General features: G+C 61.9%; 57 protein-coding genes (1 of these 57 running past the window's edge). 24 read left to right on the forward strand and 33 right to left on the reverse strand.

Annotated elements, in window-relative coordinates:
* Positions 1–186: 186 nt before the first annotated feature.
* Positions 187–807 carry an L-lactate permease gene (locus JQ609_RS25770; RefSeq protein WP_409411199.1) on the reverse strand — a complete coding sequence of 207 codons (621 nt, stop codon included), beginning with the start codon at positions 805–807 and terminating at the stop codon, positions 187–189.
* A gap of 298 nt (positions 808–1,105) precedes the next feature.
* Here JQ609_RS25770 and JQ609_RS25775 point away from each other — a divergent pair, with 298 nt between their 5' ends.
* Positions 1,106–2,851 (forward strand): ABC transporter ATP-binding protein/permease, encoded by a 1,746-nt coding sequence (locus tag JQ609_RS25775; protein ID WP_212275649.1) that lies wholly within the window; start codon positions 1,106–1,108, stop codon positions 2,849–2,851.
* A 99-nt stretch (positions 2,852–2,950) separates the two neighbouring features.
* On the opposite strand, the gene JQ609_RS25780 is transcribed toward JQ609_RS25775, so the two are convergent.
* Positions 2,951–3,964, reverse strand: coding sequence for a TorF family putative porin (locus tag JQ609_RS25780; protein ID WP_212209609.1), 1,014 nt, complete (start codon positions 3,962–3,964; stop codon positions 2,951–2,953).
* Positions 3,965–4,388: 424 nt separating this feature from the next.
* On the opposite strand from JQ609_RS25780, the gene JQ609_RS25785 reads away from it, so the two are divergent.
* Positions 4,389–4,847, forward strand: a complete 459-nt coding sequence (locus tag JQ609_RS25785; protein WP_212275651.1) for a hypothetical protein — start codon at positions 4,389–4,391, stop codon at positions 4,845–4,847.
* On the opposite strand, the gene glcF is transcribed toward JQ609_RS25785, so the two are convergent.
* Genes glcF through JQ609_RS25800 form a run of 3 tightly spaced genes read right to left on the reverse strand, consistent with a single transcriptional unit; the run spans position 4,844 to position 8,930 of the window.
* The gene (gene glcF, locus JQ609_RS25790; protein WP_212275653.1) at positions 4,844–6,190 is read right to left on the reverse strand and encodes a glycolate oxidase subunit GlcF; all 1,347 of its coding nucleotides are present in this window, start codon (positions 6,188–6,190) and stop codon (positions 4,844–4,846) included. The genes JQ609_RS25785 and glcF overlap by 4 nt on opposite strands.
* Positions 6,187–7,425, reverse strand: a complete 1,239-nt coding sequence (locus tag JQ609_RS25795; protein ID WP_212275655.1) for an FAD-binding protein — start codon at positions 7,423–7,425, stop codon at positions 6,187–6,189. The genes glcF and JQ609_RS25795 overlap by 4 nt, the downstream gene beginning before the upstream one ends.
* Positions 7,426–7,436: 11 nt before the next feature.
* A complete protein-coding gene (locus JQ609_RS25800; protein WP_212209605.1) occupies positions 7,437–8,930 on the reverse strand; it encodes an FAD-linked oxidase C-terminal domain-containing protein in 1,494 nt (497 codons plus the stop codon).
* Between the two features lie 231 nt (positions 8,931–9,161).
* Here JQ609_RS25800 and JQ609_RS25805 point away from each other — a divergent pair, with 231 nt between their 5' ends.
* Positions 9,162–9,554, forward strand: a complete 393-nt coding sequence (locus JQ609_RS25805) for a cytochrome c family protein (RefSeq protein ID WP_212275657.1) — start codon at positions 9,162–9,164, stop codon at positions 9,552–9,554.
* Between the two features lie 138 nt (positions 9,555–9,692).
* Here JQ609_RS25805 and JQ609_RS25810 read toward each other — a convergent pair whose 3' ends face one another.
* Positions 9,693–10,655: an alpha/beta fold hydrolase gene (locus JQ609_RS25810; protein WP_212275659.1), complete on the reverse strand. Its 963-nt coding sequence runs from the start codon at positions 10,653–10,655 to the stop codon at positions 9,693–9,695.
* 265 nt (positions 10,656–10,920) lie between these two features.
* On the opposite strand from JQ609_RS25810, the gene JQ609_RS25815 reads away from it, so the two are divergent.
* Entirely contained in the window at positions 10,921–11,100 is a 180-nt protein-coding gene (locus JQ609_RS25815) for a hypothetical protein (protein ID WP_211993733.1), read from the forward strand.
* A gap of 89 nt (positions 11,101–11,189) precedes the next feature.
* Here JQ609_RS25815 and JQ609_RS25820 read toward each other — a convergent pair whose 3' ends face one another.
* The 3 genes from JQ609_RS25820 to ykgO form a co-directional block, all read right to left on the reverse strand.
* A complete protein-coding gene (locus JQ609_RS25820; protein ID WP_192738963.1) occupies positions 11,190–11,465 on the reverse strand; it encodes a hypothetical protein in 276 nt (91 codons plus the stop codon).
* Between the two features lie 109 nt (positions 11,466–11,574).
* Positions 11,575–12,234 (reverse strand): tetratricopeptide repeat protein, encoded by a 660-nt coding sequence (locus tag JQ609_RS25825; protein WP_192738964.1) that lies wholly within the window; start codon positions 12,232–12,234, stop codon positions 11,575–11,577.
* 93 nt (positions 12,235–12,327) lie between these two features.
* On the reverse strand, positions 12,328–12,453 hold the full coding sequence (ykgO, locus tag JQ609_RS25830; RefSeq protein ID WP_002718645.1) for a type B 50S ribosomal protein L36: 126 nt from the start codon (positions 12,451–12,453) through the stop codon (positions 12,328–12,330).
* A 331-nt stretch (positions 12,454–12,784) separates the two neighbouring features.
* On the opposite strand from ykgO, the gene JQ609_RS25835 reads away from it, so the two are divergent.
* Together JQ609_RS25835 and JQ609_RS25840 are read left to right on the forward strand one after the other, a co-directional pair.
* Complete coding sequence (locus JQ609_RS25835; RefSeq protein WP_212275661.1) at positions 12,785–13,810, forward strand: acyl-CoA desaturase; 1,026 nt, start codon at positions 12,785–12,787, stop codon at positions 13,808–13,810.
* Between the two features lie 1,063 nt (positions 13,811–14,873).
* Positions 14,874–16,994, forward strand: a complete 2,121-nt coding sequence (locus JQ609_RS25840) for an MASE1 domain-containing protein (RefSeq protein ID WP_212275663.1) — start codon at positions 14,874–14,876, stop codon at positions 16,992–16,994.
* Here JQ609_RS25840 and JQ609_RS25845 read toward each other — a convergent pair.
* The gene (locus tag JQ609_RS25845) at positions 16,989–17,651 is read right to left on the reverse strand and encodes a response regulator transcription factor (RefSeq protein ID WP_212209597.1); all 663 of its coding nucleotides are present in this window, start codon (positions 17,649–17,651) and stop codon (positions 16,989–16,991) included. The two genes, JQ609_RS25840 and JQ609_RS25845, sit on opposite strands and share 6 nt — an antisense overlap.
* A 421-nt stretch (positions 17,652–18,072) precedes the next feature.
* Here JQ609_RS25845 and opgC point away from each other — a divergent pair, with 421 nt between their 5' ends.
* Both opgC and JQ609_RS25855 read left to right on the forward strand, forming a co-directional pair.
* Positions 18,073–19,455 carry an OpgC domain-containing protein gene (gene opgC / locus JQ609_RS25850; protein ID WP_212275674.1) on the forward strand — a complete coding sequence of 461 codons (1,383 nt, stop codon included), beginning with the start codon at positions 18,073–18,075 and terminating at the stop codon, positions 19,453–19,455.
* Positions 19,456–19,508: 53 nt separating this feature from the next.
* Positions 19,509–19,727 carry a hypothetical protein gene (locus tag JQ609_RS25855; RefSeq protein WP_212275676.1) on the forward strand — a complete coding sequence of 73 codons (219 nt, stop codon included), beginning with the start codon at positions 19,509–19,511 and terminating at the stop codon, positions 19,725–19,727.
* Positions 19,728–20,022: 295 nt separating this feature from the next.
* Here JQ609_RS25855 and JQ609_RS25860 read toward each other — a convergent pair whose 3' ends face one another.
* The 6 genes from JQ609_RS25860 to JQ609_RS25885 form a co-directional block, all read right to left on the reverse strand.
* Positions 20,023–20,307 carry a MaoC family dehydratase gene (locus JQ609_RS25860; RefSeq protein ID WP_249128423.1) on the reverse strand — a complete coding sequence of 95 codons (285 nt, stop codon included), beginning with the start codon at positions 20,305–20,307 and terminating at the stop codon, positions 20,023–20,025.
* Positions 20,308–20,743: 436 nt separating this feature from the next.
* Positions 20,744–22,153 carry an alginate export family protein gene (locus tag JQ609_RS25865; RefSeq protein WP_212209593.1) on the reverse strand — a complete coding sequence of 470 codons (1,410 nt, stop codon included), beginning with the start codon at positions 22,151–22,153 and terminating at the stop codon, positions 20,744–20,746.
* 149 nt (positions 22,154–22,302) lie between these two features.
* Positions 22,303–22,599: a putative quinol monooxygenase gene (locus JQ609_RS25870; protein ID WP_212209592.1), complete on the reverse strand. Its 297-nt coding sequence runs from the start codon at positions 22,597–22,599 to the stop codon at positions 22,303–22,305.
* A gap of 84 nt (positions 22,600–22,683) precedes the next feature.
* Complete coding sequence (locus JQ609_RS25875) at positions 22,684–23,325, reverse strand: hydrolase (RefSeq protein WP_212209591.1); 642 nt, start codon at positions 23,323–23,325, stop codon at positions 22,684–22,686.
* Between the two features lie 133 nt (positions 23,326–23,458).
* Entirely contained in the window at positions 23,459–24,142 is a 684-nt protein-coding gene (locus JQ609_RS25880) for a hydrolase (protein WP_212209664.1), read from the reverse strand.
* Positions 24,143–24,253: 111 nt separating this feature from the next.
* Complete coding sequence (locus JQ609_RS25885) at positions 24,254–25,126, reverse strand: pirin family protein (RefSeq protein WP_212275677.1); 873 nt, start codon at positions 25,124–25,126, stop codon at positions 24,254–24,256.
* Positions 25,127–25,250: 124 nt separating this feature from the next.
* On the opposite strand from JQ609_RS25885, the gene JQ609_RS25890 reads away from it, so the two are divergent.
* Entirely contained in the window at positions 25,251–26,186 is a 936-nt protein-coding gene (locus JQ609_RS25890; protein ID WP_212275679.1) for a LysR family transcriptional regulator, read from the forward strand.
* Between the two features lie 288 nt (positions 26,187–26,474).
* Here JQ609_RS25890 and JQ609_RS35270 read toward each other — a convergent pair whose 3' ends face one another.
* From JQ609_RS35270 to JQ609_RS25900, 3 genes are read right to left on the reverse strand one after another with little or no spacing between them, the layout of a single operon-like run.
* Positions 26,475–26,627 carry a hypothetical protein gene (locus JQ609_RS35270; protein WP_249128425.1) on the reverse strand — a complete coding sequence of 51 codons (153 nt, stop codon included), beginning with the start codon at positions 26,625–26,627 and terminating at the stop codon, positions 26,475–26,477.
* Complete coding sequence (locus JQ609_RS35275; protein ID WP_249128427.1) at positions 26,624–26,860, reverse strand: MaoC family dehydratase; 237 nt, start codon at positions 26,858–26,860, stop codon at positions 26,624–26,626. Before JQ609_RS35275 ends, JQ609_RS35270 begins: the two co-directional genes overlap by 4 nt.
* Positions 26,861–26,872: 12 nt before the next feature.
* Positions 26,873–27,349, reverse strand: a complete 477-nt coding sequence (locus tag JQ609_RS25900) for a MaoC family dehydratase (protein WP_212275681.1) — start codon at positions 27,347–27,349, stop codon at positions 26,873–26,875.
* Between the two features lie 107 nt (positions 27,350–27,456).
* Between JQ609_RS25900 and JQ609_RS25905 the strand changes: the two genes are divergently transcribed.
* Genes JQ609_RS25905 through JQ609_RS25920 form a run of 4 tightly spaced genes read left to right on the forward strand, consistent with a single transcriptional unit; the run spans position 27,457 to position 30,451 of the window.
* Positions 27,457–28,341: an amidohydrolase family protein gene (locus JQ609_RS25905; RefSeq protein ID WP_212036908.1), complete on the forward strand. Its 885-nt coding sequence runs from the start codon at positions 27,457–27,459 to the stop codon at positions 28,339–28,341.
* Between the two features lie 46 nt (positions 28,342–28,387).
* Positions 28,388–29,212, forward strand: coding sequence for a dienelactone hydrolase family protein (locus JQ609_RS25910; protein WP_212275683.1), 825 nt, complete (start codon positions 28,388–28,390; stop codon positions 29,210–29,212).
* A gap of 5 nt (positions 29,213–29,217) precedes the next feature.
* A complete protein-coding gene (locus JQ609_RS25915) occupies positions 29,218–29,964 on the forward strand; it encodes a haloacid dehalogenase type II (protein ID WP_212275685.1) in 747 nt (248 codons plus the stop codon).
* Position 29,965: 1 nt separating this feature from the next.
* Positions 29,966–30,451, forward strand: a complete 486-nt coding sequence (locus JQ609_RS25920) for a YbaK/EbsC family protein (RefSeq protein WP_212275687.1) — start codon at positions 29,966–29,968, stop codon at positions 30,449–30,451.
* Here JQ609_RS25920 and JQ609_RS25925 read toward each other — a convergent pair.
* The 4 genes from JQ609_RS25925 to JQ609_RS25940 all read right to left on the reverse strand — a co-directional run bounded on the left by JQ609_RS25925 (position 30,448) and on the right by JQ609_RS25940 (position 33,851).
* Positions 30,448–30,837, reverse strand: coding sequence for a hypothetical protein (locus tag JQ609_RS25925; protein WP_212209583.1), 390 nt, complete (start codon positions 30,835–30,837; stop codon positions 30,448–30,450). The two genes, JQ609_RS25920 and JQ609_RS25925, sit on opposite strands and share 4 nt — an antisense overlap.
* Positions 30,838–30,958: 121 nt before the next feature.
* Complete coding sequence (locus JQ609_RS25930; protein ID WP_212275689.1) at positions 30,959–31,948, reverse strand: tripartite tricarboxylate transporter substrate binding protein; 990 nt, start codon at positions 31,946–31,948, stop codon at positions 30,959–30,961.
* A 92-nt stretch (positions 31,949–32,040) separates the two neighbouring features.
* A complete protein-coding gene (locus JQ609_RS25935; RefSeq protein WP_212209581.1) occupies positions 32,041–32,955 on the reverse strand; it encodes a LysR family transcriptional regulator in 915 nt (304 codons plus the stop codon).
* A gap of 41 nt (positions 32,956–32,996) precedes the next feature.
* Positions 32,997–33,851 carry a hypothetical protein gene (locus JQ609_RS25940; RefSeq protein ID WP_212275691.1) on the reverse strand — a complete coding sequence of 285 codons (855 nt, stop codon included), beginning with the start codon at positions 33,849–33,851 and terminating at the stop codon, positions 32,997–32,999.
* 274 nt (positions 33,852–34,125) lie between these two features.
* Between JQ609_RS25940 and JQ609_RS25945 the strand changes: the two genes are divergently transcribed.
* The 4 genes from JQ609_RS25945 (at position 34,126) to JQ609_RS25960 (ending at position 37,642) form a co-directional block, all read left to right on the forward strand.
* Entirely contained in the window at positions 34,126–34,878 is a 753-nt protein-coding gene (locus JQ609_RS25945) for an SDR family NAD(P)-dependent oxidoreductase (RefSeq protein WP_212275692.1), read from the forward strand.
* Between the two features lie 73 nt (positions 34,879–34,951).
* Positions 34,952–35,650, forward strand: a complete 699-nt coding sequence (locus tag JQ609_RS25950; protein WP_212275694.1) for a pirin family protein — start codon at positions 34,952–34,954, stop codon at positions 35,648–35,650.
* Positions 35,651–35,799: 149 nt separating this feature from the next.
* The gene (gene wrbA / locus JQ609_RS25955) at positions 35,800–36,399 is read left to right on the forward strand and encodes an NAD(P)H:quinone oxidoreductase (RefSeq protein WP_212275696.1); all 600 of its coding nucleotides are present in this window, start codon (positions 35,800–35,802) and stop codon (positions 36,397–36,399) included.
* 295 nt (positions 36,400–36,694) lie between these two features.
* Complete coding sequence (locus JQ609_RS25960) at positions 36,695–37,642, forward strand: DUF5996 family protein (RefSeq protein ID WP_212275698.1); 948 nt, start codon at positions 36,695–36,697, stop codon at positions 37,640–37,642.
* A gap of 7 nt (positions 37,643–37,649) precedes the next feature.
* Here the strand turns inward: JQ609_RS25960 and JQ609_RS35280 are convergent, their stop codons facing one another.
* The 5 genes from JQ609_RS35280 to JQ609_RS25980 all read right to left on the reverse strand — a co-directional run bounded on the left by JQ609_RS35280 (position 37,650) and on the right by JQ609_RS25980 (position 41,177).
* On the reverse strand, positions 37,650–37,898 hold the full coding sequence (locus JQ609_RS35280; RefSeq protein ID WP_249128429.1) for a hypothetical protein: 249 nt from the start codon (positions 37,896–37,898) through the stop codon (positions 37,650–37,652).
* 33 nt (positions 37,899–37,931) lie between these two features.
* Entirely contained in the window at positions 37,932–38,504 is a 573-nt protein-coding gene (locus JQ609_RS25965) for a protein-L-isoaspartate O-methyltransferase (RefSeq protein WP_249128431.1), read from the reverse strand.
* Between the two features lie 150 nt (positions 38,505–38,654).
* Positions 38,655–38,849, reverse strand: coding sequence for a hypothetical protein (locus JQ609_RS25970; RefSeq protein WP_212209574.1), 195 nt, complete (start codon positions 38,847–38,849; stop codon positions 38,655–38,657).
* A gap of 167 nt (positions 38,850–39,016) precedes the next feature.
* On the reverse strand, positions 39,017–40,213 hold the full coding sequence (locus tag JQ609_RS25975; RefSeq protein ID WP_212275700.1) for a GNAT family N-acetyltransferase: 1,197 nt from the start codon (positions 40,211–40,213) through the stop codon (positions 39,017–39,019).
* 13 nt (positions 40,214–40,226) lie between these two features.
* On the reverse strand, positions 40,227–41,177 hold the full coding sequence (locus JQ609_RS25980) for a hypothetical protein (RefSeq protein ID WP_212275701.1): 951 nt from the start codon (positions 41,175–41,177) through the stop codon (positions 40,227–40,229).
* 256 nt (positions 41,178–41,433) lie between these two features.
* Between JQ609_RS25980 and JQ609_RS25985 the strand changes: the two genes are divergently transcribed.
* On the forward strand, positions 41,434–42,525 hold the full coding sequence (locus tag JQ609_RS25985) for a glycosyltransferase (RefSeq protein WP_212275703.1): 1,092 nt from the start codon (positions 41,434–41,436) through the stop codon (positions 42,523–42,525).
* Positions 42,526–42,528: 3 nt separating this feature from the next.
* On the opposite strand, the gene JQ609_RS35830 is transcribed toward JQ609_RS25985, so the two are convergent.
* The 4 genes from JQ609_RS35830 to JQ609_RS26005 form a co-directional block, all read right to left on the reverse strand.
* A complete protein-coding gene (locus tag JQ609_RS35830; RefSeq protein ID WP_212275705.1) occupies positions 42,529–43,842 on the reverse strand; it encodes an O-antigen ligase in 1,314 nt (437 codons plus the stop codon).
* Positions 43,839–44,840 carry a glycosyltransferase family 2 protein gene (locus tag JQ609_RS25995; protein WP_212275706.1) on the reverse strand — a complete coding sequence of 334 codons (1,002 nt, stop codon included), beginning with the start codon at positions 44,838–44,840 and terminating at the stop codon, positions 43,839–43,841. The genes JQ609_RS35830 and JQ609_RS25995 overlap by 4 nt, the downstream gene beginning before the upstream one ends.
* Positions 44,841–45,009: 169 nt before the next feature.
* A complete protein-coding gene (locus JQ609_RS26000; RefSeq protein WP_212275708.1) occupies positions 45,010–45,933 on the reverse strand; it encodes a glycoside hydrolase family 26 protein in 924 nt (307 codons plus the stop codon).
* 52 nt (positions 45,934–45,985) lie between these two features.
* Positions 45,986–47,881: an acyltransferase family protein gene (locus JQ609_RS26005; protein WP_212275710.1), complete on the reverse strand. Its 1,896-nt coding sequence runs from the start codon at positions 47,879–47,881 to the stop codon at positions 45,986–45,988.
* Between the two features lie 514 nt (positions 47,882–48,395).
* Here JQ609_RS26005 and JQ609_RS26010 point away from each other — a divergent pair.
* The 6 genes from JQ609_RS26010 to galE all read left to right on the forward strand — a co-directional run bounded on the left by JQ609_RS26010 (position 48,396) and on the right by galE (position 55,687).
* Entirely contained in the window at positions 48,396–49,835 is a 1,440-nt protein-coding gene (locus JQ609_RS26010; protein WP_212275712.1) for a lipopolysaccharide biosynthesis protein, read from the forward strand.
* A 6-nt stretch (positions 49,836–49,841) separates the two neighbouring features.
* Positions 49,842–50,648 (forward strand): bifunctional 2-polyprenyl-6-hydroxyphenol methylase/3-demethylubiquinol 3-O-methyltransferase UbiG, encoded by an 807-nt coding sequence (locus tag JQ609_RS26015; protein ID WP_212275714.1) that lies wholly within the window; start codon positions 49,842–49,844, stop codon positions 50,646–50,648.
* Positions 50,649–50,701: 53 nt separating this feature from the next.
* Positions 50,702–51,403, forward strand: coding sequence for a polysaccharide deacetylase family protein (locus JQ609_RS26020; protein WP_249128433.1), 702 nt, complete (start codon positions 50,702–50,704; stop codon positions 51,401–51,403).
* Positions 51,404–51,559: 156 nt separating this feature from the next.
* Positions 51,560–53,863, forward strand: coding sequence for an exopolysaccharide transport family protein (locus JQ609_RS26025; RefSeq protein ID WP_212275716.1), 2,304 nt, complete (start codon positions 51,560–51,562; stop codon positions 53,861–53,863).
* Positions 53,856–54,677 (forward strand): WecB/TagA/CpsF family glycosyltransferase, encoded by an 822-nt coding sequence (locus JQ609_RS26030; protein WP_212275718.1) that lies wholly within the window; start codon positions 53,856–53,858, stop codon positions 54,675–54,677. The genes JQ609_RS26025 and JQ609_RS26030 overlap by 8 nt, the downstream gene beginning before the upstream one ends.
* Entirely contained in the window at positions 54,677–55,687 is a 1,011-nt protein-coding gene (gene galE, locus JQ609_RS26035) for a UDP-glucose 4-epimerase GalE (protein ID WP_212275720.1), read from the forward strand. Before JQ609_RS26030 ends, galE begins: the two co-directional genes overlap by 1 nt.
* Positions 55,688–55,788: 101 nt before the next feature.
* Here the strand turns inward: galE and JQ609_RS26040 are convergent, their stop codons facing one another.
* A protein-coding gene (locus tag JQ609_RS26040; RefSeq protein ID WP_212275722.1) for a DUF6492 family protein crosses the window boundary here: on the reverse strand, positions 55,789–55,943 show its 3' end. It continues 796 nt past the right edge of the window; 155 of the gene's 951 nt are visible here — the last part of the coding sequence; the start codon falls outside the window, past its right edge; its stop codon occupies positions 55,789–55,791.

The raw sequence follows: 55,943 nt of genomic DNA on the forward strand, positions 1-55,943 counted from the left end.
CCTTGTCTGAGATCTCAACAACCTCATTCTGGCACAACTGATGCCGTAGGGGGCCGTCCACACCATCACTCCGCGGCAGAGATTGTTGTGCACGATGGTCGACGGCTTTTCTCAACAGCAGATGACCGGGGTTATGGGTCCCGGCGTTCGCCGGGACGACATCTTCTCCATATGTTCAGTTGCGCCCTACTGCAGGACCATCAACGTGAACGGATAGACGTAAGCCTGCAATGTCACCAGTCCGCCGACCAGACAGGCCAGCACGATCGAATGCAGGAATACATAGCGAAGGATCGAGCCTTCGTGGCCGTACCAGTTGGTTGCCGTCGAGGCGACAACGATCGATTGCGCGTCGATCATCTTGCCCATCACGCCGCCGGAGGAATTGGCGGCGGCCATCAGGATCGGCGACAGGCCGAGCTGCTCGGACGTGATCTTTTGCAGATTGCCGAACAGCACGTTGGAGGCGGTGTCCGATCCCGTCAGCGCCACGCCAAGCCAGCCGAGCAAGGTGCCGAAGAAGGGATAGAGCACGCCGGTTGCGGCGAAGGCCAGGCCGAGCGTGGCGTCGACGCCGGACAGCCGCGTCAGCGTGCCGATCGCCAGCATCGCCGAGATCGTGATCAGCGAAATCGCGCACAATCTGATGGTGCGGCCGTATTCCGCAATCATCTTCTCCGGCGAGAAGCGCATCAGGAAACCGGAAATGATCGCGGCGATCAGCACCAGGAGCGTGACCACCGGCACGGCGGCGGCGAGCGTCGACAAGGTCGCGTTGCCGAGCGGATTGTAGACTTGATCCCACATGTTCGGATTCTCCCCGGATTATTATTGGGCACCCGGCCGTGTGGACGGTCTGGTGTGCCTGGCGCCTGCGGAAACGTTGCTCTCATCCGCAAGATCGACTGCTGGTTCGGCAGTTCGCCGAAACCCGCTCACAACCTCGCGAAGTCCAGAGGTCCCCCGCCCCTCGCCGTGACAGCCATGCTAGGGTCTGACCGGCTACCGCGACAAGTCGCCGCAGGCTGAGAAATCTACGACTTTAGTCCAACGTCCAATTCTTCCATTCTTTCAGGCCCTTAAGGCCCGCTCCCCGGAGACCATCGTGAAGAATATCCGCTCCACGCTCGCGACCGTATGGCGGATCGCCGCTCCCTATTTCCGTTCCGAGGACAAATGGGCCGGCCGCGCGTTGCTCGCTGCCGTGATCACGATCCAACTGGCGCTGGTCGCGATCGACGTTCTGGTGAACCAGTGGCAGAATCGCTTCTTCAACGCGCTGCAGGAATACAATTGGGACGTCTTCGTCAGGGAGATCGGCGTCTTTTGCGTGCTGGCAAGCTGCGCCGTCGTGCTTGCCGTCTACCAGCTCTACCTCAATCAATGGCTGCAGATTCGCTGGCGGCGCTGGCTGACCCGGCACTATCTCGGCGAATGGATGCACGGCGCCAATCACTACCGCATGCAATTGCAGGGTGACGCCGCCGACAATCCGGACCAGCGCATTGCCGACGACGTCAGGCTGTTCGTCGAGCGGACGCTGGATATCGGGCTGAGCCTTTTGAATTCGGTGGTGACGCTGCTTTCCTTCGTCGTCATCCTGTGGGGGCTGTCGGCAGCCGCCCCCTTGCACCTGTTCGGCAAGGAGTACGCCATCCCGGGCTACCTGGTCTGGGGCGCGCTGATCTACGCCGTCCTCGGCACGGCGCTGACGCAATGGATCGGCTCGCCTTTGGTGCGGCTTGATTTCAAGCAGCAGCAATTCGAGGCCGATTTCCGCTTCAACCTGGTTCGGGCACGGGAGAACTCCGAGCAGATCGCGCTGTTGCAGGGCGAGCGCGCGGAGCGCCTCGGGCTTTGGGCCCGCTTCCACCATGTGATCGAAAACTGGTACGGCATCATGAGCCGGACCAAGCGGCTGACCACGTTCACCGCGAGCTATTCGCAGGCCGCGGTGATCTTTCCCTATATCCTGGTGGCACCGGCCTTCTTCGAAAAGAAGGTCCAGCTTGGCGGTTTGACCCAGACAGCGTCCGCGTTCGGCAGCGTGCAGTCGGCGCTGTCGATCTTCGTCACGATCTACCGCACGCTGGCCGACTGGCGCGCCATCATGGCACGCCTCGACGGGTTTGAAGCAGCCATCGCGAGCGCCACGGCGCTGGAGAAATCGAGCGAATCGATCGACGTCGTCGCATCTCAGGGCGGCACGGCGATCGACCTGCGCGAGCTCACGCTGCGCCTACCCAATGGCACGCCGCTGGTCTCGGCCGATGCTTTAAGCCTTCGCGGCGGCGAACGTACGCTGCTCACTGGCCCGTCGGGCTCCGGCAAGTCGACCCTGTTCCGGGCCATCGCCGGCATCTGGCCGTTCGGCAGCGGCTCGATCGCCATCCCCGCCGGCGCGTCCGTCATGATGCTGCCGCAGCGGCCCTACTTTCCGATCGGATCGCTGCATGGGGCCATCGCCTATCCCGGCGCAACCGAAACCTTCAGCGCCGATCGGGTCAGGGAAGCGCTCACCCAGGTCGGCCTGCCCAAGCTTGCCGGGCGGCTGGGGGAGGAATCGCACTGGAACCGGATGCTCTCGCTTGGCGAGCAGCAGCGCCTCGGGGTGGCGCGCGCGCTGTTGCACGCGCCGCAGTATCTGTTCCTCGACGAGGCGACCGCCTCGCTCGACGAACCCTCGGAAGCCGCGCTCTACAATTTGCTTGGCTCGAAACTGCCGCAAACCACCATCGTCTCGATCGGCCACCGTTCGACGCTCGAGGCCTTCCACCAGCGCCACGTCGCCATGGTCCGCGACGGCGACCAGTTCACGCTGCGGGAAGCGGTCAGCGCCCAGCCGGCGTAAGCCTGAGAGAAGCTGTTGCAGCCCCTACAACCAGCGCCGTCCCAAAAGCAAAGGGGCGGCAGATTGCTCTGCCGCCCCCAGATCTTCGCGAAGAAGATATTACTTCAGGTTGGTCAGCGCGGTCAGGTCAGCCGAGAGCTTGACGATGCCGGCTGCGCCGCACCAGTTCGAACCCACGCCGGACGGATTGATCGCAGTGACGTTGGTTCCGGTAAAGGCGTTGATTTCGCCGCGAGCGGTGAAGTCGCTGGTGAAAGCGTTGCAATCGCCCTTCGACAGGTTGGTGTCGGAGTAACGGAAGTCCAGCGTGAACACCTTGTAAGTGAAGCCGACGCCGATATTCCAGGTGTTGTAGTCGGCGTAGTTGATGCCGTTCGGGAATACCGCGGTCCCGTAGAACGAGTCCGAGGTGCCCAGCCACTGGCGGCCGAACTCACCCGACACGTACATGCCAAGGCCGCTGGCGCCGAACCAGGCGCTCGGCGCGATCGCCTTGCCGACGATCGAAGCATAGGTGCCTTCGGCGCCGCTGTTGAGGAAGCTCGGCGTATAATAGGCGGTGCCGCCCAGCGAGAAGTTGTCGTTGAAGGTGTAGTTCACCTTGCCGTAGATCTCGAAGAAGCTGACGTCCTTCTTGAGCACGTTGAGATTGAGCAGGGTGTTCGCCTGGCATTCGGCGCTGAGCGGAACGCCGGCGAAATCGGTGACAGCGCCGCCGCCGTATTGGCAGGTTCCACCCGGATAGAGGTAGCCCCAGGCGCCGACATCGAAGGCAAATGCGCCAACCGTCAGGCGGGCACCGCCGTAGGCGTCGACTTCAGCGGCTGCACGGTTGGGGAACGAGATGCTCGCAGCGGCCAGGCCGACGTACAGCTGGAAGTCCTTGGTGACGTTGTAGCGCGGCTCGAAATAGGCGTTGACCGACGGCTTGTGGTTGGACTGGGTGATGCCGCGGAAGATGTAATCATTGGTGATGCCGGCGCCGAAGGCGATATCCCAGGGATCGAACGCGACAGGCGGCGGGGCCTTCACCGCCTTGACACGCAAGTCCGCCGCGAGGGCCGAACCCGATACCATTGCCAGCGCCGTTGCTAACAAAGCCAGTTTCTTCATGACGATCCCCATCACCTTCTAGAACAGTCCCGTTCCGGTGGCCCCCCAGGGCAAGCGATAACCGACTGCAACCAAACTCAACGGCAATCTGGGACGTGCTGTCATGGGCGTGAAGCAAAAAAGACAATCATCTGCCGCCTTTTTAGGCGTTCTGCCTGTTTCGGAAAATGTTGTCTGCGGGTGTTGCATTCCCACAACAAGTTTGGCGGCCTTCGTGCCGGTCAGACGACATCTGGAACCGGCAAAACAAGGGGATCAGCTCCCGCTTGCCTGAACAGCGGCCGAATCAACAGCCCCCGTAGAAATCCGTGGTGAAATCGATCCGCCGGCCGGCCTCAAGAAAAAAGCCGCAGCGGTGGACGCTGCGGCTTTCCGATAAATCGACCTTGACGGGCCGCGGACGACCTAGTGCTGATCGCCGCCATTGGACGAGCCGGAGCCCCATGACGGGGTCGATGCCTCCGAACTCGGCGTTGCCCAGCTCGGAGCGGGCGCAGCTTCGGGCTCTGGCGCCGGAGCCGCCACCGGGGCTGCCGCCTTCGGCGCGGCAGGCTTGGCGGCGGCTTTCTTTTTCTTCGCCGGGCTCTTCGCCACAGCTTTCTTGGCGGATTTCTTGGCGGCTTTCTTGGCGGCCTTCTTCGGCGCTGCCTTCTTGGCGGATTTCTTTGCGCTCTTCTTCGAAGCCTTCTTGGCCGATTTCTTTGCCGACTTCTTGGCGGCCTTCTTCGACGACTTCTTCGCAGATTTCTTCTTCGCCGCTACCGCCTTCTTGGCCTTTTTAGCCTTCTTGCTTTTCTTGCTCTTCTTCGCTTTAGCCATCGTGGTCCTCCTGTTGCCGCTGGTCGTGTCAGTCGAGCGCTCGAATAGTCGGCCGATCGATTAGTTCAATGCTGGCCTTGTCAGTCCAGATCCCTTCAATTCGGGTTTTCGACCTCCTGTCGCCCAATCGAGAAGCTCAATCGTGTGCACCACAGGAACTGACGTACCGCCGGCAATCTGCACCATGCACCCAATATTGCCCGCAGCGATCATGTCCGGTTTGACTGTCGCAATATTGGCGATCTTGCGATCGCGCAATCTGCTCGCAATGTCAGGCTGGAGAATGTTGTAGGTCCCCGCCGAACCGCAACACAAATGGCTCTCGGGTACATCTTTCACCACGAATCCATTCTTGGAAAGCAATTCTTTCGGCGCGTGCGTGATTTTCTGTCCGTGCTGCAGCGAACAAGCCGAGTGATAGGCGATGGTGACGTCGCCTTGCTGGCTCGATGGATGCAGATCGATGCCGGCGAGATACTCGGTGATATCCTTTGTCAGCGCGGATATTCGTGCAGCGGGGCCGGCGAACTCACGGTCCTCACGCAGCATGAAACCATAGTCCTTGATGACCGTGCCGCAGCCCGACGCCGTCACCAGGATGGCGTCGAGGCCACCTTGTTCCGCTTCGCGCTGCCAGACCGTGACGTTGGCGCGGGCGCGCGCCAGTGCGTCGCCGTCCTGCCCGAGGTGATGGGTGAGCGCGCCGCAGCATTGTTCGTCCCTGACCAGCACCACCTCGATGCCGTGGCGCGTCAGAAGATTGATGGCGGCCTGGTTGATGCGCGGCGCCAGCACCTGCTGGGCGCAGCCCTGCAGCAGCGCGACCCGCCCCCGCCTGTCGCCAACGGCCGGGAAGACACTGCCGGCGGCAGGCCCCGGCGCCGGCAGGCTGCCGGGCGCGAGCGCCAGCATCGCCTTGATCCGCCGCAGCAGGGTGGGCGTCGCCGATGCGGTCTTCGGTGTCGGCAAAAGGCCAGCGAACGGCCGGCCCAGCCGCGCCATGATCATGCTGGCGCGGAACAGACCCGGCCGCGGCAGCACAAAGGCCAGCACCGCGCGCAAGGCCCGCTCGCCCAGCGGTCTGGAATAATCCCGCTCGATCCTGACCCGCGCCTGATCGACCAGGTGCATGTAGTTCACGCCCGATGGGCAGGTCGTCATGCAGGCGAGGCAGGACAGGCAGCGGTCGATATGCTTGACCACCTCCTTGGTCGGCGGACGGTCCTTCTCCAGCATCTCCTTGATGAGATAGATCCGGCCACGCGGGCTATCGAGTTCGTCGCCGAGCAGCACGTAGGTCGGACAAGTCGCCGTGCAGAACCCGCAATGCACGCAGGCGCGCAGGATCTTGTCGGCTTCAGCGATGTCAGGATCGGCCAGTTGGGCGAGAGAGAATTCGGTTTTCATGTCGCGACCGCCCGCAGCAAGCGGCCCCGGTTGAGGATGTTCTTGGGATCGAAGCTCGCCCGGACGCGCTCGCTCAAGGCGGCCACGCCGCCGGATTGCGGATGGAACACGTCGACATTGCGCCGCACCAGTTCGGACGCCCGGACCAGCATCGCATGACCGCCGGCGGCATCGACGCGCGCCCGCAGCAGCGCCGCGTGCGCGTCCGGCCTGGGCGGCAACGCCGCCCAGATCAGCCCGCCGCCCCAATCGTAGATCACGTCGCCGCCGGTGTCGCGCGAAAGCTGCTGCCCGAGCGCGCCGCCGGACGCCGGCGGACACACGATCCGCCACACCGGCCACGCCCCCAGCGCGCCTTGGGCGGCAAACGGCAGGACATCGCGGATCGAACTCCAGATCGCGGCCGAAACAGCGTCTTGCAGGACCTCCACGGCGCCGAACGGCGCCAGCGTCTTGCCGAGCGAGCCGGCGCGGTCGGCGGCGGAAGCCGCGATGCCTTCGAGCCGCAGCAGCGTCGTCGCCTGCCCCGGCGCTCCGAGCCCGGCCAAGCCGCCGGCCGCGGACCGGAACGCCTGATGCGGCAGATGCGCCGCACCCGACACGTCGTAGGGCGAGCCCAGCGCCGCTGTCATCGCCCGGTTGGCGGTGACATCGTCGAGCCCGCGCAGCACCAGCGTGCGTTCGCTTTCGGGTTTCGGCATCACCTTCAACGTCACTTCCGTCATGACCGCCAGCGTCCCCCACGACCCCGCCAGCAATTTGCAGAGATCGTAACCGGTGACGTTCTTCACCACCTTACCCCCGGTTTTGAAACTGTCGCCGAAGCCGGACACCGCATGCGCCCCCAACAGATGATCGCGGGCGCCGCCGGCCCTGATGCGGCGCGGGCCGGCAAGGCCTGCGCCGATCATGCCGCCGATGGTGCCGGCGCCGGAGACGCCGAGCAGCGCCGAGGTGTCCATCGGCTCGAACGCGAATTGCTGGTTCTTAGAGTCGATCAGCGACAGCACATCGGCAAGCGGCGCGCCCGCCTGCACCGTGATGATCAGCTCGTTCGGCTCATACGCCGTGACTGCGTTCAGCGCCGACAGTTCGAGCACGGCGTTGGTCGCCATCGGCTGGCCGACCAGGCGTCGGGAGCCATGGCCGATGATCTCCAGCGGCTGCTCGCTGGCGATCGCCGCCCGCACCACCTGCTCGACGTCCTTGGCGTCTCGTACTCTTGGGGTGTCCACGTGCGCCTGCTTCAAAATCGGGGAAGTTCGGGAAATGCCAGCCGGCCGCCGTGCACGTGCACGCGGCCGAGTTCGGCGCAGCGGTGCAGGGTCGGAAACACCTTGCCGGGATTGAGCAGGCCTTGGGCATCGAACGCGCATTTCAGCCGCTGCTGCTGGTTGAGGTCGATCTCGCTGAACATTTCCGGCATCAGGTCGCGTTTCTCGATGCCGACGCCGTGCTCGCCGGTGAGCACGCCGCCGAGTTCGACGCAGCAGCGCAGGATGTCGGCGCCGAACGCCTCGGCCCGCTCCATCTCGCCGGGCTGGTTGGCATCATAGAGGATCAAGGGATGCAGATTGCCGTCGCCGGCATGAAACACGTTGGCGACGCGCAGATCGTATTTGGCCGAGAGGTCGCGGATGCGGGCCAGGGCCTTGGGCAGCGCGCCACGTGGAATGGTACCGTCCATGCAGAGGTAATCAGGGGAAATCCGGCCCACCGCCGGAAACGCCGCCTTGCGGCCGGCCCAGAACAGGTTGCGCTCGGCTTCCGACGTGGAAATCTGCAGCGTGGTGGAGCCGCAGCCTTTGGCGATGGTCTCGACGCGGCCGATCAGTTCATCGACTTCGACGCCGGGACCATCGAGTTCGATGATCAGGAGCGCCTCGACATCGAGCGGGTAGCCGGCATGGACGAAGGCTTCGGCGGCGTGGATCGCCGGTTTATCCATCATCTCCATGCCGCCCGGGATGATGCCGGCACCGATGATGCGGGCCACGCATTCACCGGCGGCCTCGACCTCGGCGAAGCCGACCATCAGCGCGCGGGCGGTTTCCGGCTTCTGCAGGATCCGCACCGTGATCTCGGTGATGACGCCAAGCAGGCCCTCGGAGCCGGTGATGATCCCCATCAGGTCGTAGCCTGCGTTCTCGGCCGACTTGCCGCCGATACGCAGGATTTCCCCTGACATCAGCACGATTTCGCAGCCCAGCACATTGTTGGTGGTCATGCCGTATTTCAGGCAATGCACGCCGCCGGAATTTTCCGCGACATTGCCGCCGATCGAGCAGGCAATCTGCGACGAGGGATCGGGCGCGTAATAGAACCCGGCATGCGCTACCGCCTGGCTGATGGCCAGATTGGTGACGCCAGGTTCGGTCACCACCACACGGTTGTCGAAATCGATCTCGCGGATCCGCTTGAATTTGCCAAGGCCCAGCAGCACGCCATCGGCCAGCGGCAGCGCGCCGCCGGACAGCGAGGTGCCCGAGCCGCGCGGCACCACCTTGATGCCCTGCTCGCAGCAATATTTCAGGACCTTGGAGACCTGCTCTGTCGTGTCGGGCAACACCACGACCATCGGCGGCTGCCGATAGGCCATCAGGCCGTCGGACTCGTAAGGCAGCATCTCGGCTGCGCTGTCGATCACGCCCTCACCCGGCACGATCCCCCGCAAGGCGGCCACAATGGCGTCGCGGCGATCCAGAACGGCCTGATCGGAAGCCGGCATCATAATGGCCATGCGTTTCCTCCAGGGCCTAGCGCGTTATCGATTTGTCACGGTAAATCAAGCACGTCTGGGCGCATTTGGGTAGGCCACCACACCAATGTCGGATTGCCTTCCCCCCAAATCGTGAGTTCGCTCTCGGGCAAGCCTGCGAGGCTGGAACCTGTCAAAGTTTCGTGGCTTGTCCAATCGGAACGAGCCTGCCAAAAGCAATCGACCTCCAGGGAAAGAGACGAAGAGCACCACATGAAAACACCGATCTTGGGTACGCTGGTTGTTGTCACCTCATTGATGGCCGTGTCGGGCGCGCTGGCGCAGGACGTCACTGCCGGCAAATCCTCGTTCAACAAATGCATGGCCTGCCATGCGATCGGCGAAGGCGCCAAGAACAAGGTCGGGCCGGAGCTGAACGGGCTCGAGGGCCGCAAGTCCGGCACCACGGCAGGCTACTCCTATTCGGAGGCCAACAAGAATTCCGGCATCACCTGGAGCAAGGATGTGTTCCTCGAATACATCAAGGAGCCGAAGGCGAAGATTCCCGGCACCAAGATGGTGTTCGCCGGCATCAAGAACGAGAAAGAGGCGAGCGACCTCTGGGCGTTCCTTGCGCAATACGACAAGGACGGCAAGACCAAGTAACGGCTGTCGAATATCGCGATTCCAGAGCTTCGGTTCTGACTAAAGCAGAGCCGCCCGCTTCTGGTTTGACGCGTTCTTGACGCAAACCGCTATCCGCCCCCGGATCAGCTCCCAGGGGCATGCTCGCTCACAAACGCTTTAATTCGCTGCGGCCGCGGTGTTCTGGGCCATTTTGCCTATCATGGCTTCGATCTCGGAGATCACGAGGTCAGGCACCGCGTTCTGCACCATGTGACCGAGGCCGGGCAGCACGATCAATTTGACGTTCGGGGCGGTCGCCGCCAGCGGCCGCGAATGGATGTTGGTCGACACCGTCTTGTCGATATCGCCGGTGACGATCGTGATCGGCGCCTTGATACTGGCATAGCGCGGCGCCTGCTCGGCGACGGCCGCCTTCAGCGTCACCAGATCGCGCGCATTGGCGAGAAACTCGCGCGGGCGCAGCAGCAGCGAGCTTGCGGTGTTTTCGACATATCCATCCGGGACCGCTTGCGGCAGAAACACGCCGCGGACGCCGGAACTGATGAGGAGTTTGCCCAGCGGCAGCGTAATCGTATAGGCCAGCAACGGGCCGATCACCGGCGTCGCGACGATCTTGTTGTAGCGTCCGACGCCGCCCGGCCACGGATAGGCCACCGGCGCCAGCATCATCATGCCGGCGACGCGCCCCGGATAATCCAGCGCCATGCGCGCGCCGAGCGCGCCCGCCCAAGAATGCACCACCAAGATCGCACGCCCGATGCCGAGCTTGGCCAGCGCCTCGTCAATCATCCGTCCCTGAATTTCGGGCGTTGAATCCTCAAGATTGGCGCGCGTGCTCCAGCCGTGGCCGGGACGATCGATCAGGATGACGCGATGGCTCTTCGCAAGCCGCTCACCCACCGGCTGGCGCATCACCTCGAGGTTTGAACTGGCGCCATGCAGCATCACGATCGGAAGGCTGGCCGAATCACGCGGGCCGATATCGACAATGTGAAGAGTCGCGCCGGCAACCTCGACCATCCTGCCCTGGGCGGGATGGGCCCGCTGCGTCAGCCACACCCCGCCCTGCGTGACCAACGCCAGGATCACCAGCGCCGCCGCGACGATCGCTATCACCATCGAAAATGTCCGAATGATCTTTGGCACCAACGAGATACGACCGGAATGGGTGCGGGTTTCGGGAATTCTCCACAGTCCGCCCAACCCTGTGGATAGCGGGGTCATACTGCCGTCACTGGGCTTTTTATACAGTCACACTAACACTTTCGCCACGTGTCGACGTGTTTGATCGAGGTGTGGCCGAAACCTGAAACTTGTACCCAAAATTCACAGGAACGCAGGCGAAGACCACACATTGTTCCACGGTACAATCGGAGGACCACCCATGATTTCCGACGCAAGTGAAGCGGCCATCGACCAGATCGTAGCGACCTGCAACGGCGACATGCGCGGCGCGCTGAAGGCGCTTCTGCTGGTCAATGAACAGCTGGAGGCGGAGCTGGCTCAGTTCTACGCGGCGGCAGGCCTCGACGGCATGGCGCGCGGCAGCAACGTGCTGCACTAGGACGTTACGCGAACCGGTATTGCCCCCCGGATCAAGTCCGAGGGCCTGCTTGGCTTGAAAACGCCTCAGCCTGATCTGGTCCGACTTGTTTAGTCCGACTTGTCCTCATCCCCCGCATCGGAGGAAGGCTGTTCTACCTTCGGACAAGCGCTGAGGGTGGTGCGTGCGAGTTTGGCATCGTCGAGCGATCGATAGGGCCCGCTGCCGAACCAGATATTTCCGCCGACCTGCGCGTTGATCACTGGATTGCTGGTGACGATCTCGCATTTGTTGGCCGCGCGGTCGCCGACCACCCAATAGTCTGCGCCGAAAGCGCTCGTGCCGGCAGTGACAATCACCGCGCCGGCCAGCAGCAATGATTTCATGGCTTCGCTCCTGACAAGCTGACGGCCGATAATAATGCGTTGGCGGGAAACGTTCCGGCCTGTCCGGAAACAGGGTTAACCGCGACGGAGCACAGCGCTTCTGATTGAATCAGATATCGCGGCCCTCGACCTTTTCGGTCAGTGTCTTGACCAGTTCCGGCACCTTTTCGAGGTACGGGTTGACCGCGAGGGCCTTGCGGAACGCTTCCAGCGCGCGCTTTTCCTCGCCGATATCCTGCATGATCATGCCGAGGCCGGCCAGCGCCCCGAAATGGCGCGGTTCGCGGACCAGCACCTGCCTTATGTCCTCGAGCGAATGGGCGTAATCGTTCTTCAGGTAATACAGCGTCGCGCGCCGATTCCAGGCTTCGACATAATCGGGTCGCAGCTTGACCACGGCATCCAGCAGCTTGAGCGCGACATCGGCCTTCTGCGCGTCCATGGCCGCCTTGGCGCGCACCATCAACAGCGCCGCGGTATCGCTCGGGGTCTGCATCCACAGCGCCCAGATCCGCGCCTCGACATGCTTGGCGCTGGCCTCATCGGGCGCAGCCTTCAGCGCGCCGAACAGGAAATCCAGACCGCGCGTCCGATCGGCGCCGACCTTCGGCAGTTTGCTCGGCGCTTCCGGCAGCTTCTTTTGCTGCTTGGGCGGCGGGATGATTCGGGGATCGTTCTGGGCAAACGCCATCACCGGCACGGCTGTCATGACAGCGGCGACAAGGATCGCGATCCGGCAGTTAGGAGCTTGCAGGAATCTCAAAGCCATGGGGCAAGTCTAGACGCACAAAAACGAGCTGCAAAGCAGCACGTCGTCAAAGACCTGTGAAGCGGGACGGAATCTAAGGGCGAAAAGCCGACCTCAGCCCTGACGGGCCTTGAAGCGGCGCTGCACCTTGTTGATCACGTAGACCCGGCCCTTGCGGCGGACCAGACGGTTGTTGCGATGGCGACCGCGCAACGATTTCAGCGAGTTACGGACCTTCATGGGACAATCCTGATGCGTTGAAAGGCCGTGATGGAGGCCGAACCTGCGCTACCCGAAAGTGGCAAAATGAGATTTTTCCCGCCAGCGGCCATACCGCCCGGGACGGGGCGGTTTCTAAGCCATCGCGGGGGAGAATGTCAATCAACCCTGCGAAATCCCGCCCACCTGCCTCGGGGGGCCGCTAGCCAGCTGATTCTCCAGCGATTTTTCTCGAGAATCCAGCGTCAATTAGCCCCAGAATTTGGACCCCGGCGCCAGCGCGAACCGTATAAGAGGAATCGCTCCCTTGCGTCGCCGACGACGCCCCCCGCAGAATGGAACCGACCTCCTTATGACGACCGCTCCCCGGCCGACCGTCAAGACTGCGGTACTGCCCCCTGACGCCGCGATTAACCTGCCCCCAAGCGCCAGGCTGCTGCTGCCTGCCGGCGTACTGCCGTATCAGCTCAACTGGCCCTACATTCTGGGGATCGGCGCCTACCACGCCCTGGCACTGCTGGCCTTGCTGCCAGGCTATTTCAGCTGGAGCGGCCTGATCGTCGCGATCGTGGGCACGCATCTGTGCGGGCTGTTCGGCATCAACCTTTGTTACCACCGGCTGCTCACCCATCGCGGCCTGAAATGCCCGAAATGGCTGGAGCACAGCATGGTGGTGATCGCGATGTCCTGCCTGCAGGAAACGCCGGCGCGCTGGGTCGCGATCCACCGCCGCCACCATCAATTCGCCGACCAGCAGCCGGACCCGCACAGCCCGCTGGCAAGTTTCTTCTGGGCCCATATCGGCTGGATCCTGGTGCATCAGCCGGAGCTGTCGCGGCTCGGGATCTATGAGCGCTACGCCAAGGACATCTTACGCGATCGCTTCTATGTCGCGCTGGAACGCCATAACTGGCTGATCTGGATCAATCTCATTCAAATGCCGCTGTTCTTCGCCGCCGGATTCGCCGTGGCCTGGCTGTTTGGCGCAACGCCGGCCGAAGCAACGCAGACCGGCCTCAGCATTCTCCTGTTCGGCGTCTTCGTCCGCACCGTGCTGGTCTGGCACATCACCTGGGCAGTCAATTCGGTAACGCATGTCTGGGGCTACCGGAACTATGAGACCGACGAGGACAGCCGCAATAACATGATCGTCGGCCTGATCTCGAACGGCGAAGGCTGGCACAACAACCACCACGCCGATCCACGCTCAGCGCGCCATGGTCATCGCTGGTGGGAGATGGACAACACCTGGCTGACCATTCGCTTTCTGGCGTGGCTCGGATTGGCGACCGACGTGGTGCCGCCGAGCAAACATCTCGCAAGGCAGCCGGCCGGAAGCAGGCTGACGACGCGCGGGTCGACGGGCGTGCCTGAATAAGAGCCCGGACTCAAAATCGCGAAAACAACCCATGCAAAGAAAGGAACCCCTTGAAAAGAAAGGGGCCTCCAGCATGGATACTTTGCCCGCGAAAAACATTTGACGCGTCGGGCAAATCACCGGCAGGATGATATCATTGCGCAACTTTTGAGCCATTCGGCGCGTGCTGGCCAAAAAATTCCGGCAATTGGATTAGGCGGTAATGTCGAGATTGTCGCCGACGCCGGGGCCAGGATCGGCGGGCGAGGCCTGCTCGGCCGCACGCGTCTCGGCCGCGATTTTCTCCGCATCTGCTTTGGCGCTGGATCTCAGGACGGTGGTCGCGATTTACAGCTGCTTACTCTCGTCCTGAGTGGCGAGAATGCCGCTGACCATGGTCGTGATATCCATACGCGACGCTCCAACGCGGGCAGACTACCGGGCGGACGTTGCAGCCTACCGGGCGGAGGTTAATGTCTCGTGTCCTCATCGTCGCCGACGACAAACGCGCGCCCGCCAGCGCGTGGTGAAACAGAGAACCCGGTCATGTCCGCTCATCGCGCGCCTAGCGGACCTCGCAGAGTGAACCGAAGGCTAAACTGATCATTGTCCAAAAGGCTTACTACCAGCTGCTGCTAACTCGAAATGGGTAGTTTCCTCAACGAAACCGAATTGCGATTATGCAGGACAATTGCGGTGGCCGCCAAGGACGGAGCAATCGCAAATGACTATTCAATTCTGTCAATGTCCTCAGTTGCTATCGTTCACATGGCTGGCAATGTCCAGGCCAAGAGCATTCCTGCGGAAGGCCCCGTCTCCGCTACATTCACCGCCACGCATTCCAGCCCGTAAGCCGATGTCGATCGGCATCGGCAGAGAGTGAACCAAGTACGCGCTATCTCTTCGTCCGTCAGCGGACTGCGGTGATCAATCGATCCGAGCGCATCTTGCCGAGTCTTGCGTTGTCGCACCGCTCGGACCCAGGGGTGTCTATCAACCGCTCGGTAAACGAGAAACAGCGATCTTTGATCCTTGATCAAAAGGTCATGGTGGACGATCCAACTGCCTAGTCCAGGCGCCGACGATGTCCGATCCACGATCACCAACGCCGGAGACACATTTCCGCCGAGGCATCAGGTATGCCGGCGGTCTGGTTGCAATTGGAGGGATCTATTTCGCGCTGGCAAAAGGCGGCCTCGCTCTCGCCTCCATTCATCCCAGTGCCACGCCAATTTGGCCACCAACGGGTTTCGCGCTGGCGGCGGTGCTGTTGTGGGGATATCGAACCTGGCCCGCAATTTTTGCGGCTGCGGTGATCGCCAATGCGACGACCGCCGGCTCGGTTGCCACCGCAATTGCGATTGCGACTGGTAACTCTCTTGAAGCGGTCGTTGGCGCTTACCTGATCAATCGATGGTCAAGCGGATGTGATACGTTTTCGAGGCCAGATTCTGTCGCGAAGTTTGCTCTGATTTGCTTCGTGATCGCGACACCGATCAGCGCGAGCATTGGACTGACCAGCCTGGCAACCGCCGGGTACATCGAACGAGCGAATTTCGCGAACGCCTGGGTCACATGGTGGCTGGGAGATGTGACCGGCGCGCTGGTCATTGCGCCCGTTATCGTGCTTTGGGCGTCAAGCCACTCCCATGCCTTCAACCGCAATGAATTTCTGGAGACGGCCGGCGTCCTCGTAACAGCGGCGGCTGTTGGACTCATTGCTTTCAGCCCCCTGATCGAGCAAACGCCGAGCCGGGATCCGCTGGGTTTTCTGGCGATCCTGCCAATGTTGTGGGCGGCGCTGCGCCGCGGTCCACGTGACACCGCAACGGTTGCGCTGGTGCTTGCGGGCATCACGATTTGGGGGACGTTCACGGGCGGCGGCCCCTTCACGACCGCGGATCTCAACGTTTCATTCCTGCTGGTGTTGATGTTCTTGATCAGTATTACCGTTCCAAGCTTGTTATTGAGCGCCGACGTCGAGGTGCGCAAGAAAGCCGAGGAACGTCTGCGCCGCGCGCAGATCAATCTCGAACAGAAGGTTGCAGAGCGCACGCAACAGCTGGAGCTCGCCAATGCAGCACAATCGCGCTTTTTTGCAATGGCAAGCCATGATTTGCGGCAACCGCTCCATGCGCTGGGGCTGTTCGTTGCGCAGTTGCGCATGCCGCTCAAATCGGGAGAAAGGACAAGGACGATCGAGCAGATCGATGCAACGCGAAAAGAAATGGATGAAATGTTCAATTCGCTGCTGGATATTTCTAGGCTCGATGCCGGGATCCTTACATCCAAAATAACCGAATTCCCGATCGGGCGCCTGTTGCAAAAAATCGAGATGGCGTTTGATCAGGCAACGCGAGAAAAAGGCTTGCGTCTACGCGTCAGGCGAAATGACGCCTGGGTGCGGAGCGACGCCATGCTGCTCGAACGCATACTGCTCAATCTGGCATCCAATGCTGTGCGATATACATTGCGGGGCGGGATCATCGTCGGATGCCGTCGGCGCGGTGCAATGTTGCGTATTGAGGTATGGGATACCGGCCCCGGCATTCCTGAGGATCAGAAGCAGAATATATTCGGCGAGTTTGTTCAACTTCCCGCCCCAGAACGAAACCGGTATGGCGGCCTGGGACTCGGCTTGGCTATTGTCGACAGGCTTTGCGTACTTCTCAACCATCAAGTCGACTTGGCGTCGACTGTGGGCCGAGGTTCGCGATTCGCAATCCTGGTTCCGATGGCCGAGGAATGCGTCACGTCCGAGGAGCCAGTCGAACAACATCATCCTGCGGCCTTTGCGGTCGAAGGAAAGGTAATTCTTGTTATCGCCGATGCTCCAGTTGTGCTGGAGGTAACGGGCGGATTGCTTGGCAATTGGGGATACTCCGTCCTTACCGCCGGATCGGACGAGGCTGCACTTACCCGACTTGCAGAGCGCCAACAACGCCCCGATCTTATCGTCTCGGATTACCACCTTGCGAGCGGAAAGACGGGGATCCAAGTTATTGAACAAATCAATGCGGCGTTTGGCTCATCGATTCCAGCCATCCTCGTCAGCGGCGATACGGCACCTGAACCGTTACGTGACGCCAAGGATCGAGGATACATTTTGCTGCACAAGCCTGTCGACCCAATGCAGCTCCGCGCTGTCATGCACGAGTTTTTCAGGGATCATGACGACAGGAGAGACACCGGGACGGCGTCATGACTGGGATTTCGGCGACAATTCCCAGCCCATTTTTCCTACCTTTATTACTGCCTCGGTGCGGCTCGTTACGCTGAGCGCCTTGAGAACGACAGTGATGTGGTTCTTCACTGTCGGCACTGCCATATTGAGGGTCCTGGCAATGGTCTTGTTGCTTTTTCCCTTCATCAGGAGCGCAAGCACTTCAATCTGCCGATCGGTCAAACCCAGACCCTTAGGAGAGTCGCGCGTCGCTGGCTTGCTTGTAGGCCGCGGAGACGTTGTTCCCTCAAGAATCTCCGAGGGAATGTAAATACCGCCGGAGAACACTAACTCGATAGCGTTGAGCATGACCTCACGTTCGGTAGTTTTCGTGATGAAACCCAGAGCGCCAAGTTTGAAAGCGCGCTTGACTGTATCTTGATCATCCGAGGACGAGAGCATGATGATAGCAATGGTCGCATAGCGGTCACGGAGTTCGCGGAGGACAGAGAATCCATCTCGATCAGGTAAATTGATATCAAGCAAAATGAGGTTGATGTCGGGATTTTCCTCGACGATGTGCATTGCTTGATCGCCGTTCGAAGCTTCAAATATGGCGGCTTCTCGCTTCAGTTGCTTCAGGACAGCGTGCAACGCGTCGCGAATTAATGCATGATCGTCGACAATAAGAACTTTCATGAAAAGCTCTCCGTTTCCCATTGCACGGAGATCCATTGAAAAAATCATACACCCGCCTTCGGGTCTCTGGCGAGGAAGAAGACTGGCTCCGAAACCGTCCTCCGCCCAGGCCGTTAGGCACTCAAGGTAGAAGCCGAATGCCGCTGTGTGCTGAAATAGAAATCACCGGTAGGCGCACGGTACTTTGATCCTAGGACCTAGGAAGCTCTCTGTGTGGGCCTCTGGCTGATTGACGCGCTGTGCCGGTGAATGATGATCGTCAAAGACGGCGCCAGGAGGTTCTACCAAGCGCCGCCATATGATCGTTATCGCGATAGCTTTCGTCGCTAGGTTCAGCGTCGTTACGATCCGGCCGTGCGGCGGCGTTTGTTGTCAGATCGGATCCTCTTGAAGCGTGCTCGCATGCAGGACGGGCAATCAGATGCATGATCGAACTGCCACCCTGAAGCCATTGGCAGGCGCGCTGCCGGAGCTGGAAGACTACGGCCGCGATCTGCGCATTGATGCCTGCCGCGGCATCGCGCTCTGGTGGATCTTTCTAGACCATGTCCCCAACAACATCGGGAGCTGGGTGACGTTGCGCAACTACGGCTTCAGCGATGCCGCGGAAGTGTTCATGTTCATATCGGGTCTGACCTGCGCACTGGCCTACGGCAAGGCCCGGTCGAGCGGGGGCTGGACCGGCTTGATCGGCCGGACGCTGTGGCGAAGCTGGGATATCTATGTCGCATTTCTGCTGCTCACGCTCGCCTGCGCCATCATCGTTCACCTCGCAGGCAGTGGCCGTCTTGCCGACGAGAGCAATACGCGCATTCTGTTGGAACAGCCCGGCGTGACGCTCGCACACGCGGCGATCCTGCAATACCGCCCCGTCAACACCGACGTCTTGCCACTCTTCGTGCTTTATCACCTGTTGTTCGCGCCACTGCTGTGGCTGCTGCTGCGAGCGCCGAACGCAACGCTCGGCACGTCGCTGTTGCTTTACGCACTGGTGCACGTCTTCGGCTGGTCCATTCCGGCATGGCCGAGCAGCCACTGGTACTTCAATCCGCTGGCCTGGCAGCTGCCTTTTGTGCTTGGCGCGTGGTGGATCATCGAGGGCAAGAGATTCCGGCCGTGGGTGACCTCACGCGCCGCGCTTGTGGCTGCCGTTCTCTATCTGGTGTTCAGCCTCATCATCGCATTGAGCTGGAGCATCAAACCGCTGGAAGCGCTGATCCCGCAGGCGCTGGTGGCGCTGCTCTACCCGATGGACAAGTCGAATCTCGATCCATTGCGACTGCTGCATTTTTTTGCCCTTGCGGTTCTGGTGGTATGGTTCGTGCCTCGCAATTGGCGAGGGCTGACGACGGCGGTGATGCGCGGCGCCACACGCTGTGGCCAGAATTCGCTGCCAATCTACTGCCTCGGCGTTCTGCTGACGCTCGCCAGCCACCTGGCGCTGCTCCACATCTCGGAGGGGTTGCCGATGCAGATCGCGCTCAGTGTTGGTGGCGTCCTGGTGATGATCGTGGCCGCGACGCTGCTGAACTTGATCAAGATCAAACCGAGCCAGCAGCCTCACGCGAAGCCCGCCGACATGCCCGTCGAGCAGCCAGCCAAGTTTGAGCTGGTCATCAATCTCAAGACAGCCAAGGCGCTCGGCGTTGACATTCCGCCCACTGTTCGCCCGGGTCGACGGGGTGATCGAATAAAGATGCTGTTTGCTCCGGTGCGCGAGTCCGACTGCGGCGCTGATCCAGTGCCAGCAATCGCGCACGCCTTCGGATCACCAGCGAATAATGTGGGTCAGGATGTGAATTAGAGACTGTGGAGCCTGCCCCTTGTTCTTCCGGCCGTCGTACAGGAGCCAAAGCCATGACTTCCCATCCAAGGACCCACAAGGGAGCGGTGCTGATCGCGGCGTACGTGATGTTTTTCTGCGTAGTGGCATTCCTGTCGGTCAACCTGACATCACCCACCAGCGCCGCGCTCGGCGCTGACTGGCAGTGCAGCCGGTTTGCGCTCGTATTCACGACCTGCACCCCGGTGCGTGCACACGAGACGGTTTCCACTGACGTGCGCAAGCGGACCTAGTAGCGAGCGCTATAAACCTTCGTATTGTTCCGCGACACCTTGAGATACCCGACGTTAACCTCCGTCCAATTGAGCCGCCGATCGCGATCAGTTAGCTAGGGGGTGCGGTAGCGCTCCTCGCGCTATCGCTGCCCTCCTTGGGCGTTTCCTCCCTAGACTCGGGCCGCTTGCGCCAACGCAGGCGGCCTTTCTTTTTGTGTATGCCGTTACATCCGCAACAATTCCCCGCCAGCACAGATTCCAATCCACAACCCGGCCGTGGTGCTACGAGCGTCCTGATTCAGGAGTGCACACCCTAATTCGGAAACTCGACCATCGCTTCCCCGGTCGCGACCTTCTCGCCCGTCTGGTTGCGCACCATGACGTCGATCAGCACCCAGCGCGAGTTCTTGGTCACCTGCTTCGACTTGATGATGCCGGTCGGCTGGATGGTGTCGCCGGGCTTCACCGGCTTAACCCATCTTGTTTCGAGGCGACGGTGGATGGCGCCGGCCGGATAGGCCCAGTCGGTCAGCATCCGGGAAATCAGCCCGAAATTGTTCATGCCGTGCATGATGATGCCGCCGGGGCACGAGGACAAAATGGTCCGTCGTCACGGTCCAACATAGCGCCGTTAATGCTGTGACTTTACCTCCGCTTTCAGCGGCATAGCAGACATGGTCAGACCTGCCGCTGGTTCACCCCTGTAGCGAATGAACCAAGGCAGACATCGGCCTCCTCAGTTTTCATCAGGGGATGAGTGCCAATTCTCACAGCTGCTGGCCGCAAAGTGGCAGGCCTAACCTTGGTCTAGGCTGTTCTCCGGGGAGACGCGTGAGTTCATCACCGTTCTTGGACCCGGAGGGGGAGAGGGATTATAATCGAACCTTCCAACTGCGGCGCAACTTAGCCGAGCAAACCGCCTCTGGAAATGGCTCAGGCAAGATTGTTCGACCTTTCGTCCCAAGACCTGAAGGTCACAACCAGTGAGAATGACGCCATCGCTGTGCCAGCATCACAAGAGTCGAAGGGGTCGATCAAAACCTATACGTGGCGTAAAGGTAGGTGAAGTCTACATCTCGGCCCCCCGCCATTTGCAGGACCCTGGCGGGATCGAAGTGGACGTAGCCGAGACCGGTCTCGACATGACGATCCACCTGCCAGGCGAGATCGATAGAAAATTGACTGCCGGTGAATCTGCCGGGTTGGCCTGCCGTTCCGGCCACGGGGACGCCGGCCCCGGTATAAATCGCGTCGGCGGTGGTGGCGCGCCACAGAAAGCCATAGCCCAGCGTCAGCTGGAGCTTCTCCATCGGAGTGAAAGACAAGCTCGGCTGCAGGTTCATGACATTCGAGGGCCCAAGGATTGCAGCTTGGTTGAAATATGCCAGCTTTGGGAAGAGTGCGTTCAAGGTCCCCAGCGTGGCGTCGTGCAAATTCTGGTCTCCGCTCCCGATATCGGCTTTCAACCCAAGCCGGACTTTCCAGCCTGCAGGGTCAAACGTGTACCCCGTGTCGGTCGAGACACCCCAAGCTCGGATATTTTGATCCGCGAAAGTCCCGAACTGGCCAAGTACCTCCCAATCCCAGTCCCACCCCCCAGCCGAGCCGAAGAAGCGTGAGCCGATGGTTTGTCGTCGTTCCTCCCCCCGCCCCGCTGCGAAGAGCGCCTGTTTATTTTCGAACCCCAGATAGTAGAGGTCGTGCTTCCCACCAGAAACGAAGCTCGCCGGTGTCGTGGCGTAGACGCCCCAGAAAGCCTGCCTCTGATCCGAGGGATCGTCGAAGATGCCGGCCTGATGCTGAACGGGGCGCGTGACGAAGGCGTCGACGCTGACGCCCTCAATGGCGCCACTCAGACGCGCTCCATCAAAGCTGCGGCGTACGTTCGGGGCATCCCGGATCGCAACCAGGCGCTGTGAGCCGTACGCCATCTCCTGGCGCCCTAGACGGAGAATCGGGTCCCGGTCGGCACTGAACGGCAGTCGAAAATCGACAAACGCCTGCTGAAAATCGAGCCGGTCGAGATAAGGAGGCGCTGCGGCGTCCTTCCAGGGGGCAAGATGATTGCCGACCTGAACGAACGCGCGAAAGTAGTCGCTCGCGTGCAAGTCGGCGTGCAAGAGAAGTCGGTGTAAGAGATAGCTGTTCGGCCCTTGACCCTGTAACCCAAGATTCGGGTGCGAGTAGAATTCGAAGCGCTCGCGGAGTTCGCCGCCGAGGCTGAGATACCAAGCAGGATCCGAACCCATGGGGATATATTTGATCGGGTCCCAGATGTCCGTGCGCTTGGTCGGATCCTGGAGATATCTGTAATCTTCCTCGAAGCGGAAAAGCTTGTAGGGGGGTGGCATATCCTGTTTCGGCGGTTGCTGCGCATAAGCGATCGAGGCAGAGCCCAGAACGAGCAAGCAGCAGGGTAGTTGTAGTGCTTGACGACCGTCCATGTCAGTCTCCTTGGCACTCGATTTTCCCCGATCTGTCGTGCGCAGATCCTAACCACCGATGATCTCCAGCACAGCCTCAGCGCTAAAAACTTTCGCCTGCGTCTCGCTGAAGCCAGTCCGCAGGCTTGCGACCATCGGCCCTCCTAGTTCTATGCAAGGCGGGCCAGCATGTGCGCAAATTCGATCTGCTCCACATTCCTCGCGCCGTTCGCATTGAATTCCTGAATGTGAGCTCCCTCAGTGTGATGCTTGTGCTGAGCCTCGGGTGACGCCCAATGCTCTACGAACACGAAGCGGCGGGGATCGCTTTGGTCAACGAAGAGTTCGTAGCGGAGATTGCCCTCCTCACTCCGTGAAGGCTCGACGACGGCGATCAGATCACGCCGCAATTCATCTTCCTTTCCCGCTTTCGCGTGCAGCGCAACCACCATGAACAATTCGCTCATGTTTGAGGTCCCTCTTACTGCTGGACAGCACATTGGCCGAAATGGCATCCCGGCTTTCACTGCCGGGATGCCATAACCGGTTTGTCATGCCGCACGGTCATACGAGAACTGGATGCCTGCGGTGCCCCCGGTTTCGATAAACAGGTTCATGAAGGCGGGGACCGTCTCCTTACGCGACCAGTCACGCTGCAACTCGCAGAAGAGTTGCGGTACGCTGATCATCTTGCCACCCGCCTGCTCGATCCGCCGCAGCGCCGCCTCGTGAGCCATGACGGATGTGCCCCCGACCGCGTCAGCGACGACATAGACCTCATAGTTTTCAGCCAGCGCGTCGATTGCGGGAAAAGTCAGGCAGGCTTCCGTCCAGAGAGCCGTCATGATCAGTTTTTTCCGTCCCGTTGCCTGCACCGCCTGACGAAATTCGACGTCTTCCCACGAGTTGATCGTGGTCCGGTCGATGGTCGGGATCCCCTTCAGCGCCTGTTGAACCTGCGAGATAGGCGGCTTGTTGAGCCCGGTCTTGACGTTCACCGTCGAATGAACGATCGGCAATTTGTAAGCGACGGCCGCCTTACACGCACCAACGACGTTATTGATGAGGAGCTGCCGGTCCATCGATGCAATCGAGTTCACCTGAACCGGCTGATAGTCGATGATGATGAAGGCAGAATTCTGTGGCGTTAACAACCGATCCTTGGCGGGATCGCGAATGGTTTCACTGGTCATCTTGTCCTCCTTCAATGCTCGCGTCTACGGCCAGACGTCTGTCCGAATGTTGGGCGGTTGCGAGCCCAATCCGCCCGGTGAAAGTGCTCCAATCAACGCGCCCTGACGGCGGCTCGCCAGGGCGCCAGTTCATTTAGGCTGCGCGCTGCGAATCCAGCTGTTCGTGGTCCACGGCGACCTGTTGAGCCTTTGTGTAGCTTTCGATCAGCAGCTGATAGGGCGGGAAGATCTTCGTGTAGACCTCGGCCCATTCTTTGGCGTCGTCGCGGTGCCATGTCTTCTGCAACTCCGAAGCGACCGCAGCGGTGTCCATCGGCACGACGCCGGCCTGGACAACACGCATCAGCGTGATCTCTTCCGCCATCTTCGAATAGGTCCCCGAGGCATCGACCACAGCGAACACTCTGTAGCCCTCGTGCACCGCGGCGATCGACGGGAACGCCATGCAAACACTGGTGATGGTGCCGGCGATGATCAGTGTCTTGCGGCCGGTGGCCTTGACCGCTGCGACGAAGTCCGGATTATCCCAGGCGTTGATTTCGCCTTTGCGCGCCACGTATTTGGCGTGCGGCGCATTCTCATGAATTTCAGGGATCAGCGGCCCATTCGGCCCCTGCGGCACCGAAGCCGTGGTGATCACCGGCATCTTGCACAATGTCGCCATTTTTGCGAGCGCCGCAGCACGCAAGCGCAATTCCGGAAACGGCATGTCGCCAACAGTTTGAAAGAGGCCACTCTGGTGGTCGATCAGCAACATAGCGGAATCATCCGGATCTATGACCGGTCGTTTGCCTTCGAAGTTGGCAGGACTTGCAATCGTGCTCATGACTTTTCTCCTTGGTTACAGGTCATTTTGCCCATGAGAGTCTCACGCTGCTGCGCGAGCCGAGCCGAAGGGCCGGCAGGCAGGGTCGGACTTCGGAATGGCTTAGACGTCGGCGCGGATCGCGCCAAACCTCCCGCTCTGAAAGTCGGCTATCGCACGCCTGATTTCGTCCTCGGTGTTCATGACGAAGGGGCCATACATGACGACCGGCTCGTCAATCGGCTCGCCGCTCAGGATCAAGACCGTCGCATCACTGGTGGCTTCCAGAGTCACATCGCCACCCCTTTGGTCAAGCAGCACGAACTGCGCCTCACTCGCGCTCTCGCTTCCATTGACGAGAACCGTGCCACGCAACACCGCCATGCCGACGGTGTGCCCCTCCGGCAAGGCAAGAGCTGTCCTGCCGCCCTGGCCCAGCCGCAAATCCCAGACGTTGATCGGCGTGAAAGTCCGCGCCGGTCCCCGGCTGCCCTGATACTCGCCTGCGATCACCCTAAGCCGACCCGCACTATTTGGCAAAGCCAAAGCAGGGATGTCTCGGTCGAAGAGCGTCTGGTAGCCCGGCTCAGCGTCTTTATCTTTGGCGGGCAGATTTACCCAGAGTTGGACCATCTCCAACGTCCCACCCTTGCGCGTAAACTCTTGCGAATGGAACTCCTCATGCAGGATGCCGGACGCCGCCGTCATCCACTGCACGTCACCCGGCCCGATCACGCCGCCTTTGCCCGTCGAATCGCGGTGCTCAACCTCGCCCTGATAGACGATGGTGACCGTCTCGAATCCGCGATGCGGGTGCTCCCCTACGCCGCGCGGCTTTTGCGCAGGCAAAAACTCCGCCGGGCCGGCATAGTCCAACAGAAGGAATGGGTTCACATGCTGGCCGTGGCTCGCGTTCGAGAACATCGATCGCACTGGAAAGCCGTCGCCCACCCAGTGCGGATTGGGACTTGCATAAACTCCGAGAATTTTTCGCATAGGAACCCTCCGTCCAAGGTTTCGAGCGCTCGTTTCCTTGCGATAGAGGATAGGAGCGCGACAAACCCTCGAATAGCCGGCATAATCGAGTCGCTATGTCCTATTGGGGGGACAATGGGCAACGATGCAGGACCTCAACGATCTCTATTTCTTCGCTCAGGTGGTTGAGCATAACGGCTTCGCAGCGGCGGCGCGGGCGCTCGGCATGCCGCGCTCAAGGCTCAGCCGGCGCATCGGCCTGCTCGAGGACCGTCTCGGCGTCCGTCTGCTGCAGCGATCGACGCGTCGTTTCACTGTCACGGAGATAGGCCTGGAATATTACCGCCATTGTGTCGCCATGCTAGTTGAAGCCGAGGCGGCGCAGGACGCGATCGAAAGAGCGCGCGCCGAGCCGAGGGGAATCGTTCGGTTAAGCTGTCCGTCATCGGTGCTTTATTTTCAGGTCGGTGACATGGTGGCGCGGTTTATGGCGTCGTGCCCGAACGTCGAAGTCCATCTTGAAGCCATCAATCGACCGGTCGATGTGATCCGCGAAGGATTCGACATCGCGATCCGGGTACGCTTCCCGCCACTGGAGGAAAGCGACCTTGTCATGAAGGTGCTTGCAGAGAGCACGCAACGCCTGCTGGCCAGCCCCGCGGTGATGAAGGACCTTTCCAGGCCGCTTGTGCCAGCCGATTTCAGCAAGCTTCCGACTCTTGCCTGGGGTCCGCCGCAACAACAAAAAGACTACGACTGGGTACTGGATGGGCCGAACGGAGCCACGGCCCGGATTCCTCACCAACCTCGCTTGATAACGGAGGACATGGTTACCCTGCGCCTAGCGGCCCTGTACGGCGTGGGCGTGGTACAATTACCGACCATGATGGTGACAAAAGACCTTTCCGACGGAAAATTGATCGACGTGTTGCCGGGATGGTCCCCTCAGGCGGGCATCATCCATGCCATCTTCCCGTCGCGCCGGGGTCTGCTTCCCTCAGTTCGTGCGCTCCTGGATTTTGTGGCAGCTGAATATGCGATCCTGAGCCGAGCGGAGAGACAGCAGCAGCAGCAATGGTGAGGATCTTCTCTACCGATTCGTCGCCACCGCCTCTCGTTGCTGAGATCGGCGACTGGAAGGCGCGTTGGGACGCGGCGTGGCTGCTTGGATTGGGTTGGGGCCGAAGCAACACACCACCCGGCGGCAAGGACAACAGCACCACCAAGGGCGATCGATATTTGCGATGGCTGCTTGTGGCACAAAGCGGACATGGTGAACGCCAGCGCGGATGTCCGCTTCCAGAACATGGTGGACCTCGGAAGCCGCCCGCCCAGCAGTTGATGGGTTCACGTCCTGATCTCATCCCGCCTAATTCGGAAACTCGATCATCGCCTCGCCGGTCGCGACCTTTTCGCCCGCCTGGTTGCGCACCATGACGTCGATCAGCACCCAGCGCGAGGTCTTGGTCACCTGCTTGGATTTGACGATTCCGGTCGGCTGGATGGTGTCGCCGGGCTTCACCGGCTTGACCCACCTAGCATCCGGGAAATCAGCCCGAAATTGTTCATGCCGTGCATGATGATGCCGCCGAAATTGGTCTTGCCGAAATTGCCCTTCATGTAGTCGTCGTCGAGATGCAGCGGGTTGTAGTCGAGCGAGGCATCGCAAAACAGCCGGATCGATTCGCGTGACACCGCGAATTTCGGGCCATCGATGCTGTCGCCGGCGTTCAGGTTTTCGAAGCTGGTCGTCATGACGCTCTCCGCTCATTCGGGCCGGATGGTCCAGCCGCGGCCGGAACAGATCACGTCGCCATGCTGGTTGAAGAAGACGTTGTCGTGCACCACGAACAGCCGCTCGCGCTTGATGAACTTGTCGAGCGCGCGGGCCTGCAATGTGATGACGTCGTTCGGCCGCGCCGGAATGTTGTAGCTCCAGGATTGCCCGGCATTGACGGTGCCAGGCGAGCGCATCCAGTCGTCCGCCGGCGTACAGGAAAACATCAGTAGGATGTGGATCGAGGGCGGCGCGATCAGTCCACCATAGCGGGTGGTCTTGGCGTAGGCCTCGTCAAAATAGATCGGGTGATCCTCGCCGACCGATCTGCAGTACAGCTCGATCGCCTCCCTGGTCAGCGTGTAGGGGACGGTCTTGCGCGGCTCGCCGGGCACGATGTCGTCCCAGGCCTTGCGCAGATTGGCGTCTTTCCAGAAATCGGTCTCGAAGGCTTGCCCCGGCGCCATGCCATCCTCCCTGTTTTTCCGCGATCTCGGTTCTGCCGCCTTGCGGAATTTGTTATATAGTATAATCAATTTTCCGGACCGAAAAATCAAGCCGCCGGGAACCCCAAATGGCCAAGCTCACATTGCCCAATATCGACGACGTCGTGGCGATCGACATCCACACCCACGCCGAAGAGCCCTGCGGCATGCATGGCGACGACGGCTATGACGATTTCCAGGCGCAGATGGCCGACTATTTCAAGTCGCCGCACAAGCACCCGCCGACGGTTCCGGAAACCGCGGCCTATTACCGCTCCAAGAAAATCGCAGCGGTGATCTTCCCGGTCGACGCCGAGCGCGAGACCGGTTTCCGCCGCTACAACAATTACGAGATGCTGGAAGTCGCCTCCGATCATCTCGACGTCCTGATCCCGTTCGTGTCCATCGATCCCCACAAGGGCAAGCTCGGCGTGCGCGAAGCGCGCAAGCTGATCGAGGAATACGGCGTCCGCGGCTTCAAATTCCACCCGACCATGCAGGGCTTCTATGCCAACGACCGCATGGCCTACCCGCTCTATGAGGCGATCAACGAGGGCGGCGCGATCGCGCTGTTCCACACCGGCCAGACCGGCGTCGGCAGCGGCATGCCCGGCGGCATGGGGATGCGGCTGAAATATTCCAACCCGATGTACATGGACGACGTCGCGGCGGATTTTCCCGACCTGAAGATCATCCTCGCCCACCCGTCGTTCCCCTGGCAGGAAGAGGCGCTGTCGGTCGCGACCCACAAGCCGAACGTCTATATCGACCTCTCCGGCTGGTCGCCGAAATATTTCCCGCCGATCCTGGTGCGCTACATCAACTCGATCCTGCAGGACAAGATGCTGTTCGGCTCGGACTGGCCCGTCATCACGCCGGACCGCTGGCTGGCGGATTTTGCCAAGCTCGACATCCGGGACGAGATCCGGCCCAAGGTCCTGAAGGCCAACGCACGGAAGATTTTGGGTATATAACGAGGCGTTCGCTTCGCAGGCGGACGGTTGAACAAGATGGTGGCCAGTGACCCAACTTGCCAAAATCGCCGTCCTCGTCACCGCGATCTCGACGGCAGGCATCGTTCAATGCTTCGCGGCTGAATCGCCGCCGATTGCCGTCGAGATCGAGAGCCCGCTCGCCAGCTCCCATCCGCTGCAGGGTTACCTGCGGCAAACAAGCAGCGCGGGCCCGTCGCCTGCCGTCGTCTTGCTACATAGCTGCAATGGAAATTGGGGACGGCTGGACCAGCGCTGGGGCAAGCGGATCGCCTCCTGGGGCTATGTGACGCTCACGGTCGACAGCCTCGGCCCGCGCGGCCTGAAGCACTGCGGCGAACATCCCCCGCAGGATCTGATCCTGGATGGCTACCGGGCCCTGAAGTTTCTGGCGCGCCATCCGTTGGTCGATCCTGCGCGGATTGCAGTGCTGGGTTTTGCGAACGGCGGCCGGGTGGCTCTCACGTCCGTCGAGCATGGCTTCCTGGAACAGGCATCGCCAAACAAGTTTCATGCGGCCATCGCGTTCTATCCGCCGTGCCGTCATTTCAAGGGCGGCATGACGGTGCCGACGCTGATCCTGATCGGCGAGCGCGATGACGTGACCCCTGCCGAAGAGTGCCGCAAAATGGTAGACGGCCGGGACGCCTGGGGCATATCAAGACAGAAAGATCAGGGCGCGCCGATCAAACTCATCATCTATCCCGACGCCTATCACGGCTTCGACGTACCCAGCGTCGCGATACCGGCTGAGCTTTCGGGGCGCCATCTCGAATTCAACCAGATAGCAAAAGACCAATCGGTCGTCGCGCTCCGCGAATTTCTCGACGCAACGATTGGCAGAAGAGAGTAAGTCACGTGACTATCAAAGCCGTCGTGTTCGATGCCTACGGCACGCTCTACGATGTCCAGTCGGTGGCGTCAGTTACCGAACAGGCGTTTCCCGGTTACGGCGAAATCATCACCCAAGTCTGGCGCATCAAGCAGCTGGAATATACCTGGCTGCGCTCGCTGATGCGGCGCTATGAGGATTTCTCTGATGTGACGCGGGAATCCCTAGCCTACACGCTGCGCTGCCTCGGCCTGAAATACGACAAGGCTGATTTCGCCGGGATCATGGACAAGTACCTGCATCTCGATCTCTATCCCGATGCGCTTGCCTCGCTCGCTGCGATGAGGGACAAGAAGCTTGCCATTCTCTCCAACGGCAGCCCGGACATGCTGGGCGCGCTGGTGAAGAACAGTGGCCTCGACCGCGTGCTCGATGCCACCATCAGCATCGACGCCAATAAGATATTCAAACCGAGCCCTGACGCCTACGCCTTGATCGAAAGCACCCTTCATATCCCGCCGCACGAGGTCCTGTTCATCTCCTCGAACCCGTGGGACGCCTGCGGCGCCAAGGCGTTCGGGCTCAACGTCGCCTGGATCGAGCGGGTGACGCCGGAAGCGATGGCGCTGGCCTGTCTTGAAAGCGAGACGATGCCGCCCTTGACGATGTTCAAGATATTGCGCACCCAGATGGACGAGCTCGGCGTTGCGCCCGATCATCGCATCCATGGTCTCGCCGAGCTTCCCGCCTTGGTGTCTGCCCAAAGGTCCTGAAATGAGTCTTGCCTCCGTTCGCGCCTTCTTCGCCGAGAAGGCGCCCGACATTGCGGTGATCGAATCATCGATGAGTTCAGCGACCGTGGCGCTGGCGGCCGAGGCCTATGGTGTCGAGCCGGCGCGGATCGCCAAAACGCTTTCCTTGCGGATCGGCGAACGCGTGGTCCTGATCGTGGCGGCCGGCACCTCGCGGATGGACAACAAGAAGGTGAAGGCGCTGTTCGGAGGCAAGCCGAAGATGCTGGGGCTCGACGAGGTCGCGGAGATCACCGGCCATGAAGTCGGCGGCGTCTGTCCGTTCGGACTGAAGACGCCGCTGCCGGTCTATTGCGATGTGTCGCTAAAGGCGTTCGATATCGTGGTTCCGGCGGCGGGCTCGACGCACAGCGCGGTGCGCATCACACCCGCGCGCATGGCCGAACTGACCTCGGCCGAATGGGTCGATGTCTGTGAGCTCAGAACCGAAAGCGAAGCGACGGCCTAATCGTCGTCGTCTTGATAGTAGGGTCTCTCTTGATAGGGCCTCGGCGGCAGCGGCTGGGGCTGTACCAGTGGTGCTGCACGGCCGCGCGGCGCCATTTGCGGTTGCGGCCCCCGTCCGCCTGGTTGCGCATTCGCCTGCGATTCGAATACGGCGCGGCAGTTGTTCGAGAGCTGCGGCGTATTCTGCCGCAAACACGCCACGATCCGGCTGACGTCCGGAACCTGATCGCTGCACAACCGCCATACGTCGGGGGTGCAGGCCATCTGTTGTTCCCAGGTTCCCCTGTATTCCTGGGCGAATGCGGTTGATTGCAGGGCGCCAACGCTTCCGATCGCGAGGGCAAGGCTGAGCACGATGCGTGGCGCGGCCGGGTCCGCTCGTTTCATGTCCGGTCCTTTCATTCGAGTGGTGTGGCGGTGCGGGTTCCAACTCGCACCGCTCCCAAAACTCTCCAATGAATGCGGCCACCCAACGTTCGCTCAGACAAAAAAATGTGAATGGAGTTCCCTACTCCACCTTGCCGATCTTCTTCACCGCGGCGACCAGCCGGGCGCTGTCGTCGGCAACGAATTTTGCAAATTCCGGCGCGTCCATGTAGGCGACCGGACTGCCGGCGGTTTCGAAAGTCTTGATCACCTCGGGCGCCTTGACCGCCTGCGCCATCGCGCCGCGCAGCTGCGTCATGATCGGCGCCGGCAACGCGCTCTGCGCGAACAGACCCGCCCAGATGTAGAACTCGACGTCCTTGTAGCCGAGCTCCTGGAAGGTCGGCAGATCGGGAAAGCTTGCAATGCGCGCGGCGCCCCAATTCGCCAGCACGCGCATCTTGCCGTCATCGACCTGCTGCTTCAGCGTACCCGGCGCCGAGGCTACCGCCTGCACCGTGCCGCTGAGCAGCGCGGTCAACGCGGGCGCGGCGCCGCGAAACGGCACGTGCAGCAGTTTGATGCCGGCGCTCGCCGCGAACATTTCCATCGCGATATGGAGCGTGCCATAGGGGCCCGACGAGCCGTAAGGGATCTGGCCGGGGCGCTTTTTGGCGTCATCGACGAAATCCTGCAGCGTCTTCCATGGCGCGGAGGCCGGCACCGCCAGCAGCGTGGGGTCAGCCAGCACGCGCGCGACCGGCGCGAATTGCGATACTTCGTAGGCCACCGGGCGGTCGAATAGCCGGTCGGCTTCCGGCAGCACCGCCAGCGACGACAGCGTCATCAACAATGTGTAGCCGTCGGGTTCGGCGCGCGCCGCCGCCGCATTGCCGACCGAACCACCGCCGCCACCGGCGCGGTTGTCGACGAGCACAGGCTTGCCGAGGATTCTTTCAAGCGCCTGCGCCACCGGCCGCGCCGCCAGATCAGCCTGCCCGCCCGGCGGAAACGGCACGATCATGGTGATGTTGCGTGACGGATAGGCAGCTTGCGCAAACGCCGCATGCGAGAGCGCGGTTTGCGCCAGCGGCAGCAGCGCGGCGGCTTTGAGGAGTTCGCGTCGGTTCATAGGCATTTCCCCCGGAGTTTTTGTTTTGGTTGTTGGAGGTAGCCTAGCCTAAACTCGATCCCATGGGCAAAGGCCCCGTTCGTCGCGCCGCCTCAGGACGCTTTCCTCTTCCCCTTGGCGAAATGCTTCATCAGAAACTCTGCCAGCACCTCGACGCGGGCGGGGCGCGGGCCGCCGGGGGGCGTCACCAGATGCACCGCGCCTTCCGGCTGCTTCCAGCCCTTGAGGATCACCTCGACTTCGCCGGAGGCGATCGCGTCGCCGACGATGAAGTCGGGCAGATCGGCGATACCGAGCCCGGCAATCACCGACGGCAGCACCGCCTCGCCATTGTTGACGCGCAGCTGGCCGGCCGGGCGCACGCTGGCCTGCTCGCCAGCGGCGTTGGTGTAGTGCCAGACGCCGGGCGTCGAGAGATAGGCGTAGCCGAAGCATTTGTGCTGGGACAGATGCATCGGATGCGTCGGCCGGCCGTGGCGCTTGAGATAGGACGGCGCGGCCACCGTGTAGCGCGGCATCGCGCACAGCCGCCGCGCGATCAGCGAGGAATCCGGCAACCGCGCGATGCGCAGGCCGGCATCAAAGCCCTCGCCGATCAGATCCACCGTCGCGTCGCTTAAGTGCAGGTCGATCGAGACTTCCGGATATCGCTCGAGGAATTCCGGCAATAGCGGCGCTACTGATTTCACGCCGAACGTCATCGGCACCGCGAGCCGCACCAGCCCGCGCGGCGCCGTCGATTGTGACAGCGCCTCGTTCTCGGCCGCCTCGCCGTCGACCAGGAGCTGCGTCGCACGCTCGGCCAGCTTTTGTCCGGCGTCGGTGAGCGCCAGCCGCCGAGAGGTGCGGTTGAACAGCCGCGCGCCGAGCCGTTGTTCGAGCCGGCTTACCGCCTTCGATACCGTGGCCTTGGACAGCGCGAGCTCGGTTGCCGCTGATGCAAACGACCGCAGTTCCACGACCTTCGCAAAAATCGCGAGCGCTTCGAAATCCGGGAGTTTCGGCATTCGGCCGCCTGTCGGATGTGATTGGTCGGGCCTCGCCCAACTCAGGATGCAAGCTTGACGATACCATAGGGATTGAATTTGAAATCGCCTTCCGCGTAATCGGACTCGAAGGACAGTTTGGCGCGGCGCGACTTGAGCGTTGCCTCCAGTCCTTGCCGCGCGATCTCGTCAGCGACCGCATCCATGGTCGCGACGGCTTGCCGTTCACTGCCATGGGATTTCGGCACGAACACTTCGGGCAATCCCGCCAGGTGAAAACCGACGCTTTCCAGGTATTCGTCCGAGGCCAGCGGCCGTTTGGCGAATGCCAGGCGGCAAACGCGGCGCAACGCGAAGTCATCATCGGATTTCAGCGCGGCACTGGCCTGAAGGATGAGTTCGTTCCACCTGACGAGGCCGTGCGCGACACCGGCGCTCTCGCCCTTGACGGCGGTCGCCCCCGCCTTGATGACCTGATGGACGAGCATCAGGGCACCGGTGGAAACGACCATGGCGGTTTCCGACGTCATGGGCGGGCCGAGCACGTACAGCACCGATTGGTGATTTTCCACCGCGTCCTCATCGGCGCTGGAGCGGGCATTGGGATGCACGCGATCCCAGGAAACCCCAAACGAGCGGCTCATGCGCGGATCCGGTTTGTCCTGGGAATAGGTCTGATCGATGCCAAAGCCGGTGGCAAAATCGCGGATAGCCATTGAAGCCGCGTCCGACAGCTTCGTCAGGCCGTTCGCACCGCCAAGGAAGCAAACAACGTGGCGTGGTTTCACCGCCAATCGCCGCGCTTTCGCAGCGGCATCCTGACCGGACGAGGCCGGCGTCCGGCCGCCAGCGTCTGACGGCCCCGCCACCAGCAGCGCTCCCATCCATCCCAATACTCCGCGGCGAACGGCGTTCATGCGCAACTCCTCCATACGGCGCCGAATGACGGCGCCATGCCCCTCCCCGGCGCCGCGCGCCCGAGTGACTGGCATCAGTCTGGGCAAGCCGCCCGGCGGTTCGGTCCAGGAGGCCGATTCCGTTTGTTTGGACGGTCGAAATTGCGGATGTCCGGCACGGGCCGTCTTCCATTAGATCATAAATAGAAACAATGTGTTTCGATAGTTTCTATTTATATACCACGTCGGGAGGCATATCCAATGGCCATCGGAATTCAAGCAACGGAGAAATCCAATGGCCAGGAAACTTTCGGGCAAGGTAGCCCTCGTCACCGGCGGCTCCCGCGGTATCGGCGCAGCCAGCGCCCGCGCCCTCGCGGATCACGGCGCCAACGTCGCCATCAGCTATGTCGCCTCCCCTGACAAGGCCGAAGCCGTCGTCAAGGAGTTGAAGGCCAAGGGTGTCGAAGCCCGCGCCTTCAAGGCCGACCAGGCTTCATCTCTCGAGGTCGAGCAATTGGTCAATGACGTCGCCAAGCACTTTGGCCGGCTCGACATTCTCGTCAACAATGCCGGCGTCGCCGTCAGCGGCGCAGTCGATGATGCCAACGCCGACACCGCGGCACTGGCGCGCCAGAACGCGATCAATGTGCATGGCGTCGTCACCGCGATCCGTACAGCCTCGAAGCTGATGGGCGAAGGCGGACGCATCGTCACCATCGGTTCGGGCATTGCGACCCGCGCATCGTTCCCGGGCCTCGCCGACTACGCCGCCACCAAGGCTGCGATCGTCGGCTACAGCAAGGGCGCATCGCGCGACCTCGGCCCCCGCGGCATCACTGTGAACGTGCTGCAGCCGGGCTCGATCGATACCGACATGAACCCGAAGGACGGCGGCGATTTCGCCGAAGCCCAGCGTACGCAGCACGCGCTGCAACGCTACGGCACCGCCGAAGAGATCGCAGCCGGCGTCGTGTTCCTCACCAGCCCGGACGCCTCGTTCGTTACCGGCACCGTGCTCAACGTCGATGGCGGCTTCGGCGCCTAGTTCAATTCATCCAGGCGAGGCCGGGCGCGTGGCGCCTGGCACCTCGCACAAAACTTAACAAGGAGTATTTCCCATGATCGAACTCAGACCTTTTGCAGAACTCGGCGGCGCCGACCACGGCTGGCTGAAGGCAAAGCATCACTTCTCCTTCGGCAGCCATTATGACCCCGACAATATGGGTCACGGCTCGCTGCGGGTGTGGAACGACGACGAGATCGCCCCCAATACCGGCTTTCCCGCCCATCCCCACGCCAACATGGAAATCATCACCTATGTGCGCGAAGGCGCGATCACGCATCAGGATTCACTTGGCAACAAGGGCCGCACTGAAGCCGGCGACGTGCAGGTGATGAGCGCGGGATCCGGCATCCGTCACGCCGAGTACAATCTCGAACCGACCAATGCACGGATCTTCCAGATCTGGATCGAGCCGACCACACAGGGCGGCCAGCCGACCTGGGGAGCCAAGCCGTTTCCGAAGTCGGACCGTTCCGGCAAGCTCGTCACCATCGCCAGCGGCATCGCCGGCGACAAGGATGCGCTGCCGATCCGCGCCGACGCCCGCGTGCTCGCCACTACGCTGAAAGCCGGCGAGAGCGCGGAATACGAAGCCGGCAAGGCGCGGCACCTCTATCTGGTGCCAGCGGCCGGCAGCGTCGAAGTCAACGGCGTGCGCGTCAACGCCCGCGACGGCGCCGCGATCCGTGACGAGGCCAGGCTGACCATTACGGCGCTGGAAGACAGCGAACTGGTGCTGGTCGACGCGGCGTAGTCCCCACACTCACTCCTCGTCATGCCCGGGCTTGACCCGGGCATCCACCCCGCTCCGCGAGAATCTTCGAAGCCGATGGATTGCCGGGTCAAGCCCGGCAATGACAGCTACCAATTAACAACCACCTACAACCTCAAAGGAAAGCCATCATGGCCAAAGTACTCGTGCTCTATTATTCCGCTTACGGTCACATCGAGGCGATGGCGAACGCCATCGCCGAGGGCGCGCGCGAAGCCGGCGCTACCGTCGACATCAAGCGCGTGCCCGAACTGGTGCCCGCCGAGGTCGCCAAGGCTTCGTATTACAAGGTCGATCAGGCAGCTCCCGTCGCCAAGGTCGAAGAACTTGCCAATTACGATGCCATCATCGTCGGCACCGGCACCCGCTTCGGGCGGATGGCGTCGCAGATGGCGAACTTCCTCGATCAGGCCGGCGGCCTCTGGGCCAAGGGCTCGTTGCACGGCAAGGTCGGCGGCGCCTTCACCGCGACTGCGACCCAACACGGCGGCCAGGAGACCACGCTGTTCTCGATCATCACCAATCTGTTGCACTTCGGCATGACCATCGTCGGCCTCAACTACGGCTTTGCCGGTCAGATGAAGCTCGATGAAGTCACCGGCGGCGCACCCTATGGGGCGACCACGATCACCGGCGGCGACGGCAGCCGCCAGCCGAGCGACAACGAGCTCGCCGGCGCGCGCTATCAAGGACGCGTGATCGCGGAGACCGCCAGGAAACTCCATAGCTAACTGCATGGCTGATGCGAGACGGGCGGCATTCTCATTTGAGATTGCCGCCCCATTTATCCATTGGGGACGATGGATTCAGCATGGTCGAACTTCTCTTTTTGGCTCAACTGGTGCGCCGTCCGCTGCAGGCGATTGCACGGCGGTGGTGGTGCCGCAGTCTCTACCGCGCCTCGCGCGGCCAGCGGCGATGCCCGGAATGCACCAGATTGTGAAATCGGTCTGACGGTTTCGTGGTACGAAACGGATTCGTGATACGGAATCCACCACTCGCTTTTCACCGATACGGGGTTTAGGCATGAGCAATTTTTCGCAACCCCCGTGGCCGGAATTGCCGACCGCGGCGTGGCGTGACACCTATGCGACGCTGCATCTCTGGACCCAGATCGTCGGCAAGATCAGGTTGAGCAAGACCCCCTGGCTGAACCATTCCTGGCATGTGGCGCTCTATGTTACTCCGCGCGGGCTGACGACGTCGCCAGTCCCGGACGGCACGCGAACGTTCCAGATCGATCTTGATTTCATCGATCACGTCCTGCGCATCTCGACCAGCGATGGCGCGAAGCGGCAGTTTGCGCTTTCGGGAAAATCGGTTGCCAGCTTCTACGCCGCCACCATGATGACGCTGACCGAGCTGGACATTTCCGTCACCATCGACGAAATGCCGAACGAACTACCGGACCCGGTCCGGTTTTCGGAAGATAACGTCCACGCTTCCTACGATCCCGAAGCGATCAAGGACTTTCTGCAGATTCTCGTGAACTGCGATCGCGTCTTCAAACAGTTCCGCACCGGCTTCCTCGGCAAGGCCAGCCCGGTGCATTTCTTCTGGGGCAGCTTTGATCTGGCGGTGACCCGCTTCTCCGGCGGTCGCGCGCCACGTCATCCCGGTGGCGTACCGTATCTGTCCGACGACGTCGCCTGCGAGGCCTATTCGCACGAAGTCAGCAGCGCCGGCTTCTGGCCGGGAAGCGGCGCGATCGATTATCCCGCGTTCTATTGCTATGCCTATCCGGAGCCTGCGGGCTTTCGCGCTACGAAGGTGCGGCCCGACGCGGCGTTCTTCAGCGAAGCGCTCGGCGAATTCATCCTGCCCTATGATGCCGTGCGCACGGCTGATGATCCCGACCAGGCGTTGCTGGATTTCCTGCAAAGCACTTATGAAGCCGCGGCGATTTCAGCGAAATGGGATCGCGACGCGCTGGAATGCGACTTGGGCCAACCCGGCGTGGTGCGGCAGGTCTAGGCGCGGATCAATTCTCGTGGACAGCGTCGGCTTCTGCCGTTGAAAGCCACCAGCCATCGCCGGCAAACCAGCAGGTGTCGTCGATGGCGCCATCGAGCCGGAGCGACCGCACGTCTTCCCACCCCTGCAGAAACGCCTCCGTCAGGCGGCGGCCGGCATCCTCGTCCTGAAGACCGATGCAGCCAATAAACTGTGCCCGGCCACGGAACCTTGCCGGCCAAACCGCACCCTGATCGGGACGTGTGACCAGCAGCATCCCGCCATGCACACCCGCGGGCGCAAGCGGAAACTACAGCCGGCCACCGCGACGCAACGCATCGAGCCACTGTTGGGCTGGCTGGGCCGCACCGGCACACACGTAGATCAAATCCGCTTTCGGCAGATCCGCCGCAATGCCCGATTTTGACTGAACATTCACCTGTGGCAGGTCTTTCAGGTTGTCGCGCGCGCGATCCGCCAGGCCTCCGTCAATCTCATAGGCGTGCACCTGCCCGCGCGGCCCGACGAGTTGTGCGAGGATCGCGGTGTAATATCCCGTGCCCACGCCAACTTGTAGAACCGTCTCACCTTCCTTCAATTCGCAGCCATCGAGCCAATAAGCATGCGCGCTGGGCATTCCGATATTGAGATGTTGCGCGCTATCCAGCGCGACCAGCGTATTTTGATAGATAAACGCTGGATCATCGTTCGGGGTCGTCACGTAATCATGCGCGCCGAGCGCAATCAGCCAGGGCCCCGGGCCCACAAACGGTTCGCGCTTGACTACACGAAAGGCCTGTTCAATCCGGGAATCGCGGACCTTGGCTGCGGCGCAGACAAGGCTGGCATAGAATGAATGCAGATTTTCCGACCGCTCTTGCATGATCAACTTCCGGCATTGCGATGCTCGATCCTATTCGAGGCTGTCGCCTGCAGGAAGCTTCGCACGATGGGCAAAAACCGGGAAGCGCCGCCATCACGGCGAAACGGGATCGCGATATGCGTTTCAAGTCCAATCGGAAATGAAGCGTCGCTAATGCTGCAATTGCGGCTTCACGACCGTCTGCCGAACTTCGGCGCCGCAGTCGGCGCATTCAAAGGTGAAGTCGATCTTCGCCATGCTCCAATGCGGCTCGACGTCCCTTACAAACATCGGAATCCCGATGCAGCTCGGACAGATGACGAAAGCCGGCTCGATGTCGTCGTGATGGTGGATATAGGCTGGCATGTCGGCACTCCCCACGGAAGCATTCAGCTGTAGCCCTTGACCCGACCATCAGCATACGCCGCTGCACTAAAGGCGATCATGAACTCTTGCGAACACAGGTAGAACAGCCGCACAATCCTGCCCAGTGTGACAGATTTGCACGACCGTGTCGTCTCTGCCACAGCGCGTCAGTTCTCTTCGCGCGGCAAGGGTTTACCGGGCGCCCGCTTCAAATAGGCGCTGAGCTTCGGATAGTTGCGCAGCTCGCGCGCGGCGCGGTCGCGCAATGCGTAGGGCAACCCGCGCAGGCTCAAGGCGGCGCTGATGTCGACCAGCGGCAGCGGTGTCACGCCAAAACGCCGCTTATAGTCATAATCGCCCACGCTGAAGTCGAACTCGCGCACGCCGTCGCTGTGCAAGGCGGCCATGGTACGTTCGATGACCAGCCGGCCCGGCGAACAACTCGACCATTTGTCGCCGGCATTGCTGACCCGCAGCATGACATAGCGGGACCCACAGCGAACGCCGAGCAAGGTCGCGACGACTTCCTCGCCGACCGTCAGCGCCGACAACACGGCATAGCCCTCGCCGACGCCATCACGCACGAGGTTTCGATAGAAATCGGCACAGGCCCCGTCGCCGAGGATGAAGTTTATCCCTAGATGTTGCATCCGGGCGCTCTGTTGCGCATCCAGGGCGGCAAGAACGCGCAAGGCTTCGTCGTTCTCTCCTGCGATCTTGAATGTAGCGCCGGGATAGGCCGTAAACGCGCGCCAGCACCGTTCGAGAACCTTGCGCACGTCGCGCTTCAGCGAACGCTTGTACTGGTCGAAATCCTCGCCTGTGGTGACGAGATTGCCGTTTAGCGAGCACGGCCCGGCTCCATCCAGCATCGCCAGCGGATTGGATCCGCCCTGCAGATCGAGCGGCATTTTCTTGAAGCGAATGAGATCAGCGCCGCCAGGCAGCCGGCGCAGCGCCAGCCGCAGCTCGCGCCACAGGATGGCTGCCGCCTTAGGTTCGCGCGGCGCGGCCGGACCGAGCAGCGGCGCATTGTAATCGGTGAGTTCGAGGTCGGCGAACTCCACGACGCAGACGCGCTTCAGCTTGCGCCTGATCAGCGGCAGAAGCAGTGCGACTTCGCCTGTCGCACGATCCCTGACGGTTGCAACGAGTGGCTCGATATCCGGCTGTCCGGCGAACGCGCCATACCATGCCGCGAGCCACTTCTCGTGCTGGAAGATGGTCGTCTGTCCGCGACGATACGCACCGTCCCAGTTACCTGCGACGGTATCCCAATTGTCGAACTCCACGGAGAACGCCGCAACCTGCGACGTGCGGTTCCGCCCCACGTGCCGTGCTGCGTCGTTTGTCAGTGTTGTCACAATCAAGCCGCCTTCATGCCGCCCTGGAAAGATTGTTGGAAAGATCGACCACCTGCTCCGGATGGTCGTGGTCGAGCCGGAATTCGATCTCGTTCCGCGCCTTGCGCTCGCGCTTGACCCAGGACGTGTTGCGCAGCGCCTTCTGCATCACCGCCTTGCCCCAGAATGCCGGCCCCCTGAGCGAACGGCTCTTGGGCGTATATCCGAAGCGATTGCGCAACAGACCGTTGGCCAGATTGACGATCCGGGTCCGCCTGATCTCTTCATTCTCGTAACCCACCGTCATGGAGATGTTGACGGTGCCGAGATTGTCGACGCGATGCGGCGCGTTCAGCGGCCAGTTCAGCATTTGCCCGGGCTCAAGATCGAGCACGGTTGCATAGCGATCATACCATTCGTGATAGGGCATATCGAGTTCGAGCTCGAACAGCTGGATGTCCTCCAGATTCTTCGGAGTGACGAAGGGAGGGTTCGACGGATAGATATGGACGCGCTTGCGGCCGGCGATTTGAATCAGGCTCTGGCCGGGAAGATCGGCGTGGTAGTGAACCTGCGCCTTCGGTGCCGAGAGCAGAATGCCGGCGTTGTACTGGTGCGGCAGCGCGAAGTGCGGGACCTTCTCGCCGATCTCGGCGAACATCTGGGCCAGCAGGTCGCTGTAGCGGGAGTCGATATCCGAAACCATGCGCAGGTTGAGCCACAGGTCGCCCCTGGAAATCGCGTCGATGACCTGGTGGCCGCTGAAATTGCCGATATCGCCGTGCCGCCAGATACGCTTGTCGCCCTTCACCCCGGTCTGCATGAGGCTGTAATGCTCGCGCGGATAATTCTCAATCAATGCGGCAAGCTGATCCATCGAGAACAACGGCGACTTATGCATGTTGTGCGCAAGCCGGATTGGTTGGTGTCCCCACAGCACCGAATGGGTGTCGTCCCAATTACTGAAAATGCGATCTGCCGCCATCGTCCAACTCCTTTTGACCAATTTTTTTCGCCCGGATGACGACCGATTTCGGCTGCGTCCTGCACGCTGTCCCGAAATCTCAGATGGCTGCCACGCCGTTGGTCATCCGATGTCCCGTTATGAGACGGCCGGATCACCTTCACGCTCTAACTGGCAAGAAGGATGCCGCAGGGGTGTCGCACCCACTTACCGGACGATAAGGTCTGGGATGTATGGCTAACGCTGGCATAACCGAGAGAGCGCCGGCGACCCCACGATGGCTTCAGAACCGCAATATCGGGCGCTGTTTCTCGGCGCGGGACCGCAAATGCAGTGCGGCGTCGGGCAATTCACGCGATTGCTGGGCGAGTGGATCGAAAAGACCGAACCCGGCAGTTGCACGACGTTAACCCTGACGCGATCGGAAGGGTCATTCACCGAAATCTGGCGCGCCGTCGGCTCCGCACGGAGCGTGGTCTGCAACTTTCCGATCGTGGCCTGGAAGCGCGTGATGTTCACACCGCTGCTGGCGATGGCCATGGCGCGGCTGCGGCGGCGCAAAACTGTCCTGATTCAGCACGAATGGGCCGGGCTGCATTGGCTGCGCCGGATCACCTATATCCCGGCCCTCCTGCTCGCCAACACCATCGTCATGTTCTCGCCGCTGGTGCGGCAGGAACTCGCCGAGGATTCCCTGGTGGGCTGGACCGCGAAGAAAATTGTGCTGGCTCCGCTGCCGCCGAACATCGAGGCGCCTGCAGGGATGGCGGATTCGGAGTTACGCCGGCGTCTCACGGCTGCAAGGCAGGACGGCCGGCTGGTGATCGGTCATTTCGGTTCGATCTACCCGGCCAAGCAACCCAATGCGCTGCTGGAGATTGGCGCGATCCTGAAGCAGCGTGGGCTCCGGCCGCTGATCGTCTATGTCGGCTCCTTCATCCGCGGCACAGACAATGTCGAGGAGGAATTCCATGCCCGCGCCACCGAGCTCGGAATCGCCGATGATGTGATCGTGTCCGGCTTCGTCGCCTCCGATCACGAGGTGTTCGGGCTGTTCGGCGCGGTCGACGGGTTCTGTTATCCGCTCGACGAAGGGCTCACCGCGCGCCGCTCCAGCGTTCTTGCCTGCGTGCAGGCCGGCCGGCCGCTGATCGTGACCGGCCCCGCGCTGCCTGACGAATTCGACCATCATGCGCGCTTCAAGGAATTGATCGATCGCGGCGCCATCGTGCTCGTGCCGCGCGGATCGAGCGCGGACGCCTACGCCGATGGCATCGTTGCCGCGCTGAAACGGCCGCCGGTGCAGGCCGCGTTCGACTTCGATGGGTGGTGGCAGGACGTCGCGAACGCGGTTCGCGCCCAGCTCTAAGCCTCACTCCCGGACGCGAAATCGCGACAGATAGTGCAAGCCGAACACCGCCACCAGGAAGGTGAACCACAGGGGATCGGCGCGGTCGAGGAAGAAGCTCTCCATCGCCGACAGATAGAGTCCGAACAGCCAGATGCGCAACAGCGCCATCGCCAGCGGACCATTGTTGCCGCCCTGATCGGCTTGCTGGAAATTCCGTAGCGGCACGATCACCAGCACGACGATGAGCAGGATCAGTCCGGGCAGGCCCATGCCGAGCGCGGTATCGAGATAACCATTGTGGCTGTGCGCCGCGAACGCGGCCCATTCCTTGCCCGCCGGCAACTCCTCGAACGCCTTGCTGCCCCAAAACGCCACGAAGCCGTAGCCGGTTGCCAGCCGCTGCCGCAGCGCGTCCAGCGCAAAATTCCAGATGTCGGTACGGCCGGTGAAGGTCGAATCCAGCGGCAGCAGCTTGGCGACCGCAGCCAGACCTTCGCTCATGACGGTGCCGACGCTGAGCATGTTCAGCAATAGCAGCGGCGTCAGGAGCAGGATCGCCCGCACCCAGAACGAGCGAAACACCGAGGTAAGCGAGGTCAGCAGCAGCACGGCGAAGCACAGCGTCAGCGAACTCTTGCCGGCGGCATGAAACAGAAACAAGGAACTAAGGCCGATGATGACCGCGCCGGACAGAAGTGCGCCGGAGCGCGCGATGTAGATACCCAGGAACAGCAGCATCGCCATCACGCCGGCTGCCACGTTCTTGTGACCGAAGGCGCCGCGCCAGTCGCCGGCAAGAAGCGGCTCCTGTGGATCGGTTGCCTGATGGATCGCAAACTGCGGCGCCAGCAGGATTCCGAGGTAACAGACCGCGAGCAGGATCAGCGCTGCGATGCTGAGCAAACGCATCAGTTCGCTTTGCGATTTCGGCAACAAAAACATGGTCGACGTGACGGCGACAACGCACGCCGTCAAAACAAACCGCCGCATCGAAGTGGCCGGGTCAACCGACAAAACCACCGTCACACAGACCCAACCGGCAAACAGCAAGAACGATGGCGTCAGCAAAGTCGCCAGCCCGCGCATGTTGTTGCGCGTCGCGAGCGCGATCATCAGCACCGCGAGGGCGCCGAACACCAGATAGGTCGGCGCCTCATTGCCGGTACTGACTTCGCCGATTTGTATGTCGCCGAGATCGGCGAACGGCCGCAATGAAATCCATGCCAGCACCAACGCTCCGACGAACGCGGCGCAGCGAACGACATCCAGCACTTGCTGCCGCCAAACCCCTCCTGCGACGATACGAAGCTGAGACGTGATGGCGAGTTGGCTCACGTGATCTTCGAGGCCTTGTAGGGTTGAGGTTCGATGCCGATTGCGGCCAGCACGCTCCCAATTGCCACCGTCATCGGATGCATCGCTATGATGCGGTCGCGCTCCGTCAGGGCCGCCCGCGCGGCCTGGAGAAACGACAGCGGAAACGCCGCCAGCAATTTCAGCGTCAGCCTGGCGCGCAGCCAGAGTGTCGGTGTCGCCTTGCGCTGGACGTGATAATTGATCGCGCCGATCCGCAAGCCGCGGCTGATCAGCCAGCTGAGCCTGGTTCGGCTCGGTGGCACCGTCTCGCTGATCGTGGCCTCCGCCACCCAGTGAAACCGCATGCCCAGACGCAGGCAGCGGTAGAAGAAATCGGTGTCGCCGCCGCCGAGGAAATTGAAACGCAGGTCGAACGCCGGGGCGTCGACGCGCTCGAACACCGAGCGCCTGATGAGGCAATTACCGCAGCCATAGATCACCGGAACCGGTCCGGACGTGTCGTAGGCCGGGGCGAAGGCCGGATGACGACGCAGCCCGCGCTTTCGCGCGTCATCGAAGTCAGGCATGACCGGCCCGCCGACGATGTCAGCCCCGGTGGCTTCGGCCGTCAATATCATGCGCTCCAGCCAGTCCGGCGAGGCAATTTCGTCATCGTCGATCATCAGGAAACTTGACGCAGCCGGGAAGGTTGCCAGCGCCGTCTCGAACGCCGCGTTGATCGCATGGCAATTGCCCTGCCGTGGTTCGACCACGCAGAGACCGGCGAACTTGTTCGATGCCAGGAACTCGGTCGCAACCGGAACGCTCTCGCTCCGCAGCGCATCGTTCTCGACCATGACAACCGCAAAGCGGTGACCAGTACGCTGGCCGGCGAGCGATTCCAAGGTCTGCCGCAGATGCTGCGGCCGGCGAAAGCAGGGAATGCAGACGACGATCCCGATCGAAGCAGGATCGAGGGCCGGCGAGATCGCCGCCAGGGCGCGGGCGGCGTTCGGCATGGTGTCAGCGGTTTCCATCGGCGGGCAATCCGTTCAAACTCTGGCGCATGACGTTTGCTATGGGTCCAGACGATACAAGAGCATGGCTGCAATATCCGGTCCGACAGGATGCCTGGTGGTGGCGAATTGTTCCCGACGGTTAATGGACGGGGTTAAGTTTGAATTAAATCAGGTTCAGGCTCGGGGCTCAGCGGCTGAACAGCTTGCCGAACAGCTTCTGGGATTTGGGAAACTGCCCGTTGGAGATCCGCGTGGGCCACAATCCGTCGACGTCGAAATAAGCGGCGTAGGCGATGTTGTTCCTGTTCTTCACGAACCAGTCATGCATCTGCTGAATGAAGTACGGATTGTCGCCGAAATTGCCGACGCCCCATTCCGGATAGCTCATCGGCTTGCCGTGCCTGGCGGCAAAGTCGCGGTGCCATTCCAGGCCGAACGGCGCCTTGAGATAGAAGGTGTTCCACCGCTCTTCCGGCGAGCCCTCATGTTTGAAATCGTAGATATCCAGACCGATGTAGTCGACGACATCGTCACCCGGATAGGCCAGGTCCGCCGGCGTGTCCTGCGTTCCCCATCCCGGACACCAATCATATTTGAATGTGTCGGAGTGGCGACGGAAGATCCCGACCACGCGCCGGAACGCCGCGATGTAATCGGCTTCATGATCCTTGGCGAACCACGCCATCTGCGACAGATTCATCTCCCAGCCGAGACGGATGATCGCCCTTGGCTGCGCATCGGCAATCGCACGGGCAGCCGCCTCGAACTCGCCGTCGTGCAAGCCATTGGCGACGTCGGCGAGCGGCGTTCCCGGAACGGTCAGCGGCACCGACCAGACAACATTCCGCGACGGGTTGAGCTTCTTCCAGATGCCGGGAACCCAGGTCAGCTTGTGGAAATCCTCCCAATTCGCCTGGCCGTAGAAATCGACGCCCACCACCGACGACGGCGGCTGCTTCAGCCATTTTTCCCAGGCCTGCAGGGTATGCTCGCGCCCAACGGGGCCCCAATCGACGAAGGCGCCGGCAAATTTAGCAGGGCTGGAGTTGACGCGCGGGGCGGCGTTGGTGTCGACGCGGGCGAGCAACAGCAGGCTCAACACAAGGGCCACCAGGAAAAATACCAGGCGCCTGAGGCCAACCCGGCGGCGAGGCGCGGGACGCTCAGTTCGAAACATTAGACGTCCTCGTCAATTTGTTACCGAAGACAGCAGACAGCCTTCGGCCGACTTCGGCTGCGCCCTTGTCGGTGAGATGCCCCTCGTCGAACTGCATCGGAATATCGGCCTCGACAAACTCGTCGCAATGACCATCTCGGCAGACCGCGTCGTAGACGGATGAATAGCTCGCGCCGTGCGCCTTTACCAAGGCGCTCATGACGCGATCACGCTCCCGAATTCCGGGTGTGCGCTTCGTGCTGGCAAGGGCTGGATGGTCGCGAAGAATCCCGTCGATCAGGAGGCGTGGAAGAGCGGCGGCGTATTCGACGATCGGTCCAAGTACGACGACGTCGATTCCCCTGGATTTCAGGGTATCCAGCGTGGCCGACAGGTTCGGCAGATCCTCATCCTTCCATGAGGCAGCGAGTATGACCTTGTCGACACGGTTGTTGACGAGGAAGTCGTTGAACGCCAGTTCCATCACATCGCGGCAAGCCTTCAATCCGCCTCTCGGCTCCCCCGGAACGGCCGGGCGGCATTCGCTTGCAGTCGCCTGCAAGATGTTCACCTGCGGCATGGCGGCGGATAGCCCGGACCAGAGATGCGCGGCATGGCTGTCGCCAATAAGCAGATAGTTCGGCCGCGCCGGATCCAGTTTCAGGCAGGTTTCGGCGTCGAATCGCTGGCGGTTGGCCGATATGAAGCAGCGCCCGGTCCGGAACGCGGCGGACGAATCGTAGGCAAGATAGGTGCCGATATCCACGACGCGTTGCGGAAAGCGGTATGGCGCGCCGCTCGCGAAGAACACCAATGCGCACAGCGCGAATGTCGAGCCCATCGCGGCTGATGCGGCGCCGAAGACGGCACCCTTCGATGTTTCCCGCGCCATCGAACGGAACGGCAATTCGACCAGCTTCCACGACAGATAGGCGAGCCCCACCGCCAGCGTGATCAACGTCAGTTTGGTCGACGCTGCGGATTCTGCGCCGAACAGCGAATCGGTGCGCTGGAATACGATCAGCGGCCAGTGCCACAAATAGAGCGAATAGGATATCAACCCGATCGCGACCAGAGGCGGCAGTGACAGCAATCGTCCGGCCATCGATACCCCGCTCTCGCTGGACGCGATTACCAGCACCGCACCGAGGCAGGCGAGTGACGTCATCAGCAGAAGCGGCACTGATGCCGATCCAAGCAGGATCACGCCAATCAGCAGCAGCAACCCGGCTCCGCCACAAATGTTCTTCCAGAACGTGGTTTCCGGCACCGGAATGAATTTGATCGCCAGCATCGCGCCCAGCGCCAGCTCCCAGGCGCGGAACGGCGTGAGATAGAATGTAAAGTTCGCATTTCTCATGCTCATGGCGATGGCTGCAGCAAACGAAATCGCAGCGATAACCGCAAACAGCAATCTGGCGCGCTTCGGAAACCGCCGATAGACAAAAAGCATCAGCAGCGGGGCGATGAAGTAGAACTGCTCCTCGACGCTGAGCGACCAGGTATGCAGCAGCGGTTTTGTTTCGGCCGGCGCATCGAAGTATCCAGAGGTCTGCGCAAAATAGGCATTGGAAACCGAGCCGATCGCGCTGGCAAGGCTCTTTGCATAGCCAATCAATTCGGCCGGCAAGAAATAGATATAGGCGAAGACGCTCGTCACCAGGAACATGACGAACAGCGCCGGCAGGATTCGCAAGATTCGTCGCTTGTAGAAATTGCCAAGCGAGAACGATCCGTTGCGGATGTCCGCATCGATCATGCCGCAGATCAGGTAGCCCGAGATGACAAAGAAGATGTCGACGCCGACGAAGCCGCCTGCGAAACCGGGCACACCGACATGGTAAAGAACCACCGGAACAACAGCGAGGGCCCGCAGCCCGTCAATATCCGCACGATACTTCATTGCAGGAACCTCGCGACGCTGCCGCAACCGCGACCGGCCTTCACCGTTTCAAAAGCGGACACTCTGGACAATCCAGGTGTGCCGAAACGGGCTGATGCCACCGCGACCTCCGCGGGCAACGGGAAATTGGCTTGGAATGGCGGGCAATCTGTCATGGGGCACACTTATGGCGATGAACATCGGCGATGCGGAGTAGCCTTCTGCAATATCCGGGCAACCTCGCCAAAAGCGCCGCTTCGCGCACGTATTGCGTTTCCATCGTGGTTACCGCGCGCGGTTAACCGGCTTGCGACGGTGAGACAAACACAGAATTAACCACATCAAATCGCGGCGACCGTTAGCGGAACCGTCCGGCACCGATCTTGCTCAAGGGTCTGGCAAAGGGATTCCTAGTCCAGAAAGCGCCCGCCTTGAACGTCATCGTCAACGAGATTTCCGAGATCGACCGAGTAGCGTCGTGCGACGCCGTGCTCGGGCGCGGAGTCACGGGCAAGCCCGCGGGGCTCGCAGCGCCATGCTGATCGGACAAGCCAGCATCAATCTGACCGCCAATTTCCTCTCGGCCTTGCTGGGGCTATTGAGCGTGTTCATATTCACGCGGCTGTTCTCGCCGCATGATTATGGCGTCTATCTGCTGGGCATCGGTTTTGCGTCCGTCATCAGCGTTTTCCTCGTCGGCTGGTTTCGCAATCTCATACTGAGTGGACACGCCCGCGACGACGGCCCCGACGTGCGCGGCCGCGTCATCTCGGGCTACCTGATCTGCTGTCTCACCGCGCCGATCGCCTATGTCCTGGGACGGCTGGTCGGGCTGGACACCAATGCAGCGCTGGCTGCGGTCGTGCTTTCGGTCGCGATCGGCCTGTTCGAACTGACCCAGGATCTGGTTCGCGCCCGGCTGATGGCGCTCTCTGTCATGAAGGCGACGCTGGTCCGCGCCGGCGCCGTGCTCGCCCTCGGCATGATCGTGGCACTGGTCAGCCCGTCTGGCTTCCTGCTGCTGCTGTCGTCCGCGCTCGCCTACCTGCTTGCGGTGCTGGTGCAGTCGCGCACCGCCTGGCGCGGCACCAAGGTCAAATTCGACGGCACCGGCCTTGCGGCGCTGGCGAAGACCGGCCTGCCCCTTACCCTCTCTCTCACTCTGCTCGCGATTTCCAGCGTCACGGATCGCTTCATGATCGCCAATCTGGTGGGTGCGGCGGACGCCGGCAAATATGTCGCCGCGCTCGATCTGGTCCGGCAGACCCTGATGATGCCGGCCATGAGCGCCGCCGCGGCGTTCTTGCCGATGGCGGTGCAGATTCACGCCAGCAAGGGCGACGCGGCAGTGCGGTCGCATCTGTCCGAATGCGTCGAGTTGCTGCTCAGCATCACGCTGCCGGCCTGCCTCGGCTTTGCGGTGATTTCCACCCATGTCGCCAATATCATTCTCGGGCCGGATTTCCGCGAACTGGCGGCGCAGACCATGCCGATCATCGCGGTGGCCGTGGTCTTCCAGATCCTGACCCAGCAATATCTGCACGCCAGCTTCCTGCTCTCCGGACGCAACTCGTTCTATCTGATCAACACGGCTTCGATCATCGCGGCCAATGTGATCCTGTCCTACATCTTGGTCAGCCTTTACGGCACGGTCGGCGCGGCCTGGGCGCGGCTCGGCGCCGACGTGGTCGGATTTTCCTGCGCGCTGATCCTCAGCCGCTTTGCCTTCAAGGTCCCGCTGCCGCTCGGCCGGCTGGCGCTGATCATGATCGCCGGACTGGCGATGGCGCTGACCGTCGCGGCGCTCGACAGACACCTGCATGTCGCCGATCTCGCCGCCTGCGCCGTGCTGGCCAGTGCCGGACTCATAACCTATGCGGCCCTGTGCTGGCTGTTCGACATCTCCCGGATTCGCGGCCGTCTGAAAACCGGCTTCGCGATGTTCCGGGCCAAATTCGCAAACATCAACGGATAAGAACAAATGACCAAGACATTTGCCCTCGATCCCCGTCATTCGGCTTTCACTGACGCCGCCGACCGGCCGGCCGCGCAGCATCCGCAGTCGCTGCTCGACCTGCCGCCCGGCGAGGCCCGGCAGAGTCTGCTGACCGTTCACAGCATTCTCGAGGCCAAACTGCCCGCGACCGATCTCAAGATCTATGAGGCCGGCGGCGGTTCGACCAGCTTCCTGCCGCTCAGCGTTCTGAAGCGCGCCCATGTCACCGTGGTCGATATCGACGAAGACCAGATCCGCAACAATGACTACGCGCAGAAAACGATCCTCGGCGACATCCAGACCCATCGCTTCGCGCCCGACAGTTTCGATCTCGTGATCTGCTACAACGTGATCGAGCATGTGCCCGACGTGGAAGCGGCGCTGCTTGGCTTCTGCCAGGCGCTAAAAGAAAACGGACTGATCCTGATCGGCGCGCCGAATCCAAGGTCGCTGTCCGGCGTCGTCACCAAATATTCGCCGCACTGGTTCCATGTCTGGTTCTACCGCCATATCCGCGGCGACAAGAACGCCGGCCTGCCCGGCTGCGCGCCGTTCCCGACTCATTTTCATCCGCTTGTCACGCTGGCGAACCTGGAAACCTTCGCCGACAGGCACGGGCTGCAGATGATTTATTGCAAGCAGTATGAGAGCCCGCGCTATCCGGAGATGCGCCGGCGCAAGCCGCTGTTCGCGAGCCTGATCGACGCGGCCGCCAAGGTGATGAACGTCTTCCTGCCCGGCAAGACCGACGTGCGGCACGGCGACTATCACGTGATCTTGAGGAAGCGCTGAGAATGAACGCTATGTTCTCAGAGGCGCGAGTAAAAGTCAGCCACCGGCTGGCGATGCATCTGCACGCCAATTCCTTCCGGATGCGCAATGCCACGCCGATGGTCAGCTTTACCTTTGACGATCTGCCGAAAAGCGCGGCCACGACCGGCGCGGATCTACTCGAAACACACGGCGCGCGGGGCACCTTCTACGTATCGGGAGGCCTGATTGGCGGCGAAACGCGGGAATGGCCGACGGGCGACGCCGACGACCTGCTTTCCCTACATCGCCGTGGCCACGAAATCGGCTGTCATACATTCTCGCACCGCCGCGCCAGCGAGCTCGACGTAGCCGCCCTTGCCAACGAAATCATGCGAAACCGCGGCTACCTCCGCGCGCTGGACGCCTCGATCGAAACCGAGACTTTTGCCTATCCTTACGGCTTGGGATCGTTTGCACGGAAGAACCAGCTCAAAGACCAGTTCCAGACCTGCCGCAGCATCGTGCCGGGTATCAACAGCGGCGAAATCGATCTGCAGTTCCTTCGCGCCGTGCCGCTGATCGACGGCCAGATGGACCGCGCCGGGATCGAGCGCGCGTTCGACGATGCCGAAACCAATAACGGATGGTTAATTTTCTACGGCCACGACGTTGCTGAACGGCCGAGCCCCTGGGGCTGCTCGCCAGCCCTGCTCAACCATGCCCTGGAGGCGGCAGCGCGCCGGAAAATTCCGGCTTTGACGATGGCGGAGGCATTGCGATGCGCCCGCGCATAAACGCTTTGTTTGCCATTTCGGTGAATAGTCCCTCAATGAGTATGGTTAATTTTCCCTGTTGCGTTTTTGGCGCGTTGAAGTCCCGCGCGCGTGGCGTAAGGCGAACAGTAACCCCTCAGCCGATGTGTGCCGCAGTTGGAATGGAAGCTGGGGTCGATGCTTATCTATGACGAGCCGATAAATCAGGCCAAACCTGACCCCCGGCCCGCCGCAACGCCGGCATTGGGTGGCTTCAGCGTGCTCGATCTGGTTCAACTGCTGTGGCGGCGGAAGATCGCGATCGCCTCGGCGGCGCTGCTCTGCGCCTGCGTCGCGGTGGCGATCGGCAAGAGCCTGACACCGAAATATACCGCAACGGCCCAGCTCTACGTCGATCCCCGCGAATTGCAGCTGGTCGATCGCGAACTCACGCCGCGCGCGCCGGACCTGTCCGGCCTTGCAATGGTGGTCGAGAGCCAGGGGCGCGTCATCACATCGAACAACGTGCTGTTGCAGGTGATCCGCGAGACCCATCTCGAGAAGGACCCTGAGTTCGGCGGCGGCAGCGGCAAGGGCCTGTTCGGATCGCTGCTCGGCCTGTTCGGGATCGAACTGCGCCCGACCGCCGAGCAGCGCAAGCTCGTCGAGATGGCGGCGCTGGAAACCCTGATCCGCCACATCAATGTGAAAAAGACCGACAAGACCTTCATCGTCGACATCGAGGTCTGGTCGATCGACCCGGTGAAGGCGGCGATGCTCTCGAATGCGATCGCCAAGGCCTATTTGACCGAGAATACCCAATCGCAGGCCGCGCGGGTCCGTCGCGCCACCAGCGATCTTTCGAGCCGGCTCACGGAATTGCAGGATCGGCTTCGCACCGCCGAGAATACGCTCGCGGTCTACAAGGCGCAGAACAATTTCGTCGGCACGCAGGACACGCTGATCAGCGACCAGCAGCTCTCCGCCAGCAACCAGCGGCTTGCCGCGGCGCGGGCGCTGACGCTCGACGCGCAGGCCAAATACGATCAGATCGCGGCCAGCCGCAAGACGTCGGCGGACGCCGGCGCCATTCCGGAGGCGCTGCAATCGCCGACCATCGCCAATCTGCGTTCGCAATATGCCGAAGCCAGGAAGCGCCAGGCCGAATTGCAGAGCGAATTGGGGCCGCGCCATCCCGCCCTGCGCCAGATGGAGAAGCAGGTCGAGGATCTGCGCCGGACCATCGGCGAGGAAACCGATCGCTTTTTGCAGGCGGCGAAGAATGACCTGACCCGCGCCCGGGATTACGAAGCTTCCCTGAATAAGGCGCTCGAGACCCAAAAGCGCCAGAGCGTCCAGATGAGCCAGGCCGCGGTCAAGCTGCGCGAACTCGAACGCGACGTCGAAGCCAGCCGCGACGTCTACCAGTCGTTCCTCAAGCGATCGCGCGAGACCGAGGAGCAGGAGACGCTGAACACCTCGAGCGCCCGCATCATCGGCGACGCCACCGTGCCGCAGCGGCGCACCTTCCCGCCGGGCATGGCCTTGTTCGCCATGATCGGCTTTATGCTGGGCGGGCTCGCCTCGGCTGCGTGGATCATCGCTGTCGACCAGCTGGCGCCCGGCGCCAACCCGGTTCGACCCAACACACCGGTCAGGACATCGGCCTCGTCCGCCGCGCAAAATCGGACGCCTGCCGCAGCCACGAGGCAACCGTCGGCCACCCCGCAGCCCGCCGTCAGCCTGATCGCGAAGCCGTCGATCACCCGGCTGCAGGAATCGGACGTGGTACGCACGCTCGGCGGAATCCTGGCGACGGGCGGCACCCCCGATGTCGTCAGCCTCGGCTGGCCGACGCTCCGGGCCGGCTTCCCGCTGATGACATTCCTCAACACCATGCGCGAAATCCGGACCGCACTGGCGACGCGCGTCGCCAAGGACACCGCGCCCGTCATGGCCGTGATCGGCGCCGGCGATGGCGAGGACCGCAGCATTGCCGCGCTCAATGTCGCGCTCTCGGCCGCCCGCGATGGCGCCAGGGTGCTGCTGATCGATGCCGATCAAAAGAACTATACGCTGTCGAACAAGGTGGCCCACCTGGCTAAGGAAGAGACCGGCCGTCTCGGCTGGCTCAATATTGCCGCCAAGGCTGCGCGCGTCGTCAGGACCGCGAACGGGATTTCGATCCTGCCGGCCCTCAAGGCCTCGGATACCAAGGCAAGCGACACCATCCGCAAGGCGATTGCGCAGGCGCGCATCGGCGGCGACTACGATCTGGTGGTCCTCGACGGGCCTGCCATGCCGTGGAGCCCGGCCGACCACGCGCTGTTCGACGCCACCGTCGGGCTGGTCGCGATCCTTCCGGTCAAGCTCGACATCAACGAGAGCATGGAAGACATCATCACCGCGCTCGGCGAGACCGAGCGCAAGCTGGTCGGTGTCGTCATCAACGAACTTACCCCCACGGCCGTCAACCGTCAGCGAGACAAACAGTATGCGTGAGCGTCGCTTGAATCCCCTCGGGAGAGCCGCTACTGCCGGCGTTCCCCGAATCACACTGGGCGGGCTGCGGCTTGCCGTGCTCGACCTTGAGCAGACCGCGGACTTCATGATCGAGATGGTGTTCCCGCAACGCCGGCTCGCTCGCCCGCTCTATCTGACCTCGGCCAATGGCGAGGTGCTGGCGCGCTGCTCCACCGAACCGATGACCGACCGGCTGTTTCGCTCCGCCGATCTGATCAATGCCGACGGCCAGCCGCTCGTGACGGTGTCGCGGTTGAAATCGTCGACGCCGCTCCCCGAGCGGGTCGCGACCACCGACCTGTTCCACGTCGTCGCCCGCAAGGCGCAGGCGGCCGGCTTGACCTTCTACATGTTCGGCGCCGATGAGGCGGAGAACGCCGCTGCCGTCGCCAATGTTCGCAAACTCTATCCGGACCTGAAGATCATCGGACATTCGCACGGCTTCCTCCGCGGCGACGCGCTGCGGGCCAAGGTCGACGAAATCAACGAGCTGGCGCCCGATTACCTCTGGCTTGCGCTTGGCGTTCCCTATGAGCAGGCCTTTGTCGAGGAATACACCTCGCGCCTGTTCAAGGTCGGCGTGATCAAGACCTCTGGCGGACTGTTCAACTTCCTGTCGGGCAGCCGGGCCCGCGCTCCGTATTGGATGCAGGCGGTAGGGCTCGAATGGGCCTGGCGCATCTGGCTGGAGCCGCGCCGGCTGTTCTGGCGCTATTTCACCACCAATCCGCGCGCGCTCTATCTGCTGTTCAACAAGAGCCGGCCTTCGGCCACCGAACGGGCCCGGGACTGATGGGCGCCGGTCTGGCGAGCGATCGTCCGGCCATCCTGGTCACGGGCGGCGCGGGCTATATCGGCTCGCATTGCTGCCGGGCGCTTGATGCGGCCGGTTATCTCCCCGTCTGCTACGACAATTTTTCGACCGGCCACCACAGCTTCGTCGCGGGTGCGCTGGTTACCGGCGACATCGCCGACAAGGCCACGCTGGCGCTCGCCTTCGCCGAGCACGACATCGTCGCGGTCATGCATTTCGCCGCATCCAGCCTGGTCGGCGAATCCGTGGTCGATCCGCGGAAATACTACGTCAACAACCTCGTCGGCACGCTGGCGCTGCTGGATGCGATGCGCGAGGCCGGCTGCAGCCGCCTGGTGTTCTCGTCGACCGGCGCGGTCTATGGCAATGCCGACAGCAAGGCGCTGCCCGAAAATTATCCCTGCGCGCCGATCAATCCCTATGGCGCCTCGAAATGGATGATCGAGCGGGTGCTTTCGGATTATCGCGGGGCCTACGGGCTCGGCTCGTTCGCGCTGCGCTATTTCAACGCCAGCGGCGCCGATCCCGCCGGCGGCATCGGCGAGCAGCGCGAGGTGGAAACCCATCTCATTCCGCGCGCGATGATGGCGCTGCAGGGCCACGTGCCGGATTTCGCGGTATTCGGCGACGATTACGCGACGCCGGACGGCACCGCGATCCGCGACTACATCCATGTCACCGACCTTGCCGCCGCCCATGTGCTGGCGCTGAAGCTCTTGCTCGAAGGGCATTCCGGCGGCGTCTTCAATCTCGGCACCGGCAAGGGATTTTCGGTGCGGGAGATCCTCGCGGCGATCGCCAGCGAGACCGGGCGCGAAGTACCGCACGTCGTCAAGCCACGCCGCGCCGGCGACCCGACCTATCTGGTCGCGGACGCTTCCGCCGCGCGCGAAACATTGCACTTCCGCCCCGCTTATTCGGATCTAGCGACCATCATCCGCACCGCCTGGGCCTGGCACAAGACAGCTCACCCGCTCAAGACCGGCTGAGTTCGCACAAAAGCGGTCCACCGGCGGCAATGCCGCCCGGCTGTTGGGCTAACCGGCGAAGGTCTAGGTGGAAACTGTTGCAGGGACGGCCGTCCGACGCCTCAGACGGCTTCCCTGGTCATGACCGCGTTCGCGCCCTGCGTCGAAGTGGGACCTTGCGGCTGCAACGGCGCGTCGTTATTCGACAAACCCGCGACCTTGCGGATAAGCGATACCGGGGTTGCCGAGAACGACTCGATGCAAAGTGCGACGACGT

This window comes from Bradyrhizobium sp. AUGA SZCCT0169 (assembly GCF_018130085.1).
Taxonomy (GTDB): Bacteria; Pseudomonadota; Alphaproteobacteria; order Rhizobiales; family Xanthobacteraceae; genus Bradyrhizobium.

Excerpts from the sequence above, each read along its gene's own strand:
- JQ609_RS25770 (WP_409411199.1), bottom strand. The coding sequence starts at position 807 with ATGTGGGATCAAGTCTACAATCCGCTCGGCAACGCGACCTTGTCGACG.
- JQ609_RS25780 (WP_212209609.1), bottom strand. The coding sequence starts at position 3,964 with ATGAAGAAACTGGCTTTGTTAGCAACGGCGCTGGCAATGGTATCGGGT.
- glcF (WP_212275653.1), bottom strand. The coding sequence starts at position 6,190 with ATGAAAACCGAATTCTCTCTCGCCCAACTGGCCGATCCTGACATCGCT.
- JQ609_RS25800 (WP_212209605.1), bottom strand. The coding sequence starts at position 8,930 with ATGGCCATTATGATGCCGGCTTCCGATCAGGCCGTTCTGGATCGCCGC.
- JQ609_RS25805 (WP_212275657.1), top strand. The coding sequence starts at position 9,162 with ATGAAAACACCGATCTTGGGTACGCTGGTTGTTGTCACCTCATTGATG.
- JQ609_RS25810 (WP_212275659.1), bottom strand. The coding sequence starts at position 10,655 with ATGGTGATAGCGATCGTCGCGGCGGCGCTGGTGATCCTGGCGTTGGTC.
- JQ609_RS25815 (WP_211993733.1), top strand. The coding sequence starts at position 10,921 with ATGATTTCCGACGCAAGTGAAGCGGCCATCGACCAGATCGTAGCGACC.
- JQ609_RS25820 (WP_192738963.1), bottom strand. The coding sequence starts at position 11,465 with ATGAAATCATTGCTGCTGGCCGGCGCGGTGATTGTCACTGCCGGCACG.
- JQ609_RS25825 (WP_192738964.1), bottom strand. The coding sequence starts at position 12,234 with ATGGCTTTGAGATTCCTGCAAGCTCCTAACTGCCGGATCGCGATCCTT.
- ykgO (WP_002718645.1), bottom strand. The coding sequence starts at position 12,453 with ATGAAGGTCCGTAACTCGCTGAAATCGTTGCGCGGTCGCCATCGCAAC.
- JQ609_RS25835 (WP_212275661.1), top strand. The coding sequence starts at position 12,785 with ATGACGACCGCTCCCCGGCCGACCGTCAAGACTGCGGTACTGCCCCCT.
- JQ609_RS25840 (WP_212275663.1), top strand. The coding sequence starts at position 14,874 with ATGTCCGATCCACGATCACCAACGCCGGAGACACATTTCCGCCGAGGC.
- JQ609_RS25845 (WP_212209597.1), bottom strand. The coding sequence starts at position 17,651 with ATGAAAGTTCTTATTGTCGACGATCATGCATTAATTCGCGACGCGTTG.
- opgC (WP_212275674.1), top strand. The coding sequence starts at position 18,073 with ATGCATGATCGAACTGCCACCCTGAAGCCATTGGCAGGCGCGCTGCCG.
- JQ609_RS25855 (WP_212275676.1), top strand. The coding sequence starts at position 19,509 with ATGACTTCCCATCCAAGGACCCACAAGGGAGCGGTGCTGATCGCGGCG.
- JQ609_RS25865 (WP_212209593.1), bottom strand. The coding sequence starts at position 22,153 with ATGGACGGTCGTCAAGCACTACAACTACCCTGCTGCTTGCTCGTTCTG.
- JQ609_RS25870 (WP_212209592.1), bottom strand. The coding sequence starts at position 22,599 with ATGAGCGAATTGTTCATGGTGGTTGCGCTGCACGCGAAAGCGGGAAAG.
- JQ609_RS25875 (WP_212209591.1), bottom strand. The coding sequence starts at position 23,325 with ATGACCAGTGAAACCATTCGCGATCCCGCCAAGGATCGGTTGTTAACG.
- JQ609_RS25885 (WP_212275677.1), bottom strand. The coding sequence starts at position 25,126 with ATGCGAAAAATTCTCGGAGTTTATGCAAGTCCCAATCCGCACTGGGTG.
- JQ609_RS25890 (WP_212275679.1), top strand. The coding sequence starts at position 25,251 with ATGCAGGACCTCAACGATCTCTATTTCTTCGCTCAGGTGGTTGAGCAT.
- JQ609_RS35275 (WP_249128427.1), bottom strand. The coding sequence starts at position 26,860 with ATGACGACCAGCTTCGAAAACCTGAACGCCGGCGACAGCATCGATGGC.
- JQ609_RS25900 (WP_212275681.1), bottom strand. The coding sequence starts at position 27,349 with ATGGCGCCGGGGCAAGCCTTCGAGACCGATTTCTGGAAAGACGCCAAT.
- JQ609_RS25905 (WP_212036908.1), top strand. The coding sequence starts at position 27,457 with ATGGCCAAGCTCACATTGCCCAATATCGACGACGTCGTGGCGATCGAC.
- JQ609_RS25920 (WP_212275687.1), top strand. The coding sequence starts at position 29,966 with ATGAGTCTTGCCTCCGTTCGCGCCTTCTTCGCCGAGAAGGCGCCCGAC.
- JQ609_RS25925 (WP_212209583.1), bottom strand. The coding sequence starts at position 30,837 with ATGAAACGAGCGGACCCGGCCGCGCCACGCATCGTGCTCAGCCTTGCC.
- JQ609_RS25930 (WP_212275689.1), bottom strand. The coding sequence starts at position 31,948 with ATGAACCGACGCGAACTCCTCAAAGCCGCCGCGCTGCTGCCGCTGGCG.
- JQ609_RS25935 (WP_212209581.1), bottom strand. The coding sequence starts at position 32,955 with ATGCCGAAACTCCCGGATTTCGAAGCGCTCGCGATTTTTGCGAAGGTC.
- JQ609_RS25940 (WP_212275691.1), bottom strand. The coding sequence starts at position 33,851 with ATGAACGCCGTTCGCCGCGGAGTATTGGGATGGATGGGAGCGCTGCTG.
- JQ609_RS25945 (WP_212275692.1), top strand. The coding sequence starts at position 34,126 with ATGGCCAGGAAACTTTCGGGCAAGGTAGCCCTCGTCACCGGCGGCTCC.
- JQ609_RS25950 (WP_212275694.1), top strand. The coding sequence starts at position 34,952 with ATGATCGAACTCAGACCTTTTGCAGAACTCGGCGGCGCCGACCACGGC.
- wrbA (WP_212275696.1), top strand. The coding sequence starts at position 35,800 with ATGGCCAAAGTACTCGTGCTCTATTATTCCGCTTACGGTCACATCGAG.
- JQ609_RS25960 (WP_212275698.1), top strand. The coding sequence starts at position 36,695 with ATGAGCAATTTTTCGCAACCCCCGTGGCCGGAATTGCCGACCGCGGCG.
- JQ609_RS35280 (WP_249128429.1), bottom strand. The coding sequence starts at position 37,898 with ATGCTGCTGGTCACACGTCCCGATCAGGGTGCGGTTTGGCCGGCAAGG.
- JQ609_RS25965 (WP_249128431.1), bottom strand. The coding sequence starts at position 38,504 with ATGCAAGAGCGGTCGGAAAATCTGCATTCATTCTATGCCAGCCTTGTC.
- JQ609_RS25970 (WP_212209574.1), bottom strand. The coding sequence starts at position 38,849 with ATGCCAGCCTATATCCACCATCACGACGACATCGAGCCGGCTTTCGTC.
- JQ609_RS25980 (WP_212275701.1), bottom strand. The coding sequence starts at position 41,177 with ATGGCGGCAGATCGCATTTTCAGTAATTGGGACGACACCCATTCGGTG.
- JQ609_RS25985 (WP_212275703.1), top strand. The coding sequence starts at position 41,434 with ATGGCTTCAGAACCGCAATATCGGGCGCTGTTTCTCGGCGCGGGACCG.
- JQ609_RS25995 (WP_212275706.1), bottom strand. The coding sequence starts at position 44,840 with ATGGAAACCGCTGACACCATGCCGAACGCCGCCCGCGCCCTGGCGGCG.
- JQ609_RS26005 (WP_212275710.1), bottom strand. The coding sequence starts at position 47,881 with ATGAAGTATCGTGCGGATATTGACGGGCTGCGGGCCCTCGCTGTTGTT.
- JQ609_RS26010 (WP_212275712.1), top strand. The coding sequence starts at position 48,396 with ATGCTGATCGGACAAGCCAGCATCAATCTGACCGCCAATTTCCTCTCG.
- JQ609_RS26015 (WP_212275714.1), top strand. The coding sequence starts at position 49,842 with ATGACCAAGACATTTGCCCTCGATCCCCGTCATTCGGCTTTCACTGAC.
- JQ609_RS26020 (WP_249128433.1), top strand. The coding sequence starts at position 50,702 with ATGCATCTGCACGCCAATTCCTTCCGGATGCGCAATGCCACGCCGATG.
- JQ609_RS26025 (WP_212275716.1), top strand. The coding sequence starts at position 51,560 with ATGCTTATCTATGACGAGCCGATAAATCAGGCCAAACCTGACCCCCGG.
- JQ609_RS26030 (WP_212275718.1), top strand. The coding sequence starts at position 53,856 with ATGCGTGAGCGTCGCTTGAATCCCCTCGGGAGAGCCGCTACTGCCGGC.
- galE (WP_212275720.1), top strand. The coding sequence starts at position 54,677 with ATGGGCGCCGGTCTGGCGAGCGATCGTCCGGCCATCCTGGTCACGGGC.